The sequence below is a fragment of the uncultured Tenacibaculum sp. genome, assembly GCF_947498805.1.
Classification (GTDB): domain Bacteria; phylum Bacteroidota; class Bacteroidia; order Flavobacteriales; family Flavobacteriaceae; genus Polaribacter.
Map to the genome: position 1 here is coordinate 173,014 of NZ_CANMLT010000003.1, position 56,049 is coordinate 229,062.

Annotated in this window: 66 protein-coding genes and 3 tRNA genes (2 of these 69 cut by a window edge); 31 read left to right on the forward strand and 38 right to left on the reverse strand. The window is 31.5% G+C overall.

The genetic code is table 11. The annotated features are described in order from the left end of the window. The 4 genes from Q0873_RS06515 to Q0873_RS06530 all read right to left on the reverse strand — a co-directional run. On the reverse strand, positions 1-214 hold the beginning of the coding sequence (locus Q0873_RS06515) for a hypothetical protein (protein ID WP_299105203.1). It extends 431 nt beyond the left edge of the window; the window shows 214 of its 645 coding nt (coding positions 1-214); its start codon is at positions 212-214; its stop codon lies off the left edge, out of view. 157 nt (positions 215-371) lie between these two features. After that, positions 372-737, reverse strand: a complete 366-nt coding sequence (locus Q0873_RS06520) for a hypothetical protein (protein WP_299105206.1) — start codon at positions 735-737, stop codon at positions 372-374. Further along, positions 734-2,134, reverse strand: coding sequence for an RtcB family protein (locus Q0873_RS06525; RefSeq protein WP_299105209.1), 1,401 nt, complete (start codon positions 2,132-2,134; stop codon positions 734-736). Before Q0873_RS06525 ends, Q0873_RS06520 begins: the two co-directional genes overlap by 4 nt. After that, complete coding sequence (locus Q0873_RS06530; RefSeq protein ID WP_299105211.1) at positions 2,131-2,325, reverse strand: hypothetical protein; 195 nt, start codon at positions 2,323-2,325, stop codon at positions 2,131-2,133. The genes Q0873_RS06525 and Q0873_RS06530 overlap by 4 nt, the downstream gene beginning before the upstream one ends. Before the next feature lie 140 nt (positions 2,326-2,465). On the opposite strand from Q0873_RS06530, the gene Q0873_RS06535 reads away from it, so the two are divergent. Together Q0873_RS06535 and Q0873_RS06540 are read left to right on the forward strand one after the other, a co-directional pair. Continuing rightward, the gene (locus tag Q0873_RS06535) at positions 2,466-3,077 is read left to right on the forward strand and encodes a hypothetical protein (protein WP_299105213.1); all 612 of its coding nucleotides are present in this window, start codon (positions 2,466-2,468) and stop codon (positions 3,075-3,077) included. Position 3,078: 1 nt separating this feature from the next. Beyond that, a complete protein-coding gene (locus Q0873_RS06540) occupies positions 3,079-4,107 on the forward strand; it encodes a WYL domain-containing protein (protein WP_299105215.1) in 1,029 nt (342 codons plus the stop codon). A gap of 54 nt (positions 4,108-4,161) precedes the next feature. Here Q0873_RS06540 and Q0873_RS06545 read toward each other — a convergent pair whose 3' ends face one another. After that, on the reverse strand, positions 4,162-5,583 hold the full coding sequence (locus tag Q0873_RS06545; protein ID WP_299105217.1) for a hypothetical protein: 1,422 nt from the start codon (positions 5,581-5,583) through the stop codon (positions 4,162-4,164). A 101-nt stretch (positions 5,584-5,684) separates the two neighbouring features. Here Q0873_RS06545 and Q0873_RS06550 point away from each other — a divergent pair, with 101 nt between their 5' ends. From Q0873_RS06550 to Q0873_RS06560, 3 genes are read left to right on the forward strand one after another with little or no spacing between them, the layout of a single operon-like run. Beyond that, complete coding sequence (locus Q0873_RS06550; protein ID WP_299105219.1) at positions 5,685-6,209, forward strand: RNA polymerase sigma factor; 525 nt, start codon at positions 5,685-5,687, stop codon at positions 6,207-6,209. 44 nt (positions 6,210-6,253) lie between these two features. Continuing rightward, positions 6,254-7,153, forward strand: a complete 900-nt coding sequence (locus Q0873_RS06555; protein WP_299105221.1) for a FecR family protein — start codon at positions 6,254-6,256, stop codon at positions 7,151-7,153. A gap of 46 nt (positions 7,154-7,199) precedes the next feature. Then, entirely contained in the window at positions 7,200-9,644 is a 2,445-nt protein-coding gene (locus Q0873_RS06560) for a TonB-dependent receptor plug domain-containing protein (protein ID WP_299105223.1), read from the forward strand. 81 nt (positions 9,645-9,725) lie between these two features. On the opposite strand, the gene ssb is transcribed toward Q0873_RS06560, so the two are convergent. From ssb to Q0873_RS06580, 4 genes are all read right to left on the reverse strand, one after another. Next, on the reverse strand, positions 9,726-10,061 hold the full coding sequence (gene ssb / locus Q0873_RS06565) for a single-stranded DNA-binding protein (RefSeq protein WP_299105225.1): 336 nt from the start codon (positions 10,059-10,061) through the stop codon (positions 9,726-9,728). Positions 10,062-10,455: 394 nt separating this feature from the next. Further along, a complete protein-coding gene (locus Q0873_RS06570; RefSeq protein WP_299105227.1) occupies positions 10,456-10,596 on the reverse strand; it encodes a hypothetical protein in 141 nt (46 codons plus the stop codon). 249 nt (positions 10,597-10,845) lie between these two features. After that, entirely contained in the window at positions 10,846-11,832 is a 987-nt protein-coding gene (locus Q0873_RS06575; RefSeq protein WP_299105229.1) for an ATP-dependent Clp protease proteolytic subunit, read from the reverse strand. 146 nt (positions 11,833-11,978) lie between these two features. Continuing rightward, positions 11,979-12,911 carry an IS1595 family transposase gene (locus Q0873_RS06580; protein ID WP_299105231.1) on the reverse strand — a complete coding sequence of 311 codons (933 nt, stop codon included), beginning with the start codon at positions 12,909-12,911 and terminating at the stop codon, positions 11,979-11,981. Between the two features lie 112 nt (positions 12,912-13,023). On the opposite strand from Q0873_RS06580, the gene Q0873_RS06585 reads away from it, so the two are divergent. Next, complete coding sequence (locus Q0873_RS06585; RefSeq protein WP_299105233.1) at positions 13,024-13,491, forward strand: hypothetical protein; 468 nt, start codon at positions 13,024-13,026, stop codon at positions 13,489-13,491. 6 nt (positions 13,492-13,497) lie between these two features. Here the strand turns inward: Q0873_RS06585 and Q0873_RS06590 are convergent, their stop codons facing one another. From Q0873_RS06590 to Q0873_RS06600, 3 genes are all read right to left on the reverse strand, one after another. Further along, entirely contained in the window at positions 13,498-13,860 is a 363-nt protein-coding gene (locus Q0873_RS06590; RefSeq protein WP_299105235.1) for a hypothetical protein, read from the reverse strand. Between the two features lie 22 nt (positions 13,861-13,882). After that, positions 13,883-14,434 (reverse strand): type II toxin-antitoxin system antitoxin SocA domain-containing protein, encoded by a 552-nt coding sequence (locus Q0873_RS06595; protein WP_299105237.1) that lies wholly within the window; start codon positions 14,432-14,434, stop codon positions 13,883-13,885. A gap of 150 nt (positions 14,435-14,584) precedes the next feature. Then, positions 14,585-14,908, reverse strand: coding sequence for a hypothetical protein (locus Q0873_RS06600; protein WP_299105239.1), 324 nt, complete (start codon positions 14,906-14,908; stop codon positions 14,585-14,587). 42 nt (positions 14,909-14,950) lie between these two features. Between Q0873_RS06600 and Q0873_RS06605 the strand changes: the two genes are divergently transcribed. From Q0873_RS06605 to Q0873_RS06620, 4 genes are all read left to right on the forward strand, one after another. Next, complete coding sequence (locus Q0873_RS06605) at positions 14,951-15,226, forward strand: helix-turn-helix transcriptional regulator (protein WP_299105241.1); 276 nt, start codon at positions 14,951-14,953, stop codon at positions 15,224-15,226. A 304-nt stretch (positions 15,227-15,530) separates the two neighbouring features. Next, positions 15,531-16,097 carry a DinB family protein gene (locus Q0873_RS06610; RefSeq protein ID WP_299105244.1) on the forward strand — a complete coding sequence of 189 codons (567 nt, stop codon included), beginning with the start codon at positions 15,531-15,533 and terminating at the stop codon, positions 16,095-16,097. Further along, positions 16,094-16,636, forward strand: a complete 543-nt coding sequence (locus tag Q0873_RS06615; RefSeq protein WP_299105246.1) for a GNAT family N-acetyltransferase — start codon at positions 16,094-16,096, stop codon at positions 16,634-16,636. The genes Q0873_RS06610 and Q0873_RS06615 overlap by 4 nt, the downstream gene beginning before the upstream one ends. Next, positions 16,626-16,976, forward strand: a complete 351-nt coding sequence (locus tag Q0873_RS06620) for a hypothetical protein (RefSeq protein WP_299105247.1) — start codon at positions 16,626-16,628, stop codon at positions 16,974-16,976. Before Q0873_RS06615 ends, Q0873_RS06620 begins: the two co-directional genes overlap by 11 nt. Position 16,977: 1 nt before the next feature. Here the strand turns inward: Q0873_RS06620 and Q0873_RS06625 are convergent, their stop codons facing one another. After that, the gene (locus Q0873_RS06625) at positions 16,978-17,445 is read right to left on the reverse strand and encodes a CBS domain-containing protein (RefSeq protein WP_299105249.1); all 468 of its coding nucleotides are present in this window, start codon (positions 17,443-17,445) and stop codon (positions 16,978-16,980) included. A gap of 106 nt (positions 17,446-17,551) precedes the next feature. On the opposite strand from Q0873_RS06625, the gene Q0873_RS06630 reads away from it, so the two are divergent. Further along, the gene (locus tag Q0873_RS06630; RefSeq protein ID WP_299105252.1) at positions 17,552-19,849 is read left to right on the forward strand and encodes a M20/M25/M40 family metallo-hydrolase; all 2,298 of its coding nucleotides are present in this window, start codon (positions 17,552-17,554) and stop codon (positions 19,847-19,849) included. A 68-nt stretch (positions 19,850-19,917) separates the two neighbouring features. Here the strand turns inward: Q0873_RS06630 and Q0873_RS06635 are convergent, their stop codons facing one another. The 6 genes from Q0873_RS06635 to Q0873_RS06660 form a co-directional block, all read right to left on the reverse strand. Beyond that, positions 19,918-20,643: a hypothetical protein gene (locus Q0873_RS06635; protein WP_299105255.1), complete on the reverse strand. Its 726-nt coding sequence runs from the start codon at positions 20,641-20,643 to the stop codon at positions 19,918-19,920. Positions 20,644-20,683: 40 nt separating this feature from the next. Further along, positions 20,684-22,111 carry a pyruvate kinase gene (pyk, locus tag Q0873_RS06640; RefSeq protein ID WP_299105258.1) on the reverse strand — a complete coding sequence of 476 codons (1,428 nt, stop codon included), beginning with the start codon at positions 22,109-22,111 and terminating at the stop codon, positions 20,684-20,686. Between the two features lie 3 nt (positions 22,112-22,114). Further along, positions 22,115-22,585 carry an IPExxxVDY family protein gene (locus Q0873_RS06645; protein ID WP_299105261.1) on the reverse strand — a complete coding sequence of 157 codons (471 nt, stop codon included), beginning with the start codon at positions 22,583-22,585 and terminating at the stop codon, positions 22,115-22,117. 83 nt (positions 22,586-22,668) lie between these two features. Next, positions 22,669-23,406 carry a ribonuclease III gene (gene rnc / locus Q0873_RS06650; RefSeq protein ID WP_299105264.1) on the reverse strand — a complete coding sequence of 246 codons (738 nt, stop codon included), beginning with the start codon at positions 23,404-23,406 and terminating at the stop codon, positions 22,669-22,671. Between the two features lie 3 nt (positions 23,407-23,409). Continuing rightward, positions 23,410-24,663 carry a beta-ketoacyl-ACP synthase II gene (gene fabF, locus Q0873_RS06655; protein WP_299105267.1) on the reverse strand — a complete coding sequence of 418 codons (1,254 nt, stop codon included), beginning with the start codon at positions 24,661-24,663 and terminating at the stop codon, positions 23,410-23,412. Positions 24,664-24,668: 5 nt separating this feature from the next. After that, the gene (locus Q0873_RS06660) at positions 24,669-24,905 is read right to left on the reverse strand and encodes an acyl carrier protein (protein ID WP_299105270.1); all 237 of its coding nucleotides are present in this window, start codon (positions 24,903-24,905) and stop codon (positions 24,669-24,671) included. 178 nt (positions 24,906-25,083) lie between these two features. Between Q0873_RS06660 and Q0873_RS06665 the strand changes: the two genes are divergently transcribed. Together Q0873_RS06665 and Q0873_RS06670 are read left to right on the forward strand one after the other, a co-directional pair. Further along, a complete protein-coding gene (locus tag Q0873_RS06665) occupies positions 25,084-25,653 on the forward strand; it encodes a phosphoribosylglycinamide formyltransferase (RefSeq protein WP_299105272.1) in 570 nt (189 codons plus the stop codon). Further along, a complete protein-coding gene (locus tag Q0873_RS06670) occupies positions 25,646-26,284 on the forward strand; it encodes a ribonuclease H family protein (RefSeq protein WP_299105275.1) in 639 nt (212 codons plus the stop codon). The genes Q0873_RS06665 and Q0873_RS06670 overlap by 8 nt, the downstream gene beginning before the upstream one ends. A gap of 59 nt (positions 26,285-26,343) precedes the next feature. Here the strand turns inward: Q0873_RS06670 and Q0873_RS06675 are convergent, their stop codons facing one another. Beyond that, complete coding sequence (locus Q0873_RS06675) at positions 26,344-26,691, reverse strand: nicotinic acid mononucleotide adenyltransferase (RefSeq protein WP_299105278.1); 348 nt, start codon at positions 26,689-26,691, stop codon at positions 26,344-26,346. A 174-nt stretch (positions 26,692-26,865) separates the two neighbouring features. On the opposite strand from Q0873_RS06675, the gene Q0873_RS06680 reads away from it, so the two are divergent. From Q0873_RS06680 to Q0873_RS06690, 3 genes are all read left to right on the forward strand, one after another. Then, positions 26,866-27,066 carry a dodecin family protein gene (locus tag Q0873_RS06680; protein WP_299105280.1) on the forward strand — a complete coding sequence of 67 codons (201 nt, stop codon included), beginning with the start codon at positions 26,866-26,868 and terminating at the stop codon, positions 27,064-27,066. A 73-nt stretch (positions 27,067-27,139) separates the two neighbouring features. After that, complete coding sequence (locus Q0873_RS06685) at positions 27,140-27,493, forward strand: DUF1304 domain-containing protein (protein ID WP_299105282.1); 354 nt, start codon at positions 27,140-27,142, stop codon at positions 27,491-27,493. A 66-nt stretch (positions 27,494-27,559) separates the two neighbouring features. After that, complete coding sequence (locus Q0873_RS06690; protein WP_299105284.1) at positions 27,560-28,366, forward strand: mechanosensitive ion channel domain-containing protein; 807 nt, start codon at positions 27,560-27,562, stop codon at positions 28,364-28,366. Here the strand turns inward: Q0873_RS06690 and tsaB are convergent. From tsaB to cyoE, 10 genes are all read right to left on the reverse strand, one after another. After that, positions 28,363-29,037 (reverse strand): tRNA (adenosine(37)-N6)-threonylcarbamoyltransferase complex dimerization subunit type 1 TsaB, encoded by a 675-nt coding sequence (gene tsaB, locus Q0873_RS06695; protein WP_299105286.1) that lies wholly within the window; start codon positions 29,035-29,037, stop codon positions 28,363-28,365. The two genes, Q0873_RS06690 and tsaB, sit on opposite strands and share 4 nt — an antisense overlap. 81 nt (positions 29,038-29,118) lie before the next feature. After that, the gene (locus Q0873_RS06700; protein WP_299105288.1) at positions 29,119-30,450 is read right to left on the reverse strand and encodes a TolC family protein; all 1,332 of its coding nucleotides are present in this window, start codon (positions 30,448-30,450) and stop codon (positions 29,119-29,121) included. 222 nt (positions 30,451-30,672) lie between these two features. Then, on the reverse strand, positions 30,673-30,885 hold the full coding sequence (locus Q0873_RS06705; RefSeq protein ID WP_299105290.1) for a hypothetical protein: 213 nt from the start codon (positions 30,883-30,885) through the stop codon (positions 30,673-30,675). After that, positions 30,878-31,408: a DUF420 domain-containing protein gene (locus tag Q0873_RS06710; RefSeq protein WP_299105292.1), complete on the reverse strand. Its 531-nt coding sequence runs from the start codon at positions 31,406-31,408 to the stop codon at positions 30,878-30,880. The genes Q0873_RS06705 and Q0873_RS06710 overlap by 8 nt, the downstream gene beginning before the upstream one ends. Further along, complete coding sequence (locus Q0873_RS06715) at positions 31,401-32,048, reverse strand: SCO family protein (protein ID WP_299105295.1); 648 nt, start codon at positions 32,046-32,048, stop codon at positions 31,401-31,403. The genes Q0873_RS06710 and Q0873_RS06715 overlap by 8 nt, the downstream gene beginning before the upstream one ends. Continuing rightward, on the reverse strand, positions 32,035-32,712 hold the full coding sequence (locus tag Q0873_RS06720) for a hypothetical protein (RefSeq protein ID WP_299105297.1): 678 nt from the start codon (positions 32,710-32,712) through the stop codon (positions 32,035-32,037). The genes Q0873_RS06715 and Q0873_RS06720 overlap by 14 nt, the downstream gene beginning before the upstream one ends. A gap of 70 nt (positions 32,713-32,782) precedes the next feature. Further along, a complete protein-coding gene (locus Q0873_RS06725) occupies positions 32,783-33,124 on the reverse strand; it encodes a cytochrome C oxidase subunit IV family protein (protein WP_299105298.1) in 342 nt (113 codons plus the stop codon). A 21-nt stretch (positions 33,125-33,145) separates the two neighbouring features. Further along, positions 33,146-34,126: a cytochrome c oxidase subunit 3 gene (locus tag Q0873_RS06730; protein WP_299105299.1), complete on the reverse strand. Its 981-nt coding sequence runs from the start codon at positions 34,124-34,126 to the stop codon at positions 33,146-33,148. 57 nt (positions 34,127-34,183) lie between these two features. Continuing rightward, a complete protein-coding gene (locus tag Q0873_RS06735) occupies positions 34,184-34,768 on the reverse strand; it encodes a cytochrome c oxidase subunit 3 (RefSeq protein ID WP_299105301.1) in 585 nt (194 codons plus the stop codon). Beyond that, positions 34,768-35,670, reverse strand: a complete 903-nt coding sequence (gene cyoE, locus Q0873_RS06740) for a heme o synthase (protein ID WP_299105303.1) — start codon at positions 35,668-35,670, stop codon at positions 34,768-34,770. Before cyoE ends, Q0873_RS06735 begins: the two co-directional genes overlap by 1 nt. 271 nt (positions 35,671-35,941) lie before the next feature. On the opposite strand from cyoE, the gene Q0873_RS06745 reads away from it, so the two are divergent. From Q0873_RS06745 to Q0873_RS06800, 12 genes are all read left to right on the forward strand, one after another. Continuing rightward, positions 35,942-36,013: transfer RNA gene (locus Q0873_RS06745), tRNA-Gly, on the forward strand. A gap of 20 nt (positions 36,014-36,033) precedes the next feature. Further along, positions 36,034-36,119, forward strand: a tRNA-Leu gene (locus Q0873_RS06750). Between the two features lie 69 nt (positions 36,120-36,188). Next, positions 36,189-36,274, forward strand: a tRNA-Leu gene (locus tag Q0873_RS06755). 106 nt (positions 36,275-36,380) lie between these two features. Beyond that, positions 36,381-37,088, forward strand: coding sequence for a DUF547 domain-containing protein (locus Q0873_RS06760; protein WP_299105306.1), 708 nt, complete (start codon positions 36,381-36,383; stop codon positions 37,086-37,088). A 64-nt stretch (positions 37,089-37,152) separates the two neighbouring features. Continuing rightward, positions 37,153-37,488, forward strand: a complete 336-nt coding sequence (locus tag Q0873_RS06765; protein WP_086029663.1) for an arsenosugar biosynthesis-associated peroxidase-like protein — start codon at positions 37,153-37,155, stop codon at positions 37,486-37,488. Positions 37,489-37,572: 84 nt separating this feature from the next. Then, positions 37,573-38,625, forward strand: a complete 1,053-nt coding sequence (arsS, locus tag Q0873_RS06770; protein ID WP_299105309.1) for an arsenosugar biosynthesis radical SAM (seleno)protein ArsS — start codon at positions 37,573-37,575, stop codon at positions 38,623-38,625. Between the two features lie 33 nt (positions 38,626-38,658). Further along, a complete protein-coding gene (locus Q0873_RS06775) occupies positions 38,659-39,150 on the forward strand; it encodes a rhodanese-like domain-containing protein (protein ID WP_299105311.1) in 492 nt (163 codons plus the stop codon). Beyond that, positions 39,143-39,748, forward strand: coding sequence for a TIGR04282 family arsenosugar biosynthesis glycosyltransferase (locus tag Q0873_RS06780; RefSeq protein ID WP_299105313.1), 606 nt, complete (start codon positions 39,143-39,145; stop codon positions 39,746-39,748). The genes Q0873_RS06775 and Q0873_RS06780 overlap by 8 nt, the downstream gene beginning before the upstream one ends. Before the next feature lie 2 nt (positions 39,749-39,750). After that, the gene (locus tag Q0873_RS06785) at positions 39,751-40,569 is read left to right on the forward strand and encodes a purine-nucleoside phosphorylase (protein WP_299105315.1); all 819 of its coding nucleotides are present in this window, start codon (positions 39,751-39,753) and stop codon (positions 40,567-40,569) included. After that, on the forward strand, positions 40,569-40,988 hold the full coding sequence (locus Q0873_RS06790; protein WP_299105318.1) for a DoxX family membrane protein: 420 nt from the start codon (positions 40,569-40,571) through the stop codon (positions 40,986-40,988). Before Q0873_RS06785 ends, Q0873_RS06790 begins: the two co-directional genes overlap by 1 nt. Further along, entirely contained in the window at positions 40,985-41,953 is a 969-nt protein-coding gene (gene arsM / locus Q0873_RS06795) for an arsenosugar biosynthesis arsenite methyltransferase ArsM (protein ID WP_299105320.1), read from the forward strand. The genes Q0873_RS06790 and arsM overlap by 4 nt, the downstream gene beginning before the upstream one ends. A gap of 74 nt (positions 41,954-42,027) precedes the next feature. Beyond that, on the forward strand, positions 42,028-42,831 hold the full coding sequence (locus tag Q0873_RS06800) for a hypothetical protein (RefSeq protein WP_299105322.1): 804 nt from the start codon (positions 42,028-42,030) through the stop codon (positions 42,829-42,831). 36 nt (positions 42,832-42,867) lie between these two features. On the opposite strand, the gene radA is transcribed toward Q0873_RS06800, so the two are convergent. The 4 genes from radA to panC are packed head-to-tail and all read right to left on the reverse strand — an operon-like array spanning position 42,868 to position 46,456. Beyond that, positions 42,868-44,229 (reverse strand): DNA repair protein RadA, encoded by a 1,362-nt coding sequence (gene radA, locus Q0873_RS06805; RefSeq protein ID WP_299105323.1) that lies wholly within the window; start codon positions 44,227-44,229, stop codon positions 42,868-42,870. A gap of 32 nt (positions 44,230-44,261) precedes the next feature. After that, complete coding sequence (locus tag Q0873_RS06810) at positions 44,262-45,206, reverse strand: lysylphosphatidylglycerol synthase transmembrane domain-containing protein (RefSeq protein WP_299105325.1); 945 nt, start codon at positions 45,204-45,206, stop codon at positions 44,262-44,264. A gap of 2 nt (positions 45,207-45,208) precedes the next feature. Beyond that, entirely contained in the window at positions 45,209-45,559 is a 351-nt protein-coding gene (gene panD, locus Q0873_RS06815; protein ID WP_299105327.1) for an aspartate 1-decarboxylase, read from the reverse strand. Between the two features lie 51 nt (positions 45,560-45,610). Beyond that, positions 45,611-46,456: a pantoate--beta-alanine ligase gene (panC, locus tag Q0873_RS06820; RefSeq protein WP_299105329.1), complete on the reverse strand. Its 846-nt coding sequence runs from the start codon at positions 46,454-46,456 to the stop codon at positions 45,611-45,613. A 96-nt stretch (positions 46,457-46,552) separates the two neighbouring features. On the opposite strand from panC, the gene Q0873_RS06825 reads away from it, so the two are divergent. The 3 genes from Q0873_RS06825 to glmS are packed head-to-tail and all read left to right on the forward strand — an operon-like array spanning position 46,553 to position 50,852. Then, on the forward strand, positions 46,553-47,371 hold the full coding sequence (locus Q0873_RS06825) for a glycogen/starch synthase (protein WP_299105331.1): 819 nt from the start codon (positions 46,553-46,555) through the stop codon (positions 47,369-47,371). Position 47,372: 1 nt separating this feature from the next. Continuing rightward, on the forward strand, positions 47,373-48,986 hold the full coding sequence (locus Q0873_RS06830) for a DUF4270 family protein (RefSeq protein ID WP_299105333.1): 1,614 nt from the start codon (positions 47,373-47,375) through the stop codon (positions 48,984-48,986). A 9-nt stretch (positions 48,987-48,995) separates the two neighbouring features. After that, on the forward strand, positions 48,996-50,852 hold the full coding sequence (glmS, locus tag Q0873_RS06835; protein ID WP_299105335.1) for a glutamine--fructose-6-phosphate transaminase (isomerizing): 1,857 nt from the start codon (positions 48,996-48,998) through the stop codon (positions 50,850-50,852). A 153-nt stretch (positions 50,853-51,005) separates the two neighbouring features. On the opposite strand, the gene Q0873_RS06840 is transcribed toward glmS, so the two are convergent. From Q0873_RS06840 to hflX, 4 genes are all read right to left on the reverse strand, one after another. After that, positions 51,006-53,714, reverse strand: coding sequence for a TonB-dependent receptor (locus tag Q0873_RS06840; RefSeq protein ID WP_299105337.1), 2,709 nt, complete (start codon positions 53,712-53,714; stop codon positions 51,006-51,008). A gap of 48 nt (positions 53,715-53,762) precedes the next feature. After that, entirely contained in the window at positions 53,763-54,482 is a 720-nt protein-coding gene (locus tag Q0873_RS06845) for an energy transducer TonB (RefSeq protein ID WP_299105339.1), read from the reverse strand. A gap of 167 nt (positions 54,483-54,649) precedes the next feature. Then, positions 54,650-55,363, reverse strand: coding sequence for an energy transducer TonB (locus Q0873_RS06850; RefSeq protein WP_299105341.1), 714 nt, complete (start codon positions 55,361-55,363; stop codon positions 54,650-54,652). 210 nt (positions 55,364-55,573) lie between these two features. Continuing rightward, on the reverse strand, positions 55,574-56,049 hold the 3' portion of the coding sequence (hflX, locus tag Q0873_RS06855; protein WP_299105343.1) for a GTPase HflX. Its footprint extends 727 nt past the window's final position; the window shows 476 of its 1,203 coding nt (coding positions 728-1,203); the start codon falls outside the window, past its right edge; it ends in the stop codon at positions 55,574-55,576.

Genomic DNA, 56,049 nt, shown 5'->3' on the forward strand with positions numbered 1-56,049 from the left:
CTGAGCAATAACTTTCTATTAGATTTAATAATTTACTCCTATGGTTCTTTTCCTTATAATTTATATTTATAAAATCAAACAACAAAGTTTTACTGTTTACCACTTTACTTCCTACTAATTGATACAAGGATCTTTCAAAGGTCTTCGTATCAATTTCATCTGTCAAAAGCTTTAGCGCTTTTTGCTTTAATTCTTGATTTATTTCTCTTTCCATTACCTTTTCTTTGGTTTCTCTTAGCTTCTTTCTGGAATTATACAATTTATCGTTTCAAATCCATGAGACTTGAACTCCAAGTATTTTTCTCGTAAAACCTCCTAACCTTTATTTTTTTTTTACAATTCTATAGGTTTGTTCAATTCAGTTTTAACAATCACCAAATAGGTGATTCACTTACTTTATTTTTATCTATTCCAATAAAACGTGGAGTATAACAATCTGACACTAGAACTCCTATTTCTTGACTACAATTAGGACAAAGTTTATTTAACCCATCCATTCCACTTGGTCCACAGCATCCTTGCATTTTTACAGAGTTGTAATGATTTTTTAAAACGATACTATCGGCATTAACTAGATAAGTAATTTCTAAATCATCAAAATTCCATATTCCTTCATTTAAAACAAATTTTCCAATTGGAATTAAATCTTGTTCATCATCGTATAGAATTTCTTCTTTTTTAGCTTGAATTAAATTTTCAATTAAATGATGATTGCATTTTTTACAATAAAAATTCATTTTCTCTTCTTTTTATCTTGTCTTTTTCTAATTCTCCAAGGAGCATTCTTTTGCCAGTCTCCCGCCATAATACATCCATAAGGTAATACCTCATCAATTACTTCTCCTAAACCAAATTCTTTCATTTGATTACGAACCGTTGTTGCATTTTTATATGCTGATGGTAATTCAGTAATATCAATTTCATTAGAAAAGAAACGTACATCTAAACCTCTAGTTTCTTCTTCAAATATTTCTTCAAAAGTTCCTGTTTTACTTTTTCTATGTTGCGTTCTGCTTACATTTCTTCCTGCTCCGTGCGGAGCAAATCCTAAATTACTTTCAGTAGATTTTCCTTCGACAATCAACACAGGTTCACTCATATTTAACGGAATCAACCTCGGACCAGTAATATCAGGCATAAATTTCGGGTTCAACGGTGTTGCTCCTTTTGCATGGTAAAACAAATCACCATCTTTAAACACAAAATTATGTTCGTTCCAAAATCGATTTTCTTTTTCAACTCCTAGTTTTTCCAAAGTAGCATCATGCAATACTTCATGATTCTTTTTTGTCCATTTCCTTATAATTTGTAAGGCTTCCCAATATGCCTTCCCTTCTTCAGTTTCATAAGGAATCCAAGCATTTTGTTTTAAGGTTTGTGGTGATAATTCTCTTCTAAATCGTTCTGCCACTTTTATTCCTTTAGTATATAAATTTGCTCCAAAACCTCTACTTCCATGATGCGTTACCAACATTGTGTTTCCTGTTTTCTTAGACTTCCCCACAAACAAAAAGTGGTTTCCATCACCTTGAGTTCCTAAATGTGAGCGTGCCGCAGAGATACTTTTTTGATCGTTTAAAAATACATTATTCTCTATCTCTTCTAATAAATCCATAGGAAATCTAAATTGCTCCTCCCTAGAACGACCTCCATAACCAAAATGTGTAATACTATGAGCTGCATCTAGTACTTCTTTAGGATTTGCTTTTCCGAAATCTGTTAACATTAACGAACAACAAATATCTGCACTATGCATTCCTGGATGAATAGCGTTTCTAGCAACTGCTACCCCTCCTACTGGAATTGTTCCTGCTGGACCAGTAGGGCAAGCATCTGGCATAATAGCTCCATTTACCAACGTTGGTGTTTTCATTAATACCTCCATAGAATGAACTACAGAATTTACATTTGTTTCTTCTAATTCATTCTCTGCCTTGATATTAACACTAAAATCCGCTGGTTCTTTTAACAATGGCATCTCTGGTACAGGTTTAAACTGCTCTAAATAGTCCATTATTTGAACTTCTGTTAATTCATTCGAATTAATATACTCCATAGCTTCTGGGAACCATTTTCCTGATTTAAAACCCATTTCAATTAAATCTTTTCCTGTAATATGTCTTTCATTTTTCATAATAAAATTTCTTTTGGAATTGTATTTATAATCTTTTCTTTTCCTTTAATTGTAAAAATACTCACACAGCAACCGCAACCAGAATTTTCAGATACAAATTCTAATTTATATCTATTGGTTTCAATCCATTCATATAATATATCTTGATTACCATTTTCTGCTATTACAATAATTTCTTTTTCTATAATCATTTTCTCTATTTTATTTTTTATTCATAGCATTTTCCCTCTAAAACGACTTCTTTTTCTTAATCACACTGCAAATATTTAGCAGTGTTACGCAATCTTTTTGCGTACTAAAATTTATTTTATGATTTTTACAAAAAAACAATATGGATTTAGAAAACAGATTCTTTCATCTTTTAGAAAAGTATACTTCCAATAAGGCTCATATCCAACAACTTTGGACAAACCTTCACCAAAAATATTCAGAGTCTCATAGAGCTTATCACAACCTAACACATTTAAAAGAACTATTTTCTTATTTTGATGAATACCAAGAGCATTTAGAAAATTCAGATATCGTTGCTTTTTCTATTTTTTATCATGATGTCATTTACAATATCTGGAACAAAGACAATGAAGAAAAGAGTGCAGATTTTGCTTTACTAGAATTAGACAATGTTTTATCAAAGTCTTCTTTAGAAAGTATTCAGCAACAAATTATTGCTACAAAAACTCACCAAGCTTCGGATAACGACACACAACTTTTGGTTGATTTTGACCTTACCATACTAGGAAAATCTTCGGAAGTTTATACTAATTATACAAAGTTGATTCGTAAAGAATATCAATTAGTTCCATGGTTTATGTATAAAAAAGGACGTAAAAAAGTACTGCAACATTTTTTAGATAAAGAAGTTATTTATGGTTCTAAAACTTTTAATGATTTGTTTGAAAAACAAGCTCGAATTAATTTAACTAATGAACTAAATAATTTATAAAATGGCTTCTAATAAAAACGCTTTAATACGATATAAAACGATTGATCAATGTTTGCGAAATACTATGCGTCGTTGGACTTTAGAAGACCTAATCGATGCTTGTTCTGATGCTTTATATGAATATGAGGGAAAAGATGTATATGTGAGCAAACGAACCGTTCAGCTAGACATTCAAATGATGCGTAGTGATAAATTAGGATATAATGCCCCCATTGAAGTATACCAACGTAAGTATTATCGTTATGCAGAAGAAGGGTATTCTATTATGAACATTCCGGTTACTGAAAATGATGTAAAAGTGATGAATGATGCCATCCAAGTACTACGTCAGTTTAAAGATTTTTCTTTGTTTAAAGAAATGGACGGTGTTTTACAACGATTGGAGGACTCGGTATACTCTTCTCAAAAAAATAATAGGGCTATTATTCATTTAGATAAAAATGAACAGTTAAAAGGATTAGAATTTATAGACCCCTTGTATAATGCTATTCAGCAAAAAAAAGCTTTAAAAATTAGGTACCAATCATTTAAAGCTCTTGAGCCTAGTGATAAAGTAATACACCCACAATTAATAAAAGAATATAATAATAGATGGTTTGTTTTGTCCATTCATAAAAATAGTTATCTAACATTGGCTTTAGATAGAATTATAAATATTTCGGTGGCAGATAATACAATTTATAAGGATTTAAATATTGAAGGAGATGTTTTTTACAAAGATGTAGTTGGAGCTACAGTTCCCAATTCTCGACCTCAACGTATTCAATTTTGGGTAGAAAAACAAATGGCTCCTTATGTTTTTACCAAACCTTTTCACAAATCTCAACGTTTAATTGAAGAAAAAGACGATGGAACAATATTTAACATTTTTGTTAAGATAAATTTCGAGCTAGAAAGACTTCTTTTAGGTTATGGAGATTCTATAGAAATATTAAAACCTCAAAGACTACGAGAACGTATTCAGAAAAAATTACATCGAGCACATCACAAGTACACCCTAAAAGAAGACTCAAAAAAACCAGCCGAGTAACTAATCAACTGGCTGGTTCATCAAGAATAAATAAAAGGAATTTATTGGGAGTAACTATTTTTTGTTAAAAATTAATATATCTTCAATTGTTCCACTGCTAGTATATGTTTTTAGCATTATTTGACTTTCAGAAAGCTCCACAACTTTCCACCCTTCGTTAAGTCTTTCTAAAATATCATGTTGTTCAAACTCCAGAGATAACTTAGCTCCTTGGTCTAGTGATTTCCAATCTCCAGAATGAATACTCGTTCCTTTTTTAGCCTTTACAACTCCAGAAGTTTCAAAATAGAATTCATACTCAGCAAAATCTTGAGTTAAGTTTTCTCCATTATCTGAATACTTTTCTACAACCCAAACATTGTTCGGAGAAGCTAACGTTTCACTTAGGTTATCCCCGCTATTGCTTCCTTTATTACAAGAACTTTCAAATCGAAGTTTATCTTCTCCAGAAAACAAGCTTACCTGTATTTCGTCTGTATCAGTGTCTAGTTCATGTAAAGTCCAAGTTTTATTAAACTTATCAAAACCATCAACATTAATAGTAATCATAATGTTATTTGCTTCTCCAGATGCTGTCCATTCTCCTTCAGAAATGTTTCCGTTTTTAATAATCTTTAATGATCCATTTTCTCTAAAATAAAAAGTAGCTTTTTCGTAATTATCGGTATAATCTTCTCCGTTAATTTTTAATCTATCTACTTTCCATTCTTCACATTTTCCAAAGAACTCATTTAAAATATCTGTAGTACAAGTATCACAATCATCATCGTTATAATCGTTATCATCATCTTCATCACAACTGTTAACTGCAGTATTAATTGCTTCTTCTAATTCTTGTAAATTATTTATAGTAATAAGCGTATCATTTGATAATTTTACTTTAATAGGGAAGTTTATCGTTACAGCAGCATATTGCTCTAAATCGTTTAACATTTTAAATAATTGCTCATCATCTTCTAAAGTAAGTGTTAAAATCAAATCGTTATTTTCATTAAAAACAGATGCTGAAAAAGGATACTCAAAATCTAAACATTCAATATCATCATCTTCTTCATTCTCTCCATTACAGTTTCCTGCCAATTCTTTTAACTCTGCATCAGAATTAACTGTTTTAACGGTATGATCACTTAAGATAACTTCAATTGGATATTTAATTTCCACTGTATCTACATCATCATCGAATAAATCAAAAAGATCTTCTATTTCTTTATAACCATCTTCATTGTCAATGGTAATTTCATTTGAGTTTACAGTAACTGTTACTGGTAATTTTACTGTTATACAACTTGCTTTATCTATAATATTATCTTTAGATCCATCTCTTAAAGCGGTTCTATTCATTAACCTAACAACAGGAGATTTATCTACAAGAGCATTCTTTACAGGTGGATCAATAATTTTTATTTCTTCAGTTCTACAAGAAAAAAGAACCAAAGTTGCAATTAGTAATAATAAGGTGGATTTTAAAAATTTCATAAATCTTGTTTTTTAGTTCGTCTTTATTTTAAAACAACTACATTTTTAAATGTCCCGAAAAAATTTCTATCTTTCTAAAGATTTTTTAATTCTCCCTTACATTGTCAAAATCTTTATTCGAAAATATTTGTGATAAAAAGCACTTTTCTGCACTCTATGAAAAGTATGCTCAAGGACTAAGTAATTTTTTATATTATAAATATGGTGATACTCATAACCCAAGTGATAAAGCTCAAGATGCTTTTATTAAACTTTGGGAAAACTGTGCTAAGGTAACCCCAGAAAAAGCGAAGTCATTTTTATATACAGTTGCAAATAATCTAATGCTAAATTCTGTAAAGCATCAAAAAGTGGTATTTAAATACCAAGAAGTAAGACCCATAGATTATACTAACGAATCTCCTGAGTTTGTTTTACGAAAAAAAGAATTTTTACAACGATATGAAAAGGCGTTGGCTAGTTTAAAAGAAGAAGAACGAATTGCTTTTATGCTGAATAAAATTGATGGAAAAACCCACAAGGAAGTTGCCGAGTTGATGGGAGTAACCAAAAAGGTAGCAGAGCACAAAATTTATGCGGCTTTTAAAAAGCTAAAAGATCAACTAGAAGAATTAAATAAAAAATAATGGGACATTTTAAATTAAAGTTGTTCTATATATAAAGAGGAATAATGGAGAAAAATGAGTTAATTGAAAAATGGTTAAAAGTCGAGCTAACACATGAAGAGCAAGTTGCTTTTGATGCATTAGATGACGCCCCTTTTTTAAAAGAGATTATTGAAGAAGGGCAGCGTTTTAGCGCTGACAATCATACTAAAGTAGTTTCTTTTGACACTTTAGAAAAGAAATTACTTGCTAAGAAGAAATCGAATTGGAAAAGATTGATTCCAAGAATTGCCGCTGTATTAGTTATCAGTTTAGGGCTCTTTTATTTCATGTTTGATTCAGCTTCGAAAAATTTCAATACGCACTATTCAGAAAATAAAACAGTTACACTTCCAGACAATTCAATTGTTCAGTTAAATGAACTGTCTACACTACAATATCAAGATAAAAATTGGGATGCAAATAGACTTTTAAAATTAGATGGAGAAGCTTTTTTTGATGTTGAAAAGGGAAGTCGTTTTGATGTAAATACTACCTACGGAACAGTAAGTGTTTTAGGAACTGAATTTAACGTAATATCTAGGGACAGTGTTTTTAAAGTTTCTTGTTATGAAGGGCTGGTACAAGTAAGTTACCAGCAGAAAACTGTTCAATTACCAGCAGGCACTGAATTTACATTTAGAAACGGCAATGCAGAAAAGTCATCTATTGTATTGGCAACTCCACAATGGTTAAACGATCAAAGTACTTTTGAACGTATTCTTTTAACGAATGTAATTACCGAACTGGAAAAGCAATATCAAATTACCATAACAACCCATTTAAAAAACAATGCAGTTTATTTTACTGGAGCATTTACTCATAATAATATGGAAAGTGCTCTGAAGGCAATAACACAGCCCTTTAATTTAACATATACCATTAAGAATAAAACAGAAGTAATCATTTCTGATGAACCAAACTAAAAGGAATTATTTTACTTTTTGTATATACTTTTTAGGATGTTTTACAATGATTGCTCAAAGTAAATTACCTCTAAAAAATATACTAAAGGAAATTACTACTCAACACAATATTCAATTTAATTACAATAGTAATTTTATTGATAATATTAGTGTATATGCGCTATCTAAAGAGCTTCCTTTGGCTCAGAAATTTAAAACAATAGAGTCTCAAACTTCTTTAATATTTACTAAAATAGACAACAACCACTATAGTATTTCAAAAGTCTATAAGGTTTGTGGATATGTAAAAAGTTTTGATAATCAATCTGCTTTAGAAGGAGCAAGCATTCTTACAAATTTTAAAAATGTTGTGAGTAATGAGCAAGGCTATTTTGAAACCTTAGTGCGATTTTCTTCAGAAAAAATAACCATTCGATTCTTAGGTCACCAACCTCTTACCCTTACATTACAATCTTTCTTAAAAAACGATTGTAAAACCATTTATTTAAAAGAAAAGCAAGAAGAAATTACGCAAGTTTCTTTAACGGGTTATTTGATTAAAGGGATTGACAAAAATATTGATGGAAGTATTGCTATTGATTTTTCTGAATTCTCTTTACTTCCCGGATTAATAGAAGCTGATGTATTGCACTCTATACAGGCATTACCAGGTATCCAAAGTGCTGATGAAACGGTATCAAACATTAATATTAGAGGAGGATCTCACGATCAAAACTTAATTCTTTGGGATGATATTAAAATGTACCAATCGGGGCATTTTTTTGGTTTAATTTCTAGTTTTAATCCACAAATCACCCAAAAAGCGATCGTTACCACTAACGGTTCTGACGCTTCTTTATCTAACGGTGTTTCGGGTACAATTCATATGAAATCTGATGATAAAATTCAACGAGAACTTAAAGGTAGTTTTAGTTTAAATTTTATCAATGCTAATGCTTTTTTAGATCTTCCTTTAGGAAAAAAATCATCTATTCAAATTGCCGCAAGAAGGTCAATTGATGAATGGTTGAGAACTCCAACGTATGAAGAATATTTTGAACGTGTTACTCAAAATACTGAAGTAGCAAACAATGTTGTAAATGTTACCAACTCCAATCAAAGTTTTAAATTTTACGACACTTCACTTCGTTGGTTATATAAACCAACACCTAATGATGAAATACGTGTTAATTTTATAACTATTAATAACGATTTAACTTTTGACGAAACGGCCACAGTAAATGCTTCTATAGAAAGTAAAGAAAGTAGTTTGTCTCAGAACACTATTGCTGGCGGAATTAGCTATAAACGAAACTGGAGTGATGATTTCTCTACTCAATTGAATATCTACGAAACAGATTATAATCTCCAAGCCATCAATGTAAATATTTTTGATGACCAGCGTTTTTTACAAGAAAATACTGTTTCAGAAACTGGAACTAAATTAGAGGCAAACTATCATAAATATAACTGGAAATATACATTGGGGTATAACTTTACCGAATCGCAGGTTACCAATTTAAATGATGTTGACAATCCTAGATTTTTAAGATTGCGTTCAGATGTAATACGAGAACATGCTCTTTATGCTCAGACTCAATTTCAAAGTTTAAATAATGACTTTATTATTAAACCAGGGATTAGAGTTAACTACATAGAAAAATTTAAAATGACTATTATAGAACCTAGAATTAGCATTCATAAAAAGATTTCTTCAAAGATCACCTCTGAAATATTAGGAGAGTTTAAACACCAAAATGTTTCGCAAATCATCAATTTCCAAAACGATTTTTTAGGTATTGAAAAAAGACGTTGGCAATTATCTGACGACAATGAAATTCCAGTAATTACCAGTAAACAATTATCATTTGGAATTAACTATATAAACAACTCTTTATTATTAGATATCAAAGGGTATTATAAATCCATAGATGGTATTACAACACAAAGTCAAAGTTTTACCACCAAATATGAATTTGTAAAAGAACAAGGAAGTTATAATGTATGGGGAGTTGAGTTTTTAGCAAGAAAAAAATTAAAGAACCTCAACACTTGGTTGAGTTATTCTTTTTTAAGAAATAAATATACTTTCGAAAATCTTGAGGAAAAAAGTTTTCCAAGTAATTTCGATTTTACACATTCTATTACCTTAGGTAATACTTATACCTACAAAACTTTTAAATTCTCCGCTGGAATTAACTACCAAACAGGAAAACCAACTTCTTTCCCTTTAGAAAATCAAGAAATTATTAATAATAATGTAAATTTTGGCAAAGCTAACAGTGGCAGATTGTCTAATTATTTTAGAATGGATGCTTCCGCTACCTATCAATATAAAATTTCTGAAAATGTAGGAGCCGATTTTGGCTTTGCTATTTGGAATGTTACAGGAAGTGAAAATGCGATTAATAATTACTACAGAATTAATCAAAACACCAATGAGGTAGATAAATTTACAAGATTGTCTTTAGGACTTACCACCAATATTTTAGTGCGGTTTAATTTTAACTAAAAAAACGAGCTAAACAATTTAGCCCGTTTTATTCTTTCTTTTTCAATTTCTTTTCTAGTGGTGATATAGCAATTCTCCCCTCTACTTATTTCCTAACATTAGTAACTCATTACAAACAACTTCTGTTACATAACGTTTGTTTCCTTCGTTATCTTCAAATGATCTTGAAGTTAGTTTTCCTTCAATAACCACTTCACTTCCTTTTTCTAGATACTGTTCTATAATTTCGGCAGTTTTGTTCCACGCAACAATATAGTGCCATTGTGTATCTGTTACTTTTTGACCTTGACTATTTCTGTAGGTCTCGTTGGTGGCCAATGAAAATTTAGCCAATTTTTTACCACTATCTAAAGTGATAATTTCTGGGGTGTTTCCTAAGTTTCCAATTAACTGTACTCTGTTTCTAAGTGCATTCATAATTATTATTTTTTCGTTAAACAGTTAAGACATTGTCGTTTCAATAAATCGACTCTGCAAATATCCGACATCATGCAAGTTATAATTGGTTAGTAATCGTTTGTTTTCGTTTGTAAATGAATGTAAACGAATATTTTTTGTTATATTTGGTAACTATATACAACTTGGGACAAGTCATTATAGTTTTGTTTTACAGTAATTTTTGTGATTTTTTAAAAAGTCAAATTTCGTAAGCAACAAAATACTTACTTCCTGCAAGTAGTACAGGCGGATATACCAAAATTTAAACTTCCCAGCTTTCGCTTATAAGAATAAGAACTATCTATAAACTGCTAATGTCTTGATATAGACAAGCTACCCTAGCTAAACGGTCAAAACCGATTTATAGAGAATATTATTTAGTTTCTTTTATTTCTAACATACCAAGAACCTCATCAAAAGAAGCATCTATTTTCAACTTCTCCTGATAATCTTTTTTGTTTTCTTTTTTAGATTCTTTCTTAGAATCGTTTATTTTCTTTTTGTTCTCAGACATATAACAAATTTAATAATTAACTTTTTCATATAAAAATTGTTAACATAAAGACTTCTTTTAAAAAAAAATAACATCTCTTAAGAGATGTTATTTTTTTCTTTTTATAAACTAGAACTTAAAACCTTATCATAAAATTGAGCTTTTTTATTTGTTGTCCTAATCCTATTTTTTATAACTTTATTATCTACATTTCCGAAATTGATTCTAAACAAAATCATTTTTTCTTTATTCGTTTTTACTTCTATATTATTATTGTTTGACTCCATTTTGCTCTTTCTTTGATTTTACTTCACTTTTGATTTCTTTTAAACTACTATCCTGATTTGTTTCTTCCTGAGTTTCTAAAATTTCTTCTAACTCTTTTTTAGAATAAACAAATCCAATAAAACTAAAATCGCTACTATCCATTAAAGCTGAAGAAACTTCACTCAACTGAGTAGAATATTCCTCCGATATCTCTTTAGATAGTTTAACGTTTTTTAAAACTTTTGATATGAAATTAAAGTCTATTACATATCCATGATCTGGACATTGGTTCACTAAATAATCTACTAATACTTGTCTATTATATTCTGGTAGAGATCTATTATATTCTGTAAGAACTCTTATCGCATAATGTTGCCCAATATCTAAAGCTCTTTTTTTACTACCTAAATTATAAGGGTTTATCTGACTCAATAATGGTTTGTAAAACTGAGATAGATATTCAAATAATTGCCTTGATAATTCAACTTTATTAATTTTGACATCATCAGTATTATATAGTGATAAGTACATACTATAATACAACTCTTTCGATCTTGACTCAATAAGTTTAACTGAATATTCATCGTTTAGGGCACTCTCTCTATCGTATTCAGGACTATCATCCTTTTGAATAGCTATTTGAATATCTAAAGGGCCAAATTCACCAAACTCATCCATGATAATTTCACTCCCTCCTAAACTTAATAAAGTTGCTGCGCTTTTTGCCCAAAATGGAACAATAATATTAACTTTTTCAAAATTATTCCTTAGTGTTCTTATTATTCTGTATGCATCCGCTGGGCTTCCTCCTGGAGAATTAATAATAAAATCTATTTCATCAGATTTAGGACACTCTTTTTTATAATCAAGTATCTCTTTTCTAACTTGGAACATACTACTAGGTTCTATACTAGAACAAAATAGGAATTGTGGAATACCTCTAGTTTCTTTTAATTCTCCTACAAGGTCTAAAATGATAGTGCTTTTCAAAATCTATTTTTTGGGGGTAAAAATATGTTTCTATTTTTTGTAATACATAAAATTTCATTTAAACTCTATGTATGCCACTAATTTATAAAAAATAATTAAATGGGTGGAGTAAAATAAATGTTTTAACATTTACAATACTTAAACCCTTATTTTATTAACTTTTTATAAGACAAAACACCTTCACCATTCGATAAAAATTTCATGAATCGATCATGCGTAGAAAGTTCACGAGTGTTAAATCTAGCTGAATATTCATCTAAATACCTACTTAAGTGTTTCTCACTTACTTGGTGATAAATACCATATAAACCACGCTTTAAAACACTCCAAAAGTTTTCGATTGTATTCGTGTGAACATCACCAATCACATATTTATTAGAGCTATGTTTAACTGTTTTGTGGGAATAATTTGAACTTAAATAGTTATATACAGGTGCTTCATCTGAATAAATTGTAGCTCCTTTAACAACACTATTGGATATAAACGCCTTAACGTTATTCAATTGAGCATTAGGACTATGTTTTAAGATTACTTTTCCTTTACGCTCTACAATACCAATTACAGTTCTTTTAGGAAAATATATTTTACCTCCATTCGTAAAGTTTGCATTAACTGCTGAACGTCTTTTCTTATAATGCCTATTCTTTTCCTTACCTCCTATATAAGTTTCATCAACCTCAACAGTTTTAGTACTACCTAACATTTTTGGTGCTCTTTCTTTTAGCATTTCTCTAATTCTATGTAATACAAACCATGCTGACTTTTGAGTGATTCCTAAATCTAAAGCAAGTTGAACGGAGCTAATACCTTTCTTATGATTTGTCGCTAAGAATATCGCCGCAAACCAGATACGCATCGGTATTTTACTATTCTGAAATATAGTTCCTACTTTAACTGTAAACTTTTTATAACAATCATTATTTGAACATTTATAACCTCTATTAGTTTTATAAGGCTTATCACTACCACAATGTGGACAAGTTGGGTTTCCTTTCCATCTTATCTTCTCGTAATACTCAATACAAATACTTTCTTCTCTGAAATAATCTAGTAGTTTTGGTAGTGATTTAAAGTTCATTATTTTCTTTTTCTTTTATAATTACACTACAAATATACGTAAAAATATTTATTTATACGTTAATTAACGTATAAAATACAGTTTATATGTATTTTTATCCTATATTTACATTATGGAATTTATAGAAAGTTTGCTAAAAGAAAAGGAGTTACTACTTAAAAGACTCGAATATATAGATGCAACCCTTATGCGACTATATAAGAATGAATCACCTGTTAGACTAAAGGAAAACCAATTTCAAGTTAATACATTTCCAATCTCAGAAAAGAGACCAGAGAAAGTATTATGGCTTTTTAGAAATGTATTTAAAACTGGAGTAAGATCTTTTCAAATACAAGAAGCTTTTAATCAATTTAACGGATTAAGCTCAAAAGGAAAAGAAATTAAATTAGAAGGTATTTTAAGAGGACTTAAAAGAAGTGGCAGATTAGTTATTATTAAATATAATCAATCTAATAAACTTAGTTTTTGGGGTCTTTCTGAATGGGTTGGAGATAATGATTTCAAAGACGAGTATAAACCCTTAGAATACTTACCAGATAATATTGAAAATATTGAAGTAATTATACACAAGTCCTAAACTTTCCTAATTATCACTTTGCTTTTTTGAATCTTGATTAGGGAATAAGTTTTTTAAGATTATCATCATCATACCTATAACATTAGCAGTGGTCGTAATCAAAAGTGTTTTTAATATTCCATCGCTTAATCCATAGATATTATTATTTCCCGTTAAAATTAATAAAACTGCCACTAACCAGAATGAGATTAATATAGTAAAAGCTGTAGCTAAATTTTTTCTTAAAACTGTATCCTCTCTGAACCTTTCTTCTTGAGGAGTAACTTCTTGATTTACGTTAATATTATCTCTTACCGCCTCTTCAAAATCTTCTGTATCAACAGTTCTATCATCATCTTGATCAGGCATTCGATCGTAAAAGTTAGTCATAGTAAACGGGGGATTAAGGATGTTAATTAGCTTCTTTTAATTTAGGTTTATAATGATCAATTATTAAGTCATTTGGAATTTCTGAATTGCATCCTTTGCAATAAACTTTTTCCCAAGGAGTTCCCTTTTTATGTGTCATTGCACTAAGCATAATACCATCATATTGTCCATACATTTCCCAAATTTTTTCAAGAAAACCAACATCTTCATTTTTTATTGTTTCTTCTTTATCGTATGACAGAGGCTCGGTAAGATCTATTCTACCATTTATTTTTATACTTCTATATAAATTAGGAAAAACAGGACCATAATCCCAAGCTTGTACTTTCTCATTTACAAGTTTTTCTTCCCCATCTTTTAATGTCATATACCAAGCATCCGCTAAATACACTAACTTAAGTATTTTCATCGGAGTTAATTGTCCAAATTTAGACTTCGATTTTATAAAATAATTTGCTATTGTTATTGAGCTATACGTCATTTCATTAGAGGGTTTTATTTCTTTTTCTTCTATAACAAAAATACGCATTAAAAAATTTTTAAAAAAATTTAAAAGCGTATCAATTTTTTTCATATTTCATATTTTCTTAAAATTAAGTTCAAAAATAAGACCAGATTTATAATAAGGTCAATAAAACTAATTCGCTGTATAATAGTTAACAATAAAAAAAAGAGACACTCATTAAAATAAGCACCTCATTTTTGTTTATAAATCTTATCTGATTTAGTCATTTAAAGCCTTAGCCAATCTATTTAAAGCGGCAAAAGCGAACCACAAAGCTACTGGTTGAAATATTACTGCAAGTATTGCTATAAACATAGAAGTATTTTTCCATGTTACAATAAAGTTCCATATAGAGAATAAAACAAATAGTCCAATCCCGAGGTATAAGTCTATAAAACCACAAACAACAGCAATCAATAACCTAACGAGTACCCATGTGTTAAATACGTTGTACCCATAATTATCCATTGCACTTCTCCATATTATATATCCTACAATAATCAATACTAAAGGTAGACCTACTAAAAGCAATAACATTTCCATAATTTTTAATTTTAATTGTTTCAGCTAAAGTATAAAAAGGTTATGATATATCATAACCTTAAACGATTGTTTATTGATGTTCTTTATAATATGGAAGATATCGATAAGAAATATCTAAAGAAAGTAGGTAAGAATATCTCAAAGACTAGAAGGTCAAGAGGATACAGTCAACTAGACGTTTGTGCTATAATTTCAATGGAGAAATCTAACTTGTCTAGTATAGAGAATGGCAGGCAAAATCCTGCTACTTTAACTTTAAAAAGAATTGCTGATGCAATTGGTGTTGAGGTTAAAGTATTTTTTGAGTTTGATAAATAAAAACCACCCTATACAGGATGGTTTTCTTAAATTTGCCCTAAGCTCAGATTATAATATGAAGAGTGAGATTAACCGCTAAAATTGACCTTTATGGAAAATTTTGAAATAGTTCAAGACTTTCTACAAAGTGGGTTTCATATTGCGATGATAGCACACGTAATTTTAATTCACTCACGTAAAACTAAGAGCTAGGTTTCTAGTTACTGACCACCAGCAATGGTGGTCTTCTTATATTCATAAGGTTTTTAGTTTATAAAAAAGACCTTATTTATTTTCTATATATTTATAAAATTAATTTATAAAAATGGTGTCTTGTCCCAAGTTGTATATAGATGCCTTATATTTGACCATGGACTTCAGTATTGACAAGGGTTTAGAGGTTTTAGAAAAAACTCCTAATACATTAATTTCTTTATTAGAAAATCTTTCTGATGAGTGGATTTTCTCCAATGAAGGTATTAAAACTTGGTCTCCATTTGATGTAGTTGGTCATTTAATACATGGTGAAAAAACGGATTGGATTCCTCGTTTAAAAATTATCTTATTTGAAGAAGATAAACATTTCATTCCTTTTGATCGTTTTGCGCAATCAGAACTTTCCAAAGGAAAAAGTTTACATGATTTGTTGAAAGATCTCAAACAACTTAGAGAAGAAAACATTCGTTATTTACGCTCATTAAACTTAACAACAAACCAATTAAAGCTTACAGGTATTCATCCTGAGTTTGGAACTGTAACGGTAAGTGAGTTATTAGCTGCTTGGGTAGTACATGATTTAGGACATATAGCTCAGATTTCAAGAACTATGGCAAAACAATACAAAGAAGCAACAGGTCCTTGGCCTAAATATTTAACCATCTTAAACAAATGACATTTTACCTAGAAACCGAACGATTGATATTAAGAGAGTTTCAAAAACAAGATACTGCTGGTATTTTTGAATTAGACTCAAATCCAGAAGTCCATAAATATCTTGGAAATAGACCAATTACTACTTACAAACAAGCAGAAGACATTATTAGCTTTTTTGAAAAACAATATAGAGAAAACGGTATTGGAAGATTTGCTGCTTTTGAAAAGGAAACCGGTGATTTTATAGGTTGGTCTGGATTAAAATTCAATACTGGAGAGAAAGAAGAGCTCAATGGCTTTACTGAATTTATTGATATAGGCTATCGTTTGATTCCTCGTTTCTGGGGAAAAGGTTATGCTTCAGAGTCTGCTTTTGCTTGTTTAGATTTTGGTTTTAAAAAGATGAATTACGATATCATTTATGGAGCTGCCGAAGCAGACAATATTGGATCTAACAAAATTCTACAAAAAATAGGTTTAAAGTATATCAATAACTTTGTTTTTGAAGGACATGACGCAAAGTGGTACGAATTGAAAAAAACAGATTATGAGCGATAAAAAATGTTTGGAGTGTGGCGACAAAGTTATTGGTAGAGTAGATAAAAAGTTTTGCTCTGATTATTGTAGAAATGCCTTTAATAACAAAGTAAATAAAGAAAGTAAAAACCTTATACGAAATACCAACAATCGTCTACGAAAGAACTATAAAGTACTTTCAGATTTAAATATTTCTGGCAAAACAAAAGTAACTCGTAGGAAGCTTTTTGATAAGGGTTTTGACTTTAAGTTTGTTACTTCCATATATACAACAAAAGCAGGTAATACCTACTTTTATGTATATGACCAAGGATACTTAGAATTGGAAAATGAAATGTATTTGTTAGTAAGACAAGACTAATCTATTTCCAAGTATTTCCTTTTAATTTCATTGCTGCTTTTAATACGTCTTTTTGACTAATTAACCCCACCAATTTTCCTTTATCTACAATTGGAAAACGCCTTCTTCTTGATGTTAAAAACTTATTTGCTGCATCAAAAATATTCATATTCCCGTCTATAGTTTCTACTTCTTTTACCATGGCTTTGCCTACGGTATTGTTTTTATCAATTGGTAAGTTATAATATCTACTTTCAGAAATTTGCTTCATACAATCTCCCTCCGAAATAATTCCTATCAATTCGTTTTTTTCATTCACAACTGGACCACCTGATATTTTATTCTGAATCAACGTTTCTATTACATCTTCTATAGGTTGTTCCTCCCTAAAAGTAATTAAGTTTTTACTCATATAATCAGAAACTAAAATCGGTTCATGCTCTTTCTCAGGTTGGCTGGTTCTTCTCCCTTGAAAATTTATTATCCCCATAATAATTAGTTTTTTAGTTAGACTTAAATATACTGATTTTTAACAACTTAACAACCAATCTTATTATAGGAATTAATTTACTACTTTTATCAAAAGAAAAAAATTAATGAAATCTACTACCAAACTTGCCTCACTTCTTGTTATTTTTTTTACCATTTATTGGAGTTTTAAAGATATGATTCCATCAGAGGAAAAAGCTTCTGAGAACTTAAAAGAATCTGGTTTCTTAGTTGATAATGCCTTGTATCATTTAAGAAATATTTCTAAAAAATCACACCACGTAGGAACTAAGGAACATAAAGAAGTTCAAAAATATTTAGTGAATGAACTAAAGAAAATTGGATTAACTCCAGAAGTTCAAATACAATCTGTGGTAAACAATAAATGGAGAGCAGGAACTACTGTTGAAAATATTGTTGCTCGAATTAAAGGGACTCAAAAAGGAAAATCACTTTTGGTATTAAGTCACTATGATTCTAATCCGCACTCTTCTATTGGTGCAAGTGATGCTGGTTCTGGTATTGTTACTATCTTAGAAGGAATACGTGCTTTTTTAGCAAAAGGAATTAAACCTAAGAACGATATTATTGTCCTTTTTTCTGATGCAGAAGAATTAGGTTTATTGGGTGCACAAGCTTTTGTTGAATGTCATCCTTGGGCAAAAGATGTAGGACTTGTACTTAATTTCGAAGCTAGAGGAAGTGGCGGATCTAGTTTTATGCTCATGGAAACCAATGGAAAGAACAAAAAACTTCTTTCTGAGTTTTTGAATGCTTCTCCAAATTATCCAGCTGCCAGCTCATTAATGTACAGTATCTATAAAAAACTACCTAATGATACAGATTTAACCATTTTTAGGGAAAATGCTAATATCAATGGATTTAACTTTGCATTTATTGATGATCATTTCGATTATCATACGGCTCAGGATTCATTTGAGAGAATGGATAAGGAATCTTTGTTACATCAAGCAGATTATTTAGTTACTACTTTAAAATACTTCTCTGAAGCTGATTTAAATGATTTTAATAGTAATGAAGATTATATATATTTAAACTTCCCTTTTGTAAAGCTTTTAAGCTATCCTTTTAGCTGGATATTTCCAATGCTTATAATTGCAATTATAGGTTTGATCTTTTTAATTTTTATAGGACTAAAAAAAGGAAAGATTACTTTTTCAGGCATGTTAAAAGGATTTATCCCGCTATTATCTTCTTTAGTTTTAGGAGGTGGTATATCTTATTTTCTTTGGAAATTGATTTTAATTAATCATCCAAAATACAATGACATGTTACATGGATTTACATACAACGGTCATTACTATATTTTGGCTTTTGTTTTGCTGAGCTTATGGCTTACTTTAAAAGTATACAATCGCTTTACTAAAGAGAAAACAGCAAATTTATTTATTGCTCCAATTGTACTTGGTATAGTTATCAATATACTTGTATATCAACATTTGCAAGGTGCTGGTTTCTTAATCATTCCAGTATATTCTTCTTTATTGATTTTAGCCGTTCTTCTGTTTATGGATATTAAGAAGACCAATAAATCATTATTATTTGCAATTATTGGAATTCCTTCTGTATATATTTTTAGTCCAATGATAGAGTTATTTCCTATAGCGTTAGGATTAAAGATTCTTTTTGTATCCGCTATCTTAACGATTCTTTTGTTTAGTTTTATTCTACCTGTGTTTCATCAGGAAGGACAAAAAAACGGGTTACAATTTTTTGTAGGTTTCGCTACATTAGTCTTGTTTGTTATGGCCTTCTATCAACGTGGTTTTTCAGTAGATAAAAAATTCCCGAACAGCTTAGTCTATGTACAAAATCATGATTCTAAAGAAGCTTATTGGGGAACGTATAACAAAAACTTAGACGCGTATACAAAACAGGTATTTGACAAAGATTATAAGGAAGGTAGTATTTCTTTTGCTGAAGGAAAAAGTAAATACAATACATTGTTTAACTATCATAAAAAGGCAAAAAACATAGATTTAAAGAACTCTATTATAAATATTGAAAAAGATACTGTTATTGAAAACTTAAGACATTTAGACATTCATATACAGCCGCAAAGAGCTATTAACAAATATGAACTAATATGTAACTCTAGTTTAAACATTAAAAAACTAACGGCTAACAATGCTTTAGTTAATAAAGGAAAACCTTTTACTAGTAAAGGAACTTTATTAATTTATCAAATGGGGAACACCGATAGTAGCCTAAATCTTTCATTTGTATTGGATAAAAACGAAACTCCAAACATTACATTGAATGAAATTTCTTATGACTTATTATCAAACCCATCATTGAATATACAACCAAGAACTGAGGTAATGATGCCAATGCCTTTTGTTACCAATGATGCAATTATATCTTCTAGAAAGATAAAGCTATAAAATGAAAAGAGGCGTTACTTATGGGTAATGCCTCTTTTTTATTTCTGTTTGATATTAACTTCTTTTAGCTATTCTACTTTATAAATCTTTTGATTCTTCGTAGGAACAAATTTTGACAATTCTTCGTCAATTTTCATTTTTGGTAAAATAAAATTCTCAACATCAATTTCTTCTTCTTTATAGTTAATTAATTCCATTTTAATTTTCATCATCCCTTTAACTTCTTTAACAATTCTTAGAGGAAGAGACTTAGAAATACTCAAAAACTCATACCACATATCATATTTGTGGTTTTTATACAACTCCGGGTCTATTTTTAAAAAATCTGAGTTATAATAGTACTCAGATACTCCTGCTTTCCCAGTTATGACTACTTTATTACATTTTTTACCTAAAATGACAACATCGGTTTCTTTGTTCTCAATTTTTGCCTTGGTTCCAAACATTAAGTTTTCCAAATCAATACCTGCATCTATAGCAACTACAAGATCTTCATTCTTTCCTCTAGTATAAATGGTGTTGTCTTCTCCCAAGTATATACTTCTTGTTCCATTATCGATCATTTCAATCAAATAATTTTGATTCTTATAGGAGCAATTGATTGTTTTAGAAAAAGAATTTTCTTTCTTCATCTTTTCTGCTAACACTTCTTTTGTTACTCCCATTTGTTTCAATTGTTCTAATAACTCAAAATCCATTGAGTAAGATAAAACTCCCTCAAAATTTTGACTAAATGAATATGTAGAAACAAATGCTACTAATAGTGTAAATAAAACTATCGTTTTGTTTGTCATTTTTGAATTAACTTAAATTAATACCTTAGGATTGAAACTTTTAGTCTATACTCGAAACACGTAAAGTATTTACCATTCCCTTAGCTTCTACTGGCATAGAAGATAGGTTAATTACAAAGTCTCCAGTTTTTACAAAACCTTTCTCTCTAATGATTTCATTAACATCGTCAATTGTATCATCTGTACTTAAGTTTCTATCATAAAAATAGGCTCTTACTCCCCAAAGTAAATTTAGCTTTCCTAAAATTCTTCTTTCAGAAGTAAATGCAATTACATGTGATTTAGGTCTCCAAGCCGAAATCTGAAATGCTGTATAACCACTATTTGTTAAAGTTGAAATTGCAGCTGCATTGATATCATCTGCCATTTGAGCGGCATGATGACAAACAGATTTTGTTATAAAACGATTGGTTCTAATATGCGGTGGATTGTGAGGTACTTTAATCAATGGTGAAAACTCTACGCTACCAATTATCTCCGTCATCTTTTTAATTACTTTCACTGGATGCTTTCCTACAGAAGTTTCTCCTGATAACATTACAGCATCTGCTCCATCCATAATTGAGTTTGCCACATCATTTACCTCTGCTCTTGTAGGTACAGGATTCTCAATCATTGTTTCCATCATCTGCGTTGCAATAATTACAGGAATTCTTGCTTTTTTAGCTCTTTGTACTAAACTCTTTTGAATTAATGGAACATCTTGCATAGGTACCTCTACACCTAAATCTCCACGAGCTACCATTAATCCATCACAATAAGGAATTAAAGCATCTATGTTCTCAACAGCTTCAGGTTTTTCAATTTTTGCAATTACAGGTACTCTATAACGTGATTTTTGTTTTATCAAATCACGTAACATACGTAAATCTTCAGGAGTACGTACAAAAGATAAGGCAATCCAATCTACTTCTTGCTCAAGTGCAAAAACCACATCTTTTTTATCTTTCTCAGTTAAGGCTGGTAATGAAATGTTGGTATTTGGTAAATTAACTCCTTTCTTAGATTTTAATGGACCTCCTACTAAAACCTTTGTAACTACTTCTTTATTCTTATCGGTAGATATTACCTCAAACATTAATTTCCCATCATCCACTAAAATCTTCTCTCCCACCTTTACATCTTTAGGGAATCGTTGATAGGTCATGTACGCCTTTTCAGCGGTACCAATACATTCTTCAGTTGTAAAAATAAAGGTATCATTATCCTTTAACAATACATCTTCTTCCATTACCCCAACACGAAGCTTAGGGCCTTGTAAATCTGCTAAAATTGCAACATTATATCCTCGCTCTTCATTTATTTCTCTAATTTGACGAACACGTTCTTTTACATCATCGTAATCTGCATGTGAAAAGTTAATACGAAACACATTAACACCAGATGCTCCCATCTCTGCTAAAACCTCTTTAGTGCTTGTTGCTGGTCCTAATGTTGCTACTATTTTCGTCTTTTTATTATGTGGCATATCTTAAAAAATTAAGTTCTCTTTAGATTTTAATGTTTCAGAATCTATAGTATATGAAGTTAAAATTTGCGGAATTTGATTAATCTTATCGACCATTTTCACGATAAAATCATAATCTAAATCTCCTTCAATTTTTAAAAAATAATCTACTTTCTTCTTTTCTGGTATCAAATAGGTTTTAAAGTAACTTTCTTCAAATAACCCTATTCCATCTGTCTTTCTCTTTTCTTTAAAAACATTTGTTATTAAAAACCAGTTATTATCAAGTTCTTTATCTATATAATCAAAAATCGGATAGGCAGATTTATTATTATTATCTTCAAAATCCAACTCGTAACTAGCTCTCACTAGCCTTACATCTAAAGACTGATTTAACTTATAGGCAAGTTTATAGTCATTTAGGGGCGTGTGAATACCTATTAATGTATATTCTGCACACCAAAAATCATTGATTTCTAACGAATAAGCTTGCATAAAAACAACAATTTGTTTTTTGCTAAGTTAAGGAATGAAATGAAAAGAATTTGTGAAATTAACGAAAACGTTTTCTTAAGTAATTAGGACGATTTCATCTGATTTTGCATGGCGTAGTATACTCTTTTGGCAGCAATTTCTTCAGCCTTCTTTTTTGAAGTTGCTCTTCCTTTTGCCATTACCGTACCATCAATACTCACTCGAACACTAAAGTGTTTCTTGTTTTGGTTGCCAGTGTCTTCATAAGATTGAAAGTTATACTTTTTCTTGTTCTTTTGACACCACTCGATAATATAACCTTTGTAACTAGATATCTTCCCTTCAAGTCGCTCAATATCTACATAGCGAAGTATTACTTGCTCATAAATAAATTGATGGCAATAATTATATCCTCTGTCTAAATATATAGCTCCAATAAACGCTTCAAATATATTTCCGTGAATATTATCACTAATATGTTCTTTAGCTATATTGCTTTTAACAAATCGAATAAGCTCTAGGTCTTTCCCTAAGGTATTTAGGTGCTCTCTACTAACTATTTTAGAGCGCATTTGGGTTAAATATCCTTCATTACCTTCTGGTGATTGTTTGTACAAATAAGAAGAAACTACAGACCCCAAGATGGCATCTCCTAAAAACTCTAATCTCTCATAGTTTATAGGATTTCCTTTATCATCAACCATTTTCATTGATCGATGGATAAATGCTTTTTTATAATAAGAAAGCTTAATGGGTTTAAAGTTTAATAATTCCTTAAGTTCATAGTAAAAATCCTCATCATCGGTTGACTGCGGTCTTACTATTCTACGAAGGAAATTCATAAACTATTCCTCTAATTTTTTAAACGCAACACAAGCATTATGTCCACCAAAACCAAATGTATTACTTATCGCAACTTTAATATCTCTCTTTTGAGATTTATTAAGCGTTAAGTTCAACTCTGGATTGATGTTCTCATCAACCGTAGCATGATTGATTGTAGGAGGAACTTCTCCATTTTCCATTGCTAAAATTGTAGCAATCGCTTCAATGGCTCCAGCTGCACCTAATAAGTGACCCGTCATTGATTTTGTAGAGTTTATATTAATATTCTTAGCATGATCTCCGAACACCTCTGAAATTGCTTTTAACTCAGCAACATCTCCTAATGGTGTTGATGTTCCATGTGTATTAATATGATCTACTTCTTCCGGTTGTAATCCTGCGTTTTCTAGACAGTTTTTCATTACTGCAATAACACCTATTCCTTCTGGATGAGGTGCAGTCATATGGTGAGCATCAGAAGATAATCCTCCACCAACAACTTCTGCGTAAATCTTAGCTCCACGTGCTTTTGCATGCTCGTATTCTTCTAATACAATAGCTCCTGCTCCTTCTCCTAAAACAAATCCATCTCTCGTAGCATCAAAAGGTCTAGATGCCGTTTTGTGATTTTCATTGTTTGTAGATAAAGCGTGCATTGCATTAAAACCTCCCATACCAGCAATTGTAACAGCAGCTTCAGAACCACCAGTTACAACTACATCACAGTGTCCTAAGCGAATGTAGTTTAAAGCATCAATCATAGCATTTGCAGATGATGCACATGCAGATACTGTTGTATAATTAGGCCCCATAAATCCATTTTTAATAGAAATATTACCAGGCGCAATATCTGCAATCATTTTTGGGATAAAGAAAGGATTGAATTTAGGAGTTCCATCTCCCCTAGAATAATTCAATACCTCTTCTTGGAAAGTTTCTAAACCTCCAATTCCCGCTCCCCAAATTACACCTACGCGTAATTTGTTTACTTCGTCTAGGTCTAATTTTGAATCTGCAATTGCTTCATCTGAAGCGACCATTGCATATTGCGTAAACCTATCCATTTTACGCGCATCTTTTCTGTTTAGAAAATCAGTCGCGTTAAAGTTTTTCAACTCACATGCAAAACGAGTTTTGAACTTGGCAGCATCGAAATACGTTATAGGTGCTGCTCCGCTAACTCCGTTAACTAAGCCGTTCCAATATTCTTCTTTATTGTTCCCTATTGGCGTTAATGCGCCAAGTCCAGTTACTACAACTCGCTTTAATTGCATATAAATTATTTTTTTGCTTCTTCAATATAGTTTACCGCTTGACCTACTGTAGCGATATTTTCAGCTTGATCATCTGGAATTTGAATATCAAATTCTTTTTCGAACTCCATGATTAACTCAACAGTGTCTAAAGAATCTGCTCCTAAATCGTTAGTGAAGCTAGCTTCTGTAGTTACTTCGTTATCGTCTACTCCTAATTTGTCTACGATAATTGCCTTTACTCTTGATGCAATGTCTGACATAATTTTATAAGTTTTAAAATTTAAAATCGGGGCAAAAATACAAATCTTAATTTTTAATTCTAATTTTTGCTAAAAAATGTGATGTCTAAAATAAAAAAAATCCTTCAATCTTTTGCTATTGTTGCCCTTGTTGTTAATAATTATTCTTTTTTTTGCAGTAACAATACAACGAAAAACCATGAAACGCATCGTAATTTTTGCTTCTGGATCCGGAAGCAACGCCGAAAATATCGTCAATTATTTCAATTCTTCTCAAATTGCAACCGTTACTCATGTGCTGTCTAACAATGAGCATGCCAAAGTTTTTGATCGCTGTGAACGCCTACAAATAGAGGCTTCTCTCTTCGATAAAGAAAGTTTTGTCAAAGATGACACAGTTTTGAACTTTTTACTGGTAGAAGCCGATTTTATTGTGTTAGCCGGTTTTTTATGGCGAGTTCCTTCAAAAATAGTAGAAGCCTTCCCTAATAAAATAATAAATATTCATCCAGCATTGTTACCTAAATATGGCGGAAAGGGAATGTATGGAATGAACGTACATAAAGCAGTAAAAGAGAATAAAGAGCATGAAACGGGTATTACGATTCATTATGTAAATGAGAATTATGACGAAGGAGCCATCATTTTTCAAGCGTCAACAGCGCTTTCTGAAAATGACACACCAGAAACTATTGCGACAAAAGTTCATGAACTTGAATACAAACATTTTCCTGAAATAATAGAACAAGTGATTACTAAGCATGGGTAAAAAAAAGAAATACTATGTAGTTTGGAAAGGAAAAAAAACAGGTGTTTTTTCTTCTTGGGAAAGCTGTAAAAAGCAAATTGATGGTTTTCAAGGTGCACAATACAAGGCTTTTGCCAATAAAGAAGAAGCTGAAATTGCTTTGAAAAAAAAATATGAAGATTATAAAGGAAAAGACACCAAAAAACCTACACTCTCTGCTTCTGAAAAAGCAAAGTATGGAACACCAATCTTAGACAGTATTTCTGTTGATGCAGCATGTTCAGGGAATCCTGGGATTATGGAATATAGAGGAGTTCTAACGCACTCTAAAAAGGAAATATTTAAAATGGGGCCGTTTAAGAATGGAACCAATAACATTGGAGAATTTTTAGCTTTGGTTCATGGAATTGCACTATTAAAAGCTAAAAAAATGGATAATACTCCAATTTATTCCGACTCTAAAATTGCCATGAGTTGGGTAGTAAAAAAACAGTGTAGAACAAATGTTGCATTTGATAGCACCAATAAAGAAATTCTTGACTTAATAAAAAGAGCAGAAAACTGGCTTCAAAACAATACCTACAAAACTCCTATCTTAAAATGGGAAACGAAGGCTTGGGGAGAAATCCCCGCAGATTTTGGAAGAAAATAAAAAAGTCAGGTAAAATTACCTGACTTATATATTTAACCAAAAATAATTTGGCTTAACAATTATTTAATTGCAATGTTAGTGGATTCTTTCCAGTGTTGAACGCTAGCTACAGCATTATTCTCATAGTTTACTTCTTTTAAACCATCTTTATGCCATAGAAACCATTTTCCTACTTTCTTTCCTTGGTTATAGTGAGCAATAGCCGTTTTGTTTCCTTTATTATCATAAGTTATCCAAGTTCCTTCTAACTTCTTATCTTTAAAAAAACCTTGTTCTTTAACTTTACCATCTTCATAAAAAGAAGTTACCTTCACCATATCTCCTGCTTTTTCGTATTTAGGAGTTACTTCTTGAGCTTGCATTAACGCAGCTGACAACATACATGCTATTACTACTATTTTTTTCATATTCAACACTTTAATTATTAACACTAACATTACAAATATATGTATTTTTTTACAAAAAACAAACATTTACATAACATTAAATTAACATTAGGGTTAACACACCAATAATTACCCCTATTTTTCCTTCAAAAAATTAGTATATTCAAGCTCATTTTTTAACTAAAAAAAATTATTATGGCAGTAATGAAAGTTATTGAGATCCTAGCGAACTCAGAAAAAAGTTGGGAAGACGCAACTAAAAAAGCAATCAAACAAGCTTCAAAATCGGTTAAGAGTATTAAATCTGCTTTTGTACAATCACAAAGCGTTGTTGTTAACGATAATGAGGTCTCTGAATTTAGAGTAAACCTTAAGGTTACTTTTGAAGTCAAGTAATTAAACCAAATATAAAAACTTATACTACTAGCAGTTTTGGTTAATCAAAACTGCTTTTTTTATCTTTGAAAACATGAATACTATACAATATATCTTAATTGGGTTGGTTGCACTAATCCACATTTACATCGTAATTTTAGAAATGGTTTTATGGACAAAACCTAAAGGAATAAAAACATTTAGCTTAAAAAGTGTTGAATATGCTGAGGAAACCCAGGTTTTAGCAGCAAATCAAGGCCTATATAATGGTTTTTTAGCTGCTGGATTAATTTGGTCTATGCTCAGTCAAAAAACAGATGTTGCTATCTTTTTCTTAAGCTGTGTCTTTGTTGCTGGTATCTATGGAGCTTATTCAACTAAAAAACCAAGAATTTTCTTTGTACAATCTATCCCTGCGTTGTTAGGTTTAGTATTTTTGCTTTTCTAAACTTTAACTAAAAACCACTACTACCATTTATTCATATAATCAATTATTAATTTTTAAATTTTAAACATGGAAAAGTATTGGAATAACATTCAAGACTTATTAGTAGAGTACGCTCCAAAAGTGTTAACCGCATTAGCTATTTTAATTGTAGGTTTATTTATCATTAAATTTATTGTTAAAGCGGCTAAGAAAATAATGAAGAAACAAGATGTAGATATTACGCTACAGAAGTTTTTAGCTGACTTATTAGGTTGGGCATTAAAAGCTTTATTATTTGTTACTGTAGTATCTAAACTTGGAGTTGCAACCACTTCTTTTGCAGCTATTATTGGTGCTGCTGGTTTAGCTGTTGGTTTAGCACTACAAGGTTCCTTATCTAATTTTGCAGGTGGTGCATTAATTATGATTTTTAAACCTTTCAAAGTAGGTGATTTAATCGAAGCACAAGGAGTTACTGGGGTAGTGAAGGAAATTCAAATTTTCACAACACATTTAAATACTCCTGGAAACAAGTTGGCTATTATTCCTAACGGAGCTTTATCTAATGGAAACATTATCAATTATACTGCTGAAGGTAAACTTCGTGTTGATTTAACCTTTGGGGTATCTTATGATGCAGATATCAAGCAGACAAAAGAGATTTTAATGGAGGTTTTAACTTCAAATCCTAAAGTTTTACAAGATCCTGCTCCTTCTGTAAATGTATCGGAACTAGCTGATAGCTCAGTTAACTTTGCAGTGCGTCCATGGGTAAATACAGCCGACTACTGGGATGTATATTTTGGAACAACTGAAAATGTAAAATTAGCACTTGATAAAGCTGGAATTGAAATTCCTTATCCACACTCTGTGGAAATACAAAAAGAAGGTTAAACTTTCTTTTTCTGAGGAGTAACAACAAAATCTTTTAAATAAAAAGGCTCAAAATAAGCGACATCTTCGATGTCGTTTTTTTTGTACTTATCATAACTTAATTGTGCCATTTCTTTTGCTGAAGGGAATTTTCCATCTATAAAAACGGCATTTTCATGTGTAATTACCTCTTTACATTTTTCTGCTCCATCTCCTAAGAAATATACCTTTCCTTCATTTAAATAATCTAAAAAGGAGTTCTCATCAATGATTTCAGCTTTGATCTCTCTTATTTGATAATACTCCTTATTATACACAGCAGCATATACCTCCATTCTACGAGCATCTAACATAGGTACAACTACCCCATCCACTTCAATGGAATGTGCTAACGAAGTCAATGTTTCTAATGAAATTAAAGGTTTTTCAAATGCAAAACACAATCCTTTTGCAGCAGAAACCCCAATACGTAATCCTGTATAAGAACCCGGACCTTTACTTACCGCTATTGCATCAATATCTTTTTTTTCTATCGATGCTTCCTCAAGGATATCTTGAATAAAAGGATGGAGCTTTTCTGCATGTGAATAATTACCATCGTTTAATTCCTTCAGAGCTAAAAGTTCACCATTTCTTGCAATGCTTACCGAACAATTTTTTGTTGCTGTTTCTATATTAAGAATTGTTGCCACGTATTTATTTTTTTCGCAAAGATACATAAAGAAAAACCTCACCAAATGGTGAGGTTAAAATTTGTAATATATCTATCAAAATTAATCTAAAATTGATTCTCCGTAATAGAACTTTAACACTTTTGTTTTAAACACATAATCATACTTAGCTCTAATTGAAGCTCCTTCTGCATTAACCAATCTATTTCTAACTTGATCATAGTCAAATTGTGTCATAGCTCCATAATTATAGCTTTCTTGTGCATTTTTAAACGCTTCTTTCTGTGCTTCTAGAGAAATTGTTGCTGCTTCAAATGCTTTTGCTGCTGCTTTAGCATCTAAATAAGCTTGTTCTATTGTTTGACGTAACTGTAATTTTTGATTTTCTAATCTTGTTTCAGAAACTAATTTGCTGATTTTTGATCGTTGAACATTAGCATCATTTTTAAATCCATTAAAAATTGGAATATTCACATTGAATCCAACACCATACCCTAAGTTATTATCTAACTGTGTAAAAAGAGGTGTGTTTGAAATCCCAGTCGGTAAATCTAAATTAAACCCATAGTTACTTCTTAAATTTCCTGAAAGTGAAACCGTTGGTAAATAACCAGATTTAGCTATATTAATACCATACTCTGAATTTTTAATATCTAATTTTGCTTTTTCAATTTCTGGTCTATTTCCCAATGCTTTTTCATAAACAACATTTGCATTATCATATAGAATTGAAACAGATGGCCTGTCTATTTCAAGTTTTTCCACATCAAATCCTTGAGCATCAATCTGAAGTAATTGAGCTAATTGTAACAAAGTGAAATTTAAACTATTTTCTTGAGTAACTAGGTTTTGAGCATCAGCAACTGCAGTAGACTGTACATTTAGTAAATCTCCTTTAGGAATTGCTCCTGCTTCAAATTGTGCTTGCGACCTCTCAATTTGTTTTTTACTGATCTCTGCTTGAACTTTTGCTACTTCTAAGTTTTCTTTTGCAAATAATACACTTAAATAGGTATTTACTACTCTTAAAGAAATATCATTTTCAATAATTTCTAAATCAAGTTTGCTTGTTTCGACACCTAACTTAGCTTGTTTATATGTATTTAAATTTCTATAGCCATTAAACACTGTAACGCCCGCTATTAAATTTACAGACCCACCAAATGTAGAAGTTGAAACCCTGTTGTTAGATACAGGATCAAAAGTAGATCCAAAATTTAAATTACCTCCTGTTGAAGCGTTTAATGTAGGAAGAAAATTACCCTTGGCATTTTTCACATCTGATTTAGCTATATCAACATTTAATTTATTTTGGTTAATGGTGATATTATTATTTAAAGCGTGATCTACACACTCTTTAAGACTCCATTGTTTTTGAGAAAACCCTGCTAATGAAGCAAATAAGGTAGCTAATAATACAATTTTTGTTTTCAAGACGAATATTTTTTTTTGTTCAGTTAAGTTAGTCAATAGCTGTTCCAAAAAAGAAACAACCTGTAATCATTTAATATTAAAACAATTACAGAAAAATTCAACTCAAAAAGATGTTTGATTGTGAACATTTTACAGTCCGAAATCGTACATCTTTTTTTATTTTGTTTTTATATGACGACTAAATTAACAATATGTTACAATTAATTTACAAATTCTAGTAAATTAATTTTTCGCCTTCTTTCTATGTCTATAAATAAAGTAAAATAAAATTCCAACTAGGATATAAGGAAATATCATTAGGTAAGTAATCCCGTCATTTACCCCTTCTGCCATCGTTTCATTTCCACCTTCTACTACTGCTTTACACATGGCACATTGAGAAGATGCATTTATTGATAAGAATAAAAATATTAGTAAAAAAAGCTTCTTAAACATAATATGGAGATATCATTAAATATACTATTACACCCGTCACTGCTACATACAACCACAAAGGAAAAGTAATTTTAGCTATTTTCTTATGCTCTGGGAAATTTCCTAATTGTGCTCTCATAAATGTTATCAACACAAAAGGAATAATGATAATAGAAAGTAATATGTGCGTAATTAAAATAAATAGATATACATATTTTACAATTCCTTCACCTCCAAAACTAGTAGAATCTGAAGTCATATGATATGCTACGTACATTACTAAAAATAACGCCGAACATATAATAGCCGTAACATTTAATCTTTCGTGAAGTTTTCTATTTCCCTTCTTTATTGCAACTACAGACGCCACCAATAAAACGGCTGTCAACCCATTAATACTAGCATAAATTGGAGGTAAAAAACGCAAAGGTTCTACATTAGGTATTTTAATCCCAAACAACGCAGCTACTGCTAATGGAATTACAATAGAAACAATTGTTATAAATCGTTTGTATCTCTTCTCTTTTAATGAAACGTTACTCATTTAACAATAGTTTTATATCTTCTTTTAATTCTTTTATTTGATCTGGTAATCCATGTTCTTCTAAAGCCCTGTAAAAAGCAATTGGATTCCCTTGTTCATCATATCTTGATCTTAAATACCCATCTTTATCCACTAAAGCAAATAAGCCCGAGTGATAAAAACCACCATGATCATTGTCTCCTACCCCTACAGGTAATTTAAAGCCCTCATTAGATAAGTCAAACACTTCGTTCTCTGGTTTTCCTGTTAGTAAATGCCAGTTTACATGGTTAATTCCATATCTTTTAGCATAATTCCTTAAAACTTGTGGCGTGTCTACCTTTGGAGTAATAGAAAAAGAGGCTATTCCAAAATTAGGATTCCCCATAAACTCATTTTGAATCGTTACCATTTTGGTATTCATAATAGGGCAAATGGTTGGACATGTAGTGAAGAAAAACTCAACTACATAAACCTTCCCTTTATAATCTTCATTGGTAATTGTTTTTTCGTTCTGATTTATAAACTCAAAATTTGGAACTTTTGTGAATTTATACAAATCAGCAGTTTGAAAATGTTTTACAATTTTCGGTATTGAATAAATCCCAAACAATAGTATTATAAATGAAATTCCTACGTATGAATATTTATTTTTTTTCATTCGATATATTTAATTTTCTCCTATCCTCACTTCTATTCTTTTTCAAAGCGAAACTGTACTCAGCTAAAACCACCTTCACATCATCGTGCATATCATTTTTAAGCTCAGCTACCGACTTCATAGCATAACCAAAAGTACTTGGTTCTTCATTCTTTTTAATGGTCGTTTTTCCTCTTCTAAGATTATTCTCTTTATCAATAATATAGGCTTTCGTAATATGCGCATTAGCATCTAAAGTTTCTCCTGTCTTAAAACTCTCGTAGATCGCCCTCAATTCTTCTTCCGAAGCAAAAACAAAACTCCACTTAACTAAGTTTGTATTGATACTTAATCTTTTCTTGATTTTTTCAATTTCCTCTTCCTGACCTTTACTTACCAAACTAATCATTTGAAAGTCTGTATAACCGTAGAATTTCTTATATATCTTTTCGTTTAAGTTAAATAATTCTCCATCAGCAACAGAAACATCACTTCCAACAAAGGTAATAACCGAGACTTTATCTTTAAAAGTGTATTTTTTATTTAATAAAGAAACATCTAATACATCTTTCGAAACTATTGGAAGTTTTCCAAAGTTATGTGTTCCTAGTTGTAAAAAGATATAAAACAATAATGGAACAATAAATAACGCAAAGAGTACTATAAATTTTTGTTTTTTACTCATCTTAATTTAAGTTTAGTAACATGCAAAAAAAAGGTGGTTTAACACCACCTCAAATAATTTTACATACACCTTACCATTTTACAAGTGGTGCTAATGTTTCATGTAAATAGCTTCCTTCTATTAAAACTAAAGTAACTAAATAGCAGATTAAGAAAACTCCAGTCCAAACAACTGAGCGTCTAAACCATTTCTTCTCACCTTCTAAGTGCATAAATGCCCAAGCAATATAATATGCCTTTGCAATTGTTAAGATGATGAAAATCCAGTTTAACCAGCTAGTTCCTAAAAATCCTCCTAAATATAAGCTTTTAGGCTTATAGATACCTAACACTACTTCTACTGCAGTTATAATAGATAAGATTGCTAAAACAATCCAAATTCTTTTTGTATTTGATTCGTGTGCGTGACCCATTTTACAATACTTTTTTTATGATTATACTAAGTAGAAGAATGTGAATACGAATACCCAAACTAAATCTACAAAGTGCCAATATAAACCTACTTTTTCTACCATTTCATAATGTCCTCTACGTTCATATGTCCCTAATACAACATTAAAGAAAATGATAATATTTAATACAATACCAGAGAATACGTGGAAACCGTGGAATCCTGTAATAAAGAAGAAGAAATCTGCAAAAATAGGATTACCGTATTCGTTTTCTATTAAGTTAGCTCCTTCAACAACTCCCGTTGCTTTTGCTAATTGAGCTAAACTTTCTTCTCTAGATAAAACAATCTTTTGTTTTGTCTCTGGATTAATTCTTTCAGTTCTAATCAATAAAGATGGATCTGCTTTAAACGCTTCCTGAACTTGCGCCACAGAATATTGAGAAATTGTTGCTTCATCGTTAAACCATAATCCGTTTTTACGAGTGTGCTCTACTCTTTCATCTTTTCTTTTTCCGTGAACAAAATCAGCTAAACCAATTTGATGACCGTCTTTTACAAATTGTAAAATGTGATTATCAGAAGTTTTAACAGCTCCATAAGAACCATTAATGAATGTTTTCCATTCCCAAGCCTGAGATCCAACGAAAATAATACCGAAGATAATCGTAATAAACATATACGTAGCTACCTTCTTTTGTTGCATTTTATGACCTGCATCTACTGCTAACACCATTGTTACCGAAGATACAATTAAGATAAACGTCATAAAGGCAACGTAAATCATTGGATAATTTCCGTGGAAAAACGGAATGTGTGTAAATACCTCATCAGCAATTGGCCATGAGTCAATAAACTTAAAACGTGTTAAACCATACGCTGCTAAGAACCCAGAAAAGGTTAACGCATCTGATAAGATGAAAAACCACATCATCATTTTACCATAACTAGCGCCAAATGGTTTTACACCACCTCCGCCCCAGGTTTCTTTGTTGTCAGAATTTACAGCAATATTTGCTCCCATAAATCTCTTGTTTGTTAATTTTTGTTAAAACAGTGCGCCAAAATTACGCATTTTATATTATTTGTAAAACTTAAAGAATAAAAATAACAGTATCCATAGTAAATCTACGAAATGCCAGAAGATTGCACCTAACTCAAAACCAAGCATATCAGTAGATGAATATTTCTTTTTAAAATGATTATAAATAACGACTAATAATACAATTACACCTGCTAATAAGTGTAAAACATGCATAAAAGTAATACCAATAATAAACGATGTAGACACCGTGCTTTCTGGTCCAGTAAAATATAATCCTGCCGCGCTTAACTCATTAAATCCTACATATTGATACCAAACAAAACCTAACCCTAATATTAATGTTGTTATTAACAATATAAAAGAAAGGTTTAAATTGTTCTTTTTTAAGAAGTTTTGAGATAAATATAAGGTAACACTACTCAACACTATCAATACAGTACTAATGTAAAATGCTTCTGGTAAATCGAAAGACACCCAATCTTCTCTTTTCTGACTAACAATGTAAGCACTTGTTAATCCAGCAAAAAACATCACCATACTAATCATGGAAATCCACAACATTGGTTTTGCCGACTTTCTCTTACCTACTTTTAATTCTTCTTGTAAAGTTTGTTCACTCATTAATGTAAAAATTTATCTACCACATATATAATTGGCACAATAGTTATATAAAAAACACTTGCCAACATTAACTTTCTTGCATCTGTATTTTTCTCTGTTTTATACAGTACAAATGCATAATATAGCATTAACGTCCCTAATAAAAACACTATTACTGCAGTAATAGGGTGAATATAAAAAGCGCCTGTAAGTTTCAACACAGGTGCAACAGACATTAATATCATAACACAAGTATAAAATATAATTTGCGCTACTGCTCCTTTATCTTTTTTATCCATTGGAAGCATATGCAACCCAGCCTTTTTGTATTCTTCATATTGTAACCAACCAATGGCCCAAAAATGTGGGAATTGCCAGAAAAACTGAATCATAAACAAAAATCCTGCCTCCACTCCAAATTTTCCAGTAGCCGCTACCCAACCTAACATAAAAGGAATAGCTCCTGGAATAGCACCTACAAAAACCGCTAAAGGTGTTACTGCTTTTAAAGGTGTGTATGCACTCGTATATAAAAATATAGAGATTGCTCCGAATAAAGCACATTTAGCATTGATAGAATATAGTATAGCAATTCCCGCAATGGTAAATATAGTCGCAATGATTAAAGCTGTTGTTACTGACATTCTCCCTGCAGGCAATGGACGATTTTTAGTTCGCTGCATTACAGCATCAATGTCCTTTTCGATTACTTGATTAAATGCATTTGATGCACCTACCATAAAGTAACCACCTATTGCCAATAATAAAATAATGGTTGAATTTATTTCTTCAGCACCTAACAAATACCCTGTTATAGATGTAAAAACAACACTTACCGATAAACCAACTTTTGTAAGCTGCTTAAAATCAGAGAACAATGCTTTAACTGTAGATTTATTTTTTAAGGTTGAAACTGATTCCACTCTTATTGTTCTAAAAAATTTTTGCAAAGATATTTGATTCAAACTGAATAACCATAGCTTTACTACATTATATAGTATTAAAATATACCTGCTCGTTTTAAAATTTTAAAGCACCTTCTATACTAAAATACTTACAGTCTTACTTTTAACCACCCCAACATAAAAATAAATCAGAAAATTTTCAAAAACCGCTTTGTAATTAAAAAAATGGTGTTATATTTGCACCCGCATTCGCAGTAATGCACAAGTTCATAAAAATAAAAATGACTACGCGAAAGTAGCTCAGGGGTAGAGCATCACCTTGCCAAGGTGAGGGTCGCGGGTTCAAATCCCGTCTTTCGCTCAATCCTTTTAAGAGATTATGCTGAAGTGGTGGAATTGGTAGACACGTTGGACTTAAAATCCAATGAGCCGTAATGCTCGTGCGGGTTCAAGTCCCGCCTTCAGTACTAAGCCTCACTTTTAACCAAGTGAGGCTTAATTTTAATTATTTAGAGTAGTCATAAAACAGTATAAACGCTGAAGTGGTGGAATTGGTAGACACGTTGGACTTAAAATCCAATGGGCCGTAATGCCCGTGCGGGTTCAAGTCCCGCCTTCAGTACAAAAGCCTTAACAAAAATGTTAAGGCTTTTTTTGTTTCATAACTTTTTGGAATATTCTTTGTAATGTATATCTTAAACACACGTCTAAACTTCAAAATCCAAATCATGCGAAAGATATTTTTACTATTAAGTTTAACTTTCTTCTTAAACACAAATGCACAAACAAGTGCTTATAGCTCGCTATTAAAGAAGCATGTAGATCCTAAAGGGAATGTAAACTACAAGGCTTTTAAAGCAGATGAAGCTAAACTTCAAAGTTTCTTAGACTATTTAGCAAATACTAAACCTCAAAAATCTTGGTCAGCTACAAAAGCAAAAGCTTTTTGGGCGAATGCTTATAATGCCTATACCATCAAATTGATTTTAGACAACTACCCTCTTAAAAGTATTATGAATATTAAAAAGAAAGGTAAAAACGCTTGGGAAATACCTTTTGCTAAGGTTGGAGGAAAAACATACACTTTAAATCAAATTGAACATGAGATTCTGCGTAAAAAATATAGCGACCCAAAAATCCATGTTGCTGTAAACTGTGCCTCTGGTTCTTGTCCGCAATTACCAAATTACGCATTTACTGAAGCAAATTATGAGTCGAAAACAAATCTTTTAATGCGTAAATTCATTAATGACACCAAGCGCAATAAAATCTCAGAAAATAAAGTTCAACTATCTAAAATATTTGAATGGTTTAAAGGAGACTTCACCAAAAAAGGGTCTCTAACAGATTATATAAACAAATATTCAAAAGTTAAAATTAGCAAGAAACCTAAAGTTAGTTATTTAGAATACGACTGGAGTTTAAACGGAAAGTAATTTACGATACTAGTATTTAGTAAAACAATTTGGTATTTTTACTTTTCAACTGAAATAAAAAACAATGTCAAAAACATATTATGATCCTGCCGACTTACGTAAGTTTGGAAAAATAACAGAATGGAGCGAAGAACTTGGAAACAAGTTCTTTGATTATTATGGAAAAGTCTTTGAAGAAGGTGCTTTAACAGCTCGTGAAAAAAGCTTAATTGCTTTGGCTGTAGCTCACACAGAGCAATGCCCTTATTGTATTGATGCTTACACAAAAGATGGCTTGCAACGTGGAATAACAAAAGAAGAAATGATGGAGGCTATACATGTAGGAGCAGCAATTAAAAGCGGTGCAACCTTAGTTCATGGAGTTCAAATGATGAACAAAGTGAACAAATTAGAAATGTAGCATCTTTTAAACATGTCTTCTCGAGCGCAGTCGAGAGATAGTACCAAGGTCTCGGCTGCGCTCGACCTGACACAAATTTATAGGATGAAAAAATCTTTAAAATCTAGAAACAACGATTTAGCAAACACGCAACGTCAACTTGAAATTTTATCAAATGGAATTTTTGCTGATGGTGAATTACCTACGTTTGCTCAAAAAATAAAAGAAACAAATCAGTTTCCTTTACGACCTAAAAAGTTAGAAATATTACAAATAAACGTTGGTTATATGTGCAATCAAGTATGTGCGCATTGCCATGTAGATGCTGGTCCTGACCGAAAAGAGATCATGACGAGAGAAACCATGGAGCAGTGTTTAGATGTAATTAGAAAAACAGGTGCCCACACTTTAGATTTAACGGGTGGTGCACCAGAAATGAACCCTAATTTTCGTTGGTTCGTAGAAGAAGCTTCAAAAGCTGGAATAAAAGATTTCATTGTTCGTTCAAATCTTACAATAATCAGAGCTAACAAAAAGTATTACGATTTACCCGAATTCTTTAAAAAACACAATGTACATGTTGTTTCTTCTATGCCTCATTGGACTCGTGGAAAAACAGACAAACAACGTGGTGATGGTGTTTTCGATAAATCTATCAAAGCATTGCAAATGCTAAATGAAGTTGGATATGGAATTCATGGAACCGGATTACAACTAGATTTAGTATACAATCCGTCAGGGGCATTTTTACCAGGAGATCAAGCTGCTTTAGAAAGCGACTTTAAAAAAGCTTTGCAAGAAGATTTTCAAATTTCATTTAACAGCTTATTCGCTATTACCAATTTACCTATAAGTAGATTTTTAGACTACTTGATTGCTTCTGAAAACTACGAAGATTATATGTACGCTTTGGTAGAAGCATATAACCCAATGGCTGTAGAGAATGTAATGTGTACCAATACCCTATCAATAAGTTGGGATGGCTACTTATACGATTGCGATTTTAATCAAATGCTAAATCTAAAAGTAGCAAGCGAAGCAACCCATATTTCTGAATATAATGAAGAGTTATTACAAAACAGAAATATCATTATTAACCAACATTGTTATGGTTGTACCGCTGGAGCTGGAAGTAGCTGTCAAGGAACGGTAGCATAGCACAATGAATTAACTTGAAAGTGTCATACAAGTATGAAAAACACGGTGTTTTTTCTTTTATTAATTTCTTTTAGTTCTTTTTCGCAAGAGAACCTAAAACAATTACTTGAAAAATACAATACAGAAAGTGTTCCTTACATTTCTGTTACAGATCTACAAAAAGAAAAAAACGTTGTTCTACTAGATGCTAGAGAGCCTAAAGAGTTTGAAGTAAGTCATCTTAAAAATTCAATTTGTGTTGGATATGATTTCTTTAATATAGAGAAAACATTAAAAAAACTTCCAAAGAACAAGAACACTAAAATTATAGTGTATTGTTCTATTGGTATTCGCTCAGAAGATATTGCCGAAAAACTCCAAAAAGAAGGATACACCAATGTATTTAATTTGTATGGAGGTATTTTCGAGTGGAAAAACCAAAACAACACCGTGGTTAACAACCAAAACATACCAACAGAAAAAATCCACACTTTCAATAAAGAATGGAGTAAGTGGTTACATAAAGGAGAAAAGATATATGAGTAAGAACTTATTGTTAATCTTTACCAGGAATCCAGAACTGGGAAAAGTAAAAACACGTTTAGCAAAAACGGTTGGAGATCAAGCTGCATTAGACATTTATAAATTCCTCTTAAATCATACTAAAGAAGTTACACAAAACTTAAATTGCGACAAAGCCGTGTACTACTCTGTTAAAATTAGAGAGAATGATATTTGGAGCACCTCTACCTATCAAAAACATGCGCAATTCGGTGTAGATCTTGGTATTCGAATGCAAAACGCATTTGAACAGGCTTTTGAAAAAAAATATGAAAAGGTTCTAATTATAGGAAGTGACTTATTTGACCTAAAAGAAAAACATATCGAAGAAGCTTTTGAAATGCTTGACTCGAACGATGTTGTAATTGGCCCTGCCGAAGATGGTGGTTATTATTTATTAGGAATGAAAACTTTGTATTCATCAGTTTTTCACAACAAACAATGGGGTACCTCCACCGTAAGACAAGACACACTTAATGATTTACAAAACGTTTCTGTACATTTGTTGGAAACCTTAAATGATGTAGATGTTTTTGATGACATTAAAGACAATGCTACATTCAATCAATTTTACACAAACTAAAAATGCTTAAAAAACAACAACTGCAAGAAACAACAAGGTTTCTTCAAGATAAAGGAATTACAAACCCAGAAATAGGAATTGTACTAGGAACAGGTTTAGGTAAACTTGTAAATGAAATTGACATAGAAATTGAAATTCCATACGCTGAAATTCCACACTTCCCACAAGCTACAGTTGAGTTTCATTCAGGGAAATTAATATACGGTATACTGTCAGGAAAAAAAGTACTTGTTATGTCAGGTCGTTTTCATGTATACGAAGGATATAATTTATGGGAAGTTACCTATGGAATAAGAACTTTACATAGTTTAGGTATTCAAACTTTATTAATTTCAAATGCAGCAGGAGCAATCAACCTTGCATATAAAAAAGGCGATTTAATGTTAATTGAAGATCATTTAAATCTTCAAGGAAGCTCTCCTTTAGCTTTTAAAGGTGCTGGAGAGATGGGTGATTTATTTGCTGATATGCTTGAACCATATTCGAAAAAATTGAATAGTAAGATGAAAGCTATTGCAAATGCAAACGACATAGACTTGAAAGAAGGTGTATACGCAAGTGTTGTAGGACCACAGCTAGAAACAAGAGCTGAATACAGAATGCTTCAAATTCTAGAGGTAGATGCAGTTGGAATGAGCACAGTACCTGAAGTAATTGTTGCAAAACATTTACAATTACCATGTGCAGCTGTTTCAGTTTTAACAGATGAATGTGACCCGAAGAATTTACAGCCATTAGATATTCAAGAAATTATTGAAGTTGCAGGAAAAGCTGAACCTAAAATGATTACACTTTTTAAAGAATTAATTAAAGAAATATAGTGATTAGAAACCAGCAAGCAGCAGTATTAATTATACGTTTATTACTCGGATTTATTTTCTTTTTCCAAGGTTTTGGTAAAGTCTTTAAGTTTGGATTAAACAATGTATATGAAAGCTTTTTTCTAAAAAGTTATACCGACTTGCTTCCTGATTTCTTATTACTTTTTACTGCTTATTATACTTCAATAGTAGAGTTAATAGGTGGATTATTACTAATTATCGGTTTTAAAAGAGACATTGCTTTATATTTCTTAGGGTCGGTACTAGTAATTGTTACCATAGGTCATGGTATAAAAGACCCTATATGGGATTTATCTCATGTAATGTATAGAAGTATACTTTTAGTAAGTTTATTATTGCTTCCTAAAAGTCTCGATAAATTTTCAATAGACTTTTTAATAAAAAAGACAGATAAATGAGTTATTTAGAAACTACAAAAGACGTATATAAAGAAGCAGCCTTAACTCCTGATGTTGGCTTGTGTTGTACTACAAATCCTATATGGGAATTACCAGGGTTAAAGATTCCAAGAATTATGCAGGAAATGAACTATGGATGTGGTTCAACGGTACATGCTCGTGATTTAACTAACAACCCTAAAATGCTTTATGTAGGTGTTGGTGGTGGAATGGAGCTATTACAATTTGCATATTTCAACAGAAACAAAGGTGGTGTAATTGGATTAGATGTGGTTGATGAAATGTTAGAAGCTTCTCGTAAAAACTTTAAAATTGCCGAAGAGCAAAACGATTGGTTTAAAAGCGATTTTGTAGATCTACGTAAAGGTGATGCTTTAAACTTACCTGTAGAGGATAACTCAGTAGATGTAGCTGCTCAAAACTGCTTATTTAACATCTTTAAGACAGAGGATTTAAAGAAAGCAATTACTGAAATGTATCGTGTCTTAAAACCACATGGTCGTTTAGTGATGAGTGATCCAACTTGTGAGCAACCAATGAATGAAACATTACGTAACGATGAACGTTTACGTGCTCTTTGTTTAAGCGGAAGTTTACCTATTGCAGAATATGTAAAAATGTTAACAGACGCTGGTTTTGGAACTATTGAAATTAGAGCCAGAAAACCATATAGAATCTTAGACCCAAAGAATTACCCAACTGATGAGTTAATTTACATTGAATCTATTGAGGTAGCTGCTATCAAAGACCCGATGCCAGAAGATGGACCATGTGTCTTTACAGGAAAAGCTGCTATTTATTTTGGTGATGAAGATTATTTTGATGACAAAAAAGGACATACCTTATTGAAAAACCAACCTATAGCAGTTTGTGATAAAACAGCACAAGCTTTAGCTGATTTAGGTAGAGATGATATATTTATTAGTGAGTCTACGTACCATTATGATGGTGGTGGATGCTGCTAATTAAGTACAACTTACTTATAAACCCTCACAAATTGTGAGGGTTTTTCTTTATATTTAAATCAAAACTTTGTCTTATGAAACGTATACAACTTTTTGAATTTGAAGATTTTAATTGGCTTCCGCCCTTTATCAGAAGTAGTATTACCAATTTACTCGCACTACTTTTAAAAATGTTGAAAACTAAGGATGTTGTAGTAAATCTTATTCTAGACGTTAAAAAGCAGTTTAACTTTAATCAAATAGTAGATATTGGATCAGGTTCTGGGGGTGTTATGATCGATGTTATTCAAGAAATTAACGCAAAAGAAAACTCAATAAATTTACTACTCACAGATTTATATCCCAATCCTTCAGTAGTAAATCGTATTAACAATTCCAATATTACTAATCTACATTATCAAGAAACACCTCTAAACGCAACTGATTTTACCAACACACCTAAAGGATTAAAAACCATGATGAATAGTTTTCATCACATGTCACCTAAAAACGCTCAAAAAATTCTACAAACTGCTCAAGAAAACAAACAGCCTCTTTTAATTTATGAAATGGGAGAAAACAATATCCCTACGCTACTTTGGTGGTTATTGTTACCTATTTCAATGGTTATTTTAATTATTATGGTACTTTTTATGACTCCTTTCACAAAAGGCATTACCTTTAAGCAAATTGTTTTCACTTATCTCATACCAATTATCCCTATTATATATGCTTGGGACGGACAGGCGTCATTAGTAAGAATGTATACTTTTAATGATATTGAAAACTACTTATTGAAAAACCTAAAAAACGATTCTTATACATGGACAATTGACCATGCTAAAAATGCAAAAGGTAAAAAACAAGGATATTATATTTTAGGGCTTCCTGCGAAGTAATTTTAACTCATTCTATTGATTTTTTACGATATCCTCCTAAGCAAACAACGTAGCAAAAGCTTCTTCTATTTTACTAACCAAAATAAGCTTTATAGAATGATTTTTGCTTGTTATTTTATTGTACTTAGAAGTAACGAAAGTTTTATATCCTAACTTTTCAGCTTCTAATATTCGTTGGTCTATTTTAGAAACAGGCCTTATTTCTCCTGCTAAACCAACTTCTGCTGCAAAACATACATCAGGATTAATTGCTAAGTCTTGATTCGAAGATAAAATAGCTGCTACTACTGCTAAATCTATAGCCGGATCATCTACTTGAATTCCTCCAGTAATATTTAAAAACACATCTTTTGCTCCTAACTTAAAACCAGCACGTTTTTCTAATACAGCTAAAATCATATGCAAACGTTTTAAGTTATAGCCTGTAGTAGTACGTTGAGGAGTTCCATATACTGCCGTAGAAACCAAAGCTTGAATTTCTATCATCAATGGGCGAATCCCTTCTAAAGTTGAAGCAATAGCGGTACCACTCAAATCACCATCTTTTTTAGAAATCAATATTTCCGATGGGTTTGACACCTCTCTTAATCCGGCCGATAACATTTCATAAATTCCTAATTCAGCAGTAGAACCAAAACGATTTTTTTGTGATCGTAAAATTCGATAGGTATGATTTCTATCTCCTTCAAACTGCAATACCACATCAACCATATGTTCTAAAATCTTAGGCCCAGCAATATTTCCTTCCTTATTAATATGTCCAATCAATAATACAGGGGTAGCTGTTTCTTTGGCAAATTTTATCAATTCTGCAGACGTTTCTCTTATTTGAGAAATACTTCCAGGAGAAGCTTCAATTATATTAGTATGTAAGGTTTGAATTGAATCAATAACCAGTACATCTGGCTGAACTTCTTCTATATTCTTAAAAATTTGCTGTGTATTTGTTTCTGTAAGAATTAAACAATTAGAATTCGTTGCGTTCAATCGTTCTGCACGCATTTTAATTTGCGACTGACTTTCTTCCCCTGAAACATATAATACTTTTTGTGGAATTTGTAAGGCTATTTGTAACAACAAGGTAGATTTTCCAATTCCAGGCTCTCCACCTAATAATATTACTGCTCCTTTAACCAAACCACCCCCTAAAACAGTATCTAATTCTTGGTTCTTAGTTCCAAAACGCTCTTCAGGATTCAATTGAATCTCCTCTACTCGTAATGGCTTCGATACTTTCTTTTGAGTATTGGAAGGAAACTTCCATTGTCTTTTTTCTTCTTTTTGTATAACTTCTTCAACAACGGTATTCCATTGTTTGCAAGTACTACATTGTCCTACCCATTGGGCATGTTGCGTTCCACAGTTTTGACAGAAAAAAGTTGTTTTGGTTTTAGGCATTTTTGCAAGATTTACCTACAAAGAAAAGAAAACTATTTATTTTTATTATATAAAGGTAAAAACAAGAATGACAATCCTCCAAAAATAATTATCATCGCTGTTTGAGCTGTCCACATAATCCATCCAAACGCATTCGCCGGCTCTTCTGCAATACCAAACAAAGCAAAGGCTCCTGCTACAGCAACAGGATACAATCCTATACCACCGTTGGTTGCAGCTATAGAAAAACCACCAGCAATAAATCCAATTAAAACTGCTCCAAAAGGAACTTGTAATCCTTCAATTGCAGGGATAGTGGCCCAAAACATTGCTACATACATTAGCCAGATAAAAACCGTATGAAAAATAAAAGCCCATTTGTCTTTCATTTTAAAAATACTAGTAGCACCTTCTATTAATCCGCTAATGAAGTTTTTGATTTTTAACCCAACACCAGCATCTGCTTTTTTTACATAACGTGTAAAAATAAAACCTCCTAGAACCAACACTGCCAACCCAATACCAATTTTACTTGGATCAAAGTTTTTGGTCAACAATTCATAAATAAAATCAAATTGAACAAAAAGAGTTATCGTAATAATGATTAACATCATTAATAAATCTGCTATTCTTTCTGCTACTATGGTACCAAACCCTTTTTCAAAAGGAATATCTTCATAGTTAGTCATTACAGCAGCCCGAGATACTTCACCCGCTCTTGGCACGGCATAATTTACCAAATAGGCTACTAAAACAGCCATGGTACTATTTCCAAAATCGGGTTTATAGCCCATAGGCTCTAATAAGAATTTCCATCGATAAGCTCTTGATAAATGGCTTAATATTCCAAAGAATAAACCTAAAGCAATCCACCAATAGTTTGCATTTTTAAAGTACTGTACTAAGGTTTCAATAGAAACTTTTGATAAAGAATACCATACTAAAAAACCTCCCAAAATGAGAGGTAATATAATTTTTAAAACTTTTTTAAAATTCAAAATTAAGAAAGGGTATTATCTGCTTCGTTAGGGAATACTAATTTTGGTTTAAAGTTCTTTGCTTCTTCTAACTCCATAAAAGCATACACTATTAAAATTAATGTATCTCCTTTTTGAACTCTACGAGCGGCAGCTCCATTTAATGTGATTTCACCACTTCCTCTAGGACCTGGAATTGCATAGGTTTCTAAACGTTCTCCATTGTTGTTGTTTACAATCTGAACACGTTCTCCTTCGATAATTCCAGCGGCATCCATTAAATCTTCATCAATGGTAATACTTCCTATATAATTTAAATCTGCACCTGTAACTTTTACTCGGTGGATTTTAGATTTTACTACTTGTACTAACATGTTGCAAAAATAGTTGTTTTTTAATGATTAATGAGTTTGTTTTTAATGAATTTACTTTAACCCAATATTATCTATTAGACGAATATCTCCAGCGAAAACCGCTATAAACCCACGGTATTTTTTCTTCTTATGAATAACTTCTGGAGTTTCTAAAGTTTTTTCATCTGCAATGGTAAAGTATTCTAGTTCTAAAAACGGATGTTTTTTAAACTGTTTTTCAACCCATTGCGTAACCTCTATTACATTTTTTATGCCAAATTTCTTTCTTGCCTTTTTTAAGGTTTTATAAATAAACGGAGCCGCCTCTCTATGTTCCTTAGTTAATCGGACATTTCGCGAACTCATCGCTAATCCATCTTCTTCTCTAAAAATTGGTCTTCCTTTAATTTTAACAGGAATATTATGTTTTTCAACCAACTTTTTAATGATTTGTAATTGCTGAAAATCCTTTTTACCAAAATAAGCATTTGTAGGTTCTACAATTTCAAACAAGGCTTTCACAATAGTTCCTACTCCATCAAAGTGTCCATCTCTAAATTTTCCTTCCATTTGATGTTCCAACCCGTCAAAATCAAAATTTTCAGAGACAACATTGGTGTCGTAAATCTCTTCAACAGAAGGCACAAATAACACATCGCATTGTACACTTTCTAATAACCTAATATCGTTTTCAAGTGTTTGTGGATATTTTACTAAATCTTCCTTATTATCAAACTGAGTTGGATTTACAAAAATGCTAACTACCGCTATATCATTTTTCTTTTTTGCTCTTTTAACAAGAGATAAATGTCCCTCGTGCAAAGCTCCCATGGTTGGAACAAATCCGATAGATTTTTTATCTTTTCTAATGGTTAATAAAAAATCCTTTAATTCAGATTTTGATTTAAAAATTTTCATCGGCAAATCTTACGTATACGCGCAAAATTAGCAATTTAACATGATTTTAGCATAAAATTTCGTAATTTTGCATCTTTACAAAAAGAGTTCGATTTAATGAAGGATAAGAGAATATTATATGTTTCTTCTGAGGTAATTCCATATTTACCGGAAACAGAGTTATCATCTACTGCATTTAATGTTGCTAGACACGCCCATTCAAAAGGAGTTCAAACCCGTATTTTCATGCCACGTTTTGGTGTTATAAATGAAAGAAGACACCAGCTTCACGAAGTAATTCGTTTATCTGGTATGAACCTAATAATTAACGACATGGATATGCCGTTAATTATTAAAGTAGCTTCTATTCCAAAGGAAAGAATGCAGGTTTACTTTATTGATAATGATGAATACTTTAAGCGTAAAGCTATTTATACTGATGAAGATGATAAACTATTCGACGACAATGATGAGCGAATGATTTTCTTTGCTAAAGGTGTAATTGAAACTGTTAAAAAATTAAATTGGGCTCCAGATATCATTCATGTTCATGGATGGTTAGCTTCTCTTTTGCCTCTTTATTTAAGAGAATTTTATAAAGAAGAACCTTTATTTACCGAAAGTAAAATTGTTACTTCGCTATATAACAACGGTTTTGAAGGCGAGTTAAATAATGAGCTAGCAAACAAAGTTCGTTTTGATCAAATCAATAGCGATAAAATTTCTGTTTTTGAAACACCTAATCATATTAATATACTTAAAAGCGCTATAGAAAACTCTGACGCGATAATAAAAGGTAGTGAGTCTTTGCCAGACGAGCTTGAAAGCTTTATTAGCGATAAAGAGGTGGAAATTTTAGAGTTTCCTTCTGAAGAAATGCTAACCGAATCTCATTTAGAATTTTATAAAGAAACCGTATTAGAATTAAGCGAATAAAATGATCAAAAAATTTGGTATTATAGGTGTTTGTGCGTTAGCATTAACGACAATCATTTCTTGTGAAAAAGATTTTAACGATATTGGAAGTAGTATAGTAACTAATACAAAGTTTAGTACTGGAACTATTGAGTTAGAAGTAGAAGTAACTCCATATAGTATTGATGCGAGCACGCCTACTCCTTTCTACAAAGCTGTTAGAGCGGATAACATTGAATTTCCAAATCGTACTAACTGGGGTGATTATTGGCTTGGTGTTTATAACAATCCTAACGCTAAGAAAATTGAAGCTTCTTTCATTTCTCAAGTTAATTTAGCCTCTATTAGAACATTTACAGATAAAACGTATGAAACTACAGATGTAATAGAGCCGCCAGTTTTAGATGAAGTTATTTTAAAAATACCTTTACAAGCAACAAGTGGAGATAAAGACGCTGATGGTAAACCTCAGTTTACTTTAGATCAAGTATTAGGAGATCAAGAACAAAGTTTTACTGTAAAAGTGTTTGCAAGTAATACTTTTTTAAACAAACTAGATCCTACCGACCCAACAAAAAATAACGAATATTTATCGGATGTTGATTATGATGAGGGTACAGAGTTAAGTTTAGTTTCTACTTTTACATTTAAGGATGCAGAAAAAGATACGATGTTTGTTTTTGATAGAACTCTTTTATCTGCTACTCCAAAAACATATAAAGACACACTTAAGGTTGCTAACGGTACTAGTATTACAGCAAACCCATTTAAGTATATAAAATTAGATAAGAATTTCTTCCAAACTAACTTTATCGATAAATATGATACAGCTGATTTTGGAAGTCAAGAGGAGTTTGCTAGAAATATTCTTAAAGGAATTATTATTGAAGTTACTGATAATGGAAATAACGGTTCTGCCGTACCTTTAACATTTAGTAATGCTAACTTATCACCATCTATTGACCTTCTTATAACTTCTACTGTAAAAAATGCAGGAGGAGAGGTAATAGACACTGTTCCTAAAAACCATAGCTATCCTTTATTAGGTCTTAACAGTCGTATTTATAAGATGACTGATGCTGCTAACCCAACACCTTCTAATAATTTTGTTATACAAGGAACTGCCGGTAGTCTTGCTGAAGTTAAAATTTTAAACGACACAAAGTTAGCTGAATTAAAAGCTAATAACTGGTTGATTAATGACGCACAAATAACTTTTAATGTAAATCAAACAATCAGTAAAGATTCTGCATTTGTTCCTCAAAGATTATTTTTATATCAAAACTTTGTGAATAGTGGTGGTCAAGTTGAACCAGCGCAACTTTCTGATGCCCATGTTGAACCTGCTTCTTTTAATGGTAATGTAGTTATCACAGAGAAAGTACCTGAAAAATACAGCTTTAGAATCACCGATTATATTTCTAATTTACTTAAAGGAACGGAAAACTATACCAATGATCCTTTAGTTTTAAAAGTATATAATAATCCAACAGACAATCCTGTTACTAATGGAGTTTTAGACACAAGTGTAAAGTCCTATAATTGGAACCCAAGAGCGGTTACCTTATACGATGGTAATAGTGCGAACGGTGCTAAAAAAGCAATTTTAAAAATATCTTACTCAGAAAAAAAATAAACTATTGTTATGTGTGGAATAACTGGTTATATTGGATATAGAGATGCTTATCCAATCGTTATTAATGGATTAAAAAGATTAGAATACCGTGGTTATGATAGTGCAGGTATAATGATGTATGACGGAGATGTTATGCACCTATCAAAGACCAAGGGTAAAGTTTCAGATCTAGAAGTAATAACAAATAAAGAAGAAATACGCAAAGAAGGACGTATTGGTATTGGTCATACTCGTTGGGCTACTCATGGAGTACCGAACGATACAAACTCTCACCCACATTTTTCTCAATCGGGAAATTTAGTAATCGTTCACAATGGTATCATTGAAAATTACGATACCATAAAAAAAGAACTTATTTCAAGGGGCTATGAGTTCCAAAGTGATACTGATACTGAAGTATTAGTAAACTTAATTGAAGAGGTAAAAAAGACGGAAGGTTGTAAATTAGGAAAAGCGGTTCAATTAGCTTTGACACAAGTGATTGGTGCTTATGCTATTGCTGTTTTCGACAAATCAAAACCTAATGAACTTGTTGTTGCTCGTTTAGGAAGCCCAATCGCTATTGGTGTAGGTAACGAAAACAAAGAATTTTTTGTTGCTTCAGACGCCTCTCCATTTATTGAGTACACTAAAAATGCTATTTACCTTGAAGATGGTGAATTAGCCATCATAAAGAAAGACAAAGGAATTAAAGTTCGTAAAATAGATAATGATAAATTAGTTGATGCTAATATTCAAGAGCTTCAATTAAGCTTAGAGCAAATTGAAAAAGGTGGATATGATCACTTTATGTTAAAAGAGATTTACGAACAACCTAAAGCAATTATTGACACCTATCGTGGTAGAATGCTTCCTGATGAAGGAATCATTAAAATGGCAGGTGTAGATGATAATATTTCTAAGTTTTTAAACGCTGATAGAATCATTATTGTTGCTTGTGGTACCTCTTGGCATGCTGGATTAGTAGGTGAATATCTTTTTGAAGATATGGCTCGTATTCCTGTTGAAGTTGAATATGCTTCTGAGTTTAGATACAGAAATCCTATTATTACAGAAAAAGATGTTGTTATTGCTATTTCTCAATCAGGAGAAACTGCAGATACTTTAGCAGCTATTAAGCTTGCAAAATCTAAGGGTGCATTTGTTTTTGGAGTTTGTAATGTAGTTGGTTCTTCTATTGCTCGTGAAACTCATGCAGGAGCATATACACATGCAGGTCCGGAAATTGGTGTAGCTTCTACAAAGGCTTTTACTACTCAAATTACAGTATTATCTTTAATAGCTTTAAAACTTGCTAAAAAGCGTGGTACATTATCTCAAACTGCGTTTCAACAGTATTTACAAACAATGCAGTTGATTCCAAACCAAGTTGAGCAATTACTAAAGATAGACAAACAAGTTGAAGAAATTGCCGCTGTATATAAAGATGCTAAGAACTGTTTATATTTAGGTAGAGGGTTTAATTTCCCAGTAGCATTAGAAGGAGCATTAAAACTTAAAGAGATTTCATATATCCATGCAGAAGGCTATCCTGCTGCAGAAATGAAGCATGGTCCTATTGCTTTAATTGATGAAAACATGCCTGTTTTTGTTATAGCTACTAAAAGAGGTCACTACGAAAAAGTAGTGAGTAATATTCAAGAAATTAAATCTAGAAGTGGTAAAATTATAGCTATTGTTACAGAAGGTGATGAAACGGTTAAAGAAATAGCTGATCACACTATAGAAATTCCTGAAACAGAGGAAGCTTTAACCCCATTGTTAACTACAATCCCGTTACAATTGTTATCATATCACATAGCGGTAATGTTAGGTAAAAATGTTGACCAACCTAGAAACCTTGCTAAATCTGTTACTGTAGAGTAATCGAATTACAATATATTTAAATAAAAAAAGCCGGCATAAAAGCCAGCTTTTTTTATTTCCTATAACTTCTTATTTTTTTCAATTATACCGCATTAAAAAAGGTCAATACAATTTGTATTGACCTTCTTAATATAAATATAAACTTACTTATTATTAATCATTAATAGTCCATGATACATAATACATTGATCCTACTAATCCAGAACCAGGAGCTACAACATAATTATCTCCTGTTAAATTAGTTCCTCCAAATTTCAATCTTGATCTGTTCGAGAACCTCCAGTTAATTTGTGCATCTAATACTGTTCTAGCATCAATTTGAGCATCTAGTATACTTGACTCCCATAAGAAGTCATTTTGCCAACGTACATTCACGTTAAACCCAATATTCTTAATTATATTAGGATTACCAAACATCACCTTAAATCTGTGCTCTGGTGTATTAAACCCAGCCTTAAAACTTGGATCAGAATTTTGATCAAAGCTAAATCTAGACCAAGTATAATTTGCTCCTAAATTAAATGTCTTAAATACTTTTGTATTCATTCCTATTCCTAAACCATAAGAACTTACATCTGCTTTTGAATTTGTATATACCGATAGGCTTGTTACATCTCCATTTTCCAGTGCTGTTCTACCATTTCCAGCCGTACCTGAATAATTTGGCACAAACACATTTTTAAACGCTGTAAAATCTTTATAATCGTTATAGTACCCATTAATATCAAGCTCTAATACATTATCATCACTTAAACCGATAATACTTCTATATCCTAATTCAAATGTACCTACTTGTTCTGGTCTTATGGTCTCTAAATTGGCCGCAGCTCCACCATTAACAAGTCTCGCGTTATCAAAAACATAGTCTCCTGTAATTGTAGAAGTACCACCACCTCCAAAGTTATTCACTTGAACGTTAAAACGACTTAAGTTATCACTAGCTGTTCCAAAAACAAATTCATTAGGTCCAATTCGTAAACCTAAATATCTTTCTAAAGTACTTGGATTTCTAAAACCTGTTTGAAACGATGCTCTTAAGATATGATTTCTACTTTCTCCTAACGAATAGTTCAATGCAAATCTCGGTGAGTAATTTGCTTTTAATTCAGATGTTTTATCATAACGAATAGATGAGGTTAACTTTAATCTATCATCCAAGAATTTCTTTTGTAACTGTGCATATGCACCAAAATCTTGGAAGTTTATCTTTTCATCCTTATCTGTAAACAATGTTCCTTGAGAATTTACATCTGTATTACGGTAACTCATACCTACCTGAAACTCTCCCCATTTGATTAAATCTCTAAAGTTATAGTTAGCATCAAAATGATAGAAAGATGTGTTATCAAAAATTGCAGCTCCACCTTCATTCACAGAAGTATTGATGATTCGATCAACTTCAGTTTTAAATGCCGCTGTACCAGGTTGTAATCTATTTCTATTTGCAAAAGTTCTTGCATCCGCATCATTACCAAGACTTAATCCAGGGATTGTAACTGCACCACTTAACACTCCAGCATATTCAAGAAACCAATTTCTATTTGGGTTATACGCTTCATTTAAAGCTAATCCTAATGATCTTAAATCATAACTTTTTCCTGCATCATTTGCTGTATAATATCCTCTAGCAAAAAAATTCTTTCCTACTAACTCCAATCTATGCTGTTGCATGAAGTTACCTCTTTGTGCATACCTACTTGTTCCTTGATAAATTAAATCACCAGTGGTAAAACGTGAATTTAAGATAATTTCTAATTTATCATTCTTCCAAGGCCTATAGTGAATAGAACCATCAAACTTTAAGTTTTTACTATTGTAATCAATCAAGTCACTTTCAAGATACCCCGTTCTACTTACTTCAATTGGAGGTAATGCAGCATTTAGTGAACTTAAATCAACACTAAAATCATCTCCATATACATTTAATCCATCATAATCTGTATTCGTAGTTCTATTTCCAGCTATTTTAGTTCCACCAACACCCGTTGTATTAGACTCATCAATGGCATGCCATTCTTCAGCCTCAAAATAGTTGAAATTAACTTTCGCTGCTAAATAATCATTAAACTTATATGCCATTCTAATCCCCACATCATAAAACACATCATTATCCACTGATGCATCTTGAGATATGATACCAGTCTTTATAGAAGTACTAATTCCTGTATAGGTAAATGGACTTTTACTTGTCATTAATAAAATTCCGTTAAATGCATTTGCACCATATAAAGCAGAAGAAGCACCTGGAAGAATTTCTACACTATGTACATCTAATTCTGAAATCCCTACGTAATTACCGAATGAGAAATTCAAAGCTGGTACAGAGCTATCAACTCCATCAACTAACTGTACAAATCGAGTATTATCAAATGTAGAGAACCCTCTTGTGTTAATAGATTTAAATCCATAACTACTTTCACGAGACTCTACTCCTTTTAAGTTAGTTAAACCATCATAAAAAGAAGGTGATGTATTATTTCGAATATCAGTGATCCCCATTCTTTCAATAGTTACTGGAGATTCAATAACTCGTTCTGGAGCTCTCGAAGCCGAAACTACTACTTCTTCTAATGAGATATTCTCTTTTAAGATTACATTAATTTCTTGGTCTTTGCTAGTTACATTAATTATCTCTGCCTGATAACCGAATGCTGTTACCTGTATATCTAACGGAAAGGATTTTGAAGTGGTTATTGTAAAATTCCCGTCTGCATCAGATACTACTATGGTATTATCTATTCTAATTGAGGCACTTTGGAAGGGTTCTAGATATTCATCAAAAACTTTCCCTTCAATGGTAGTTTGCGCGTAAAAGGACAAACTACACAACATAAAAACTGTTGAGAGTAGTTTTCTAAACATATATATTTATTTTGAATTGGTTGAAAAATTGGTATGTATATTCTATACTTATTCTTCTAAAGAGAATGTAATAGGAAAACCGTATTTAACAGCTACACGACTTCCATTCTTTTTAGCAGGAGCAAATTGCGGTAGTTTGTGAACTACATTTTGAGCTACATGATTTAAAATCTCTCCATTTTTAGGTCCTAAAGTCTTTATATTCTTTACGTTTCCGTCTTTATCAATAATAAAACGAACCCAAACTTCTCCTTGAATCGATTCTTGTACTGCTTTACTCGGATAATGAAAATACTTTTGGATATGCTTCATCATTTCTTCATTAAAGCAGTCTACTCGTTCTCCTTTCTTTGTTTTTTTGCATGCACTAAAAGAAGGAATTTTATCTACTTCACTAAACTTAGAGGCTTTTCTTACTTCCTCTGCAGATAATTTATTTTTAAGGTCTTCTATATTTGTCTTAAAAGCTAGTCCCTTTGTTATAGGACTTTCGTTTGCTGTACTTTGAATACCAGATGTACCCAAACTTCCTACGCCTGTAGCAGCTTGCTTTTTAGCTAGCTCTCTTTTTTTCATAAAGCGCTTACTAGCCGAAACTTTTACGGTAATTTGTCTTGATTTTTTCTTGTTTGATGGTTCTTCGACTGCACATTTTGTAATACTATTTACATCGAAAGAATCCTCAGGAGTCTCGCAAACTTCTTTTTGCGCGAACATACTGGTAATGCTTATCATCACCAATATAAGTAGCAGGTGTATTTTTGTCATAATATTGGGGGCATTATAGTTTATATACAAGTCCTATTTAAAATCTATAGTTTGGGGCTAAATAGAAACCAGTGTACAAAAATATGTTTTTTTCACTTAAAAATTGTTAATTTTAATGAAAAAGGGGAAATTCCCCACAAAAACACAACCCTCTCAATAACAACTCATTACTCTCCTAATGTAAAATTCATAGGGAAAGTATATTCTACATTGATTGACTCGCCATTTTGTTTACCTGGAATAAAGTCTGGCAATAGCGAAACAATACGAATTGCTTCCTTCTTTAAAGACTCTCCATACTTCGGAGCCGTAACCTTTACATTGTCAACATAACCATTTGAATTAATAACAAAACTAACCCAAACATTTCCTTCTATTTCATTGATTAATGCTTCTTCTGGGTACATGAAATTTTCCTCAATATGTTTTTTCATTTCATAATTGAAACAATCTACCCCACTCAGCCCACTATTGTTACATGACTTAAACTGTGGTATATCTTCTACTTCACCAAAAGTCATACTAGCTTTAACTTCTTTTTTAGTATACATAGTTTCAACAACCTGCTGCACCTTTTCCTTAACATCTTTTAGGTCTTCACTTTCAAATGCATGAACAGACATACTCAAGTGAGTTAATGCATTCACTTGGATTGCTTCTTTTCGCTCAAATGCTCTTTTCTTAAAATATCTCTGACTTGAAACTTGTGATTGATGTTTAATGGTTTTATCTTTAGGCAATTTCTCTTCTACCTCACATTTTTTAGATGCGATGGCATTAACATCAACTAGAACTGGCTCTTCGTTACTTGTACATATTTCTTGAGCAATGGATTGCTGAAACATGCACATTACTAAGAGTAATGGCAGTATTTTTTTCATGACACAACTATTTAATCCTTTATATCAGCAAGAAGCTTAAAGGTAAGTTCAACATAGAAAAATTACTGCTTAGGTTTGGGGAAGGGGAATACAAGGTTTTCATAATTAAGGGGACTCATATAAGGGTTAAACAAATAAATGTACTCTAAATATAATATTTTTTTCGAAAAAACACAATTCAATGTACTAATTGTTTGTTTTTATGTACAATTAATACTCATAATCATAGAGAAAATCGTTGTACGGAAAACGCTGAATGTGAATCTTTTTCACCTCTCCGTAGACTTTCTCTTTAAAATTTTCAAGATTGTCTTTATTTAATGCAGAAATAAAAATACTCTGTTTTTCTAAATCATGCATCCATGTTTTTTTCCAATCTTCAATTGTATAGTGTTTTTTTGTTTTTTCTGTGGTTAAATCATCTTCTTCAATAATTTCATGAGTATAAGCATCAATTTTATTAAAAACCATTACCGTTGGTTTATCAACACTATCAATTTCACCTAATATTTTATTTACTGAAGCAATATGATCTTCAAAATTAGGATGTGAAATATCTACCACGTGAAGTAATAAATCTGCTTCACGAACCTCATCTAAAGTAGATTTAAACGACTCAACTAATTGCGTTGGCAGCTTTCTAATAAATCCAACCGTATCCGTCATTAAGAAAGGGATATTCTTTA

What these genes read in the sequence shown, in the direction of transcription:
- Q0873_RS06520 (WP_299105206.1), bottom strand. Translation starts at nt 737, where the DNA reads ATGAATTTTTATTGTAAAAAATGCAATCATCATTTAATTGAAAATTTA.
- Q0873_RS06690 (WP_299105284.1), top strand. Translation starts at nt 27,560, where the DNA reads ATGGAAAAGTATTGGAATAACATTCAAGACTTATTAGTAGAGTACGCT.
- Q0873_RS06555 (WP_299105221.1), top strand. Translation starts at nt 6,254, where the DNA reads ATGGAGAAAAATGAGTTAATTGAAAAATGGTTAAAAGTCGAGCTAACA.
- Q0873_RS06840 (WP_299105337.1), bottom strand. Translation starts at nt 53,714, where the DNA reads ATGTTTAGAAAACTACTCTCAACAGTTTTTATGTTGTGTAGTTTGTCC.
- glmS (WP_299105335.1), top strand. Translation starts at nt 48,996, where the DNA reads ATGTGTGGAATAACTGGTTATATTGGATATAGAGATGCTTATCCAATC.
- arsM (WP_299105320.1), top strand. Translation starts at nt 40,985, where the DNA reads ATGAGTTATTTAGAAACTACAAAAGACGTATATAAAGAAGCAGCCTTA.
- arsS (WP_299105309.1), top strand. Translation starts at nt 37,573, where the DNA reads ATGAAAAAATCTTTAAAATCTAGAAACAACGATTTAGCAAACACGCAA.
- radA (WP_299105323.1), bottom strand. Translation starts at nt 44,229, where the DNA reads ATGCCTAAAACCAAAACAACTTTTTTCTGTCAAAACTGTGGAACGCAA.
- Q0873_RS06630 (WP_299105252.1), top strand. Translation starts at nt 17,552, where the DNA reads ATGAAATCTACTACCAAACTTGCCTCACTTCTTGTTATTTTTTTTACC.
- Q0873_RS06610 (WP_299105244.1), top strand. Translation starts at nt 15,531, where the DNA reads ATGGTGTCTTGTCCCAAGTTGTATATAGATGCCTTATATTTGACCATG.
- Q0873_RS06710 (WP_299105292.1), bottom strand. Translation starts at nt 31,408, where the DNA reads ATGAGTAACGTTTCATTAAAAGAGAAGAGATACAAACGATTTATAACA.
- Q0873_RS06800 (WP_299105322.1), top strand. Translation starts at nt 42,028, where the DNA reads ATGAAACGTATACAACTTTTTGAATTTGAAGATTTTAATTGGCTTCCG.
- Q0873_RS06560 (WP_299105223.1), top strand. Translation starts at nt 7,200, where the DNA reads ATGATTGCTCAAAGTAAATTACCTCTAAAAAATATACTAAAGGAAATT.
- Q0873_RS06585 (WP_299105233.1), top strand. Translation starts at nt 13,024, where the DNA reads ATGGAATTTATAGAAAGTTTGCTAAAAGAAAAGGAGTTACTACTTAAA.
- Q0873_RS06760 (WP_299105306.1), top strand. Translation starts at nt 36,381, where the DNA reads ATGCGAAAGATATTTTTACTATTAAGTTTAACTTTCTTCTTAAACACA.
- Q0873_RS06570 (WP_299105227.1), bottom strand. Translation starts at nt 10,596, where the DNA reads ATGTCTGAGAACAAAAAGAAAATAAACGATTCTAAGAAAGAATCTAAA.
- Q0873_RS06735 (WP_299105301.1), bottom strand. Translation starts at nt 34,768, where the DNA reads ATGAGTGAACAAACTTTACAAGAAGAATTAAAAGTAGGTAAGAGAAAG.
- Q0873_RS06545 (WP_299105217.1), bottom strand. Translation starts at nt 5,583, where the DNA reads ATGAAATTTTTAAAATCCACCTTATTATTACTAATTGCAACTTTGGTT.
- Q0873_RS06825 (WP_299105331.1), top strand. Translation starts at nt 46,553, where the DNA reads ATGAAGGATAAGAGAATATTATATGTTTCTTCTGAGGTAATTCCATAT.
- Q0873_RS06665 (WP_299105272.1), top strand. Translation starts at nt 25,084, where the DNA reads ATGAAACGCATCGTAATTTTTGCTTCTGGATCCGGAAGCAACGCCGAA.
- Q0873_RS06705 (WP_299105290.1), bottom strand. Translation starts at nt 30,885, where the DNA reads ATGTTTAAGAAGCTTTTTTTACTAATATTTTTATTCTTATCAATAAAT.
- Q0873_RS06590 (WP_299105235.1), bottom strand. Translation starts at nt 13,860, where the DNA reads ATGACTAACTTTTACGATCGAATGCCTGATCAAGATGATGATAGAACT.
- rnc (WP_299105264.1), bottom strand. Translation starts at nt 23,406, where the DNA reads ATGAATTTCCTTCGTAGAATAGTAAGACCGCAGTCAACCGATGATGAG.
- Q0873_RS06645 (WP_299105261.1), bottom strand. Translation starts at nt 22,585, where the DNA reads ATGCAAGCTTATTCGTTAGAAATCAATGATTTTTGGTGTGCAGAATAT.
- panD (WP_299105327.1), bottom strand. Translation starts at nt 45,559, where the DNA reads ATGTTAGTACAAGTAGTAAAATCTAAAATCCACCGAGTAAAAGTTACA.
- Q0873_RS06830 (WP_299105333.1), top strand. Translation starts at nt 47,373, where the DNA reads ATGATCAAAAAATTTGGTATTATAGGTGTTTGTGCGTTAGCATTAACG.
- Q0873_RS06530 (WP_299105211.1), bottom strand. Translation starts at nt 2,325, where the DNA reads ATGATTATAGAAAAAGAAATTATTGTAATAGCAGAAAATGGTAATCAA.
- Q0873_RS06685 (WP_299105282.1), top strand. Translation starts at nt 27,140, where the DNA reads ATGAATACTATACAATATATCTTAATTGGGTTGGTTGCACTAATCCAC.
- Q0873_RS06675 (WP_299105278.1), bottom strand. Translation starts at nt 26,691, where the DNA reads ATGAAAAAAATAGTAGTAATAGCATGTATGTTGTCAGCTGCGTTAATG.
- Q0873_RS06670 (WP_299105275.1), top strand. Translation starts at nt 25,646, where the DNA reads ATGGGTAAAAAAAAGAAATACTATGTAGTTTGGAAAGGAAAAAAAACA.
- Q0873_RS06615 (WP_299105246.1), top strand. Translation starts at nt 16,094, where the DNA reads ATGACATTTTACCTAGAAACCGAACGATTGATATTAAGAGAGTTTCAA.
- Q0873_RS06730 (WP_299105299.1), bottom strand. Translation starts at nt 34,126, where the DNA reads ATGGGAGCAAATATTGCTGTAAATTCTGACAACAAAGAAACCTGGGGC.
- Q0873_RS06525 (WP_299105209.1), bottom strand. Translation starts at nt 2,134, where the DNA reads ATGAAAAATGAAAGACATATTACAGGAAAAGATTTAATTGAAATGGGT.
- panC (WP_299105329.1), bottom strand. Translation starts at nt 46,456, where the DNA reads ATGAAAATTTTTAAATCAAAATCTGAATTAAAGGATTTTTTATTAACC.
- Q0873_RS06540 (WP_299105215.1), top strand. Translation starts at nt 3,079, where the DNA reads ATGGCTTCTAATAAAAACGCTTTAATACGATATAAAACGATTGATCAA.
- Q0873_RS06580 (WP_299105231.1), bottom strand. Translation starts at nt 12,911, where the DNA reads ATGAACTTTAAATCACTACCAAAACTACTAGATTATTTCAGAGAAGAA.
- Q0873_RS06660 (WP_299105270.1), bottom strand. Translation starts at nt 24,905, where the DNA reads ATGTCAGACATTGCATCAAGAGTAAAGGCAATTATCGTAGACAAATTA.
- Q0873_RS06720 (WP_299105297.1), bottom strand. Translation starts at nt 32,712, where the DNA reads ATGAGTAAAAAACAAAAATTTATAGTACTCTTTGCGTTATTTATTGTT.
- Q0873_RS06780 (WP_299105313.1), top strand. Translation starts at nt 39,143, where the DNA reads ATGAGTAAGAACTTATTGTTAATCTTTACCAGGAATCCAGAACTGGGA.
- Q0873_RS06605 (WP_299105241.1), top strand. Translation starts at nt 14,951, where the DNA reads ATGATATATCATAACCTTAAACGATTGTTTATTGATGTTCTTTATAAT.
- Q0873_RS06535 (WP_299105213.1), top strand. Translation starts at nt 2,466, where the DNA reads ATGGATTTAGAAAACAGATTCTTTCATCTTTTAGAAAAGTATACTTCC.
- Q0873_RS06765 (WP_086029663.1), top strand. Translation starts at nt 37,153, where the DNA reads ATGTCAAAAACATATTATGATCCTGCCGACTTACGTAAGTTTGGAAAA.
- Q0873_RS06600 (WP_299105239.1), bottom strand. Translation starts at nt 14,908, where the DNA reads ATGGAAATGTTATTGCTTTTAGTAGGTCTACCTTTAGTATTGATTATT.
- Q0873_RS06595 (WP_299105237.1), bottom strand. Translation starts at nt 14,434, where the DNA reads ATGAAAAAAATTGATACGCTTTTAAATTTTTTTAAAAATTTTTTAATG.
- Q0873_RS06785 (WP_299105315.1), top strand. Translation starts at nt 39,751, where the DNA reads ATGCTTAAAAAACAACAACTGCAAGAAACAACAAGGTTTCTTCAAGAT.
- Q0873_RS06845 (WP_299105339.1), bottom strand. Translation starts at nt 54,482, where the DNA reads ATGACAAAAATACACCTGCTACTTATATTGGTGATGATAAGCATTACC.
- Q0873_RS06620 (WP_299105247.1), top strand. Translation starts at nt 16,626, where the DNA reads ATGAGCGATAAAAAATGTTTGGAGTGTGGCGACAAAGTTATTGGTAGA.
- pyk (WP_299105258.1), bottom strand. Translation starts at nt 22,111, where the DNA reads ATGCCACATAATAAAAAGACGAAAATAGTAGCAACATTAGGACCAGCA.
- Q0873_RS06715 (WP_299105295.1), bottom strand. Translation starts at nt 32,048, where the DNA reads ATGAAAAAAAATAAATATTCATACGTAGGAATTTCATTTATAATACTA.
- Q0873_RS06680 (WP_299105280.1), top strand. Translation starts at nt 26,866, where the DNA reads ATGGCAGTAATGAAAGTTATTGAGATCCTAGCGAACTCAGAAAAAAGT.
- ssb (WP_299105225.1), bottom strand. Translation starts at nt 10,061, where the DNA reads ATGAATGCACTTAGAAACAGAGTACAGTTAATTGGAAACTTAGGAAAC.
- Q0873_RS06635 (WP_299105255.1), bottom strand. Translation starts at nt 20,643, where the DNA reads ATGACAAACAAAACGATAGTTTTATTTACACTATTAGTAGCATTTGTT.
- Q0873_RS06725 (WP_299105298.1), bottom strand. Translation starts at nt 33,124, where the DNA reads ATGGGTCACGCACACGAATCAAATACAAAAAGAATTTGGATTGTTTTA.
- Q0873_RS06850 (WP_299105341.1), bottom strand. Translation starts at nt 55,363, where the DNA reads ATGAAAAAAATACTGCCATTACTCTTAGTAATGTGCATGTTTCAGCAA.
- Q0873_RS06625 (WP_299105249.1), bottom strand. Translation starts at nt 17,445, where the DNA reads ATGGGGATAATAAATTTTCAAGGGAGAAGAACCAGCCAACCTGAGAAA.
- Q0873_RS06775 (WP_299105311.1), top strand. Translation starts at nt 38,659, where the DNA reads ATGAAAAACACGGTGTTTTTTCTTTTATTAATTTCTTTTAGTTCTTTT.
- fabF (WP_299105267.1), bottom strand. Translation starts at nt 24,663, where the DNA reads ATGCAATTAAAGCGAGTTGTAGTAACTGGACTTGGCGCATTAACGCCA.